Genomic DNA, 57,671 nt, shown 5'->3' with positions numbered 1-57,671 from the left:
CGGCGATTGGGAGATCAAGGGGCGGACAATCGACTTCTAAGCTTCAGATATTTCCGCTCCTGCGGCCTGCGCGCGCCCCTCATCCTGAGCCGGTGCGTAGCACCGTGTCGAAGGACGAGACTGTGCTTCCCTCCTGATCCTTCGAGACAGCGGCCTTCGACAAGCTCAGGACGCTTCCTCAGAATGAGGAGGGCGAGGGCGCATCCAAAAATGAAAAGGCCGGGAAAATCCCGGCCCTTCTGTTTTACTTCTTGTTTTGACGGTTTTCGATCAGGTCGTCCACCACGCCCGGATCGGCGAGGGTTGACGTGTCGCCCAGTGAACCGAAATCGTCTTCGGCGATCTTGCGCAGGATACGGCGCATGATCTTGCCCGAACGGGTCTTCGGCAGGCCGGGCGCGAACTGGATCTTGTCCGGCGTTGCGATGGGGCCAATTTCCTTGCGCACGTGCTGGGTCAGCTCCTTGCGCAATTCGTCGGCGTCCTGTGTTTCCGCGCCGGTCATCAAGGTGACGTAGCAATAAATGCCCTGTCCCTTGATCCCGTGCGGATAACCAACAACGGCAGCTTCGGAAACCGAATGATGTGAGACAAGCGCCGATTCGATTTCCGCCGTGCCGAGGCGATGGCCGGAAATATTCAGCACGTCATCGACGCGACCGGTGATCCAGTAATAACCGTCTTCATCGCGGCGGCAGCCGTCACCGGTGAAATACTTGCCCTTGTAGGTGGAGAAGTACGCCTCGATGAAGCGCTTGTGATCGCCGTAAAGCGTGCGCATCTGGCCTGGCCAGCTGTCGGTGATGCAGAGATTGCCATCGGTCGCACCATCGACCACATTGCCTTCATTATCCACGAGCTCCGGCTTGACGCCGAAGAACGGGCGCGTGGCGGAGCCGGGCTTGAGGTCGGTCGCGCCGGGCAGCGGCGTGATCAGAATGCCGCCGGTTTCCGTCTGCCACCAGGTATCGACGATGGGCGACTTTTCCTCGCCGACCACATGATAATACCATTCCCAGGCTTCCGGATTGATCGGCTCGCCGACCGAGCCGAGCAGGCGCAGCGAGGAGCGCGAGGAACGCGTCACGAATTCATCGCCAGCGCCCATCAGCGCGCGGATCGCCGTTGGCGCGGTATAGAAGATGTTGACATGGTGCTTGTCGATGACTTCCCAGAACCGGCCCTGATCGGGGAAATTCGGCACGCCTTCAAACATCAGCGTCGTGGCGCCATTGGCCAGCGGTCCATAGACGATATAGGAATGGCCCGTGACCCAACCCACATCCGCCGTGCACCAATAGGTGTCGCCGTCGTGATAGTCGAAGACATATTGATGGGTCATCGAGGCATAGACCAGATAGCCGCCGGTGGTGTGCAGCACACCCTTCGGCTTGCCGGTGGAGCCGGACGTGTAGAGGATGAAGAGCGGATCTTCCGCATTCATCGGCTCCGGTTCGCAATGCGGCTCGACGCTGGCGACTTCCTGATGATACCACAGATCGCGGCCACGGCCCCAGCTGACCTTGCCGCCGGTGCGGCGCACGACCAGCACCTTGTTGACCATGACATATTGCTTGGCGGCAATATCGATGGCGGTGTCGGTGTTTTCCTTCAGCGGAACCGGCTTGCCGCCACGCACGCCCTCATCGGCGGTGATGACGAAAGTGGATTCGCAATCGACGATACGACCGGCCAGCGCCTCCGGCGAGAAACCGGCAAAGACCACCGAATGCACCGCACCGATACGCGCGCAGGCCAGCATGGCATAGGCTGCTTCCGGGATCATCGGCAGATAGATCGTGACGCGGTCGCCCTTCTTGACGCCGTGCTTCTTGAGCACATTCGCCATGCGGCAGACGTTTTCGTAGAGCTCGCGATAGGTGATCTTCTTGTCGATATACGGATTGTCGCCTTCCCAGATGATGGCGACCTTGTCGCCACGGCTCTTCAGGTGGCGGTCGATACAGTTGTAGGAGACGTTGGTGACGCCGTCTTCATACCACTTGATGGAGACGTCGCCGTTGAAATCGGTGTTCTTGACCTTGGTGAAAGGCTTGAACCAGTCGATGCGGCGACCGTGCTTGGCCCAGAAGCCATCCGGATCACTCACGCTTTCCTTGTACCATTCGAGGTAGGTCTCATTGTCAATGAGCGTGTTCTTCTTTGCCTCCGGCAGCACGGGGTAAAGCTTTTCCGACATCATTTCCTCCAAGTTTCACCAACGTCCTCTCGTCGGTGCGTGGTTCGTAACCACTGTTGGGTCTTATCTAGCTTCGTAAGCGGTGAAGGTAAATTAGACGATAGGACCGTCTGCCGTCCACAATGACGCAGGCTAAATCTCCGCATTGGCAGCACTCATGCCTTCATGATGCTAACATATTGTTTTTACACTTTAAAAACCATTTTGAGCGATTATCTCAAATACAGGAGCCAAATATATGGCTCTTCACAAAAAGGGGAAATCGCCATGACGACGTCCGCTTTTCACGCGAAATCGGCCTTCGAACTGCAACTCGCCGGTTACGGTCTGACGACGGCAAAACTTTTCTATCACATGCCGGATCACCCGCATCTGCTGCAGCTGTTTGTCTGGCAGGAATATGATGTCGCGCCGGAATTTCCGGTGCTGCATCATTTCATCGAGTTCTGGAAACGGGAGATCGACGGGCCGCTGCATTCGGTGACATATACCCATTGCCGCTTGCTCGGCCCATCGGACTGGAAAAATGTGCAGGGGGAGATTGTCCTGCATTAAACGACAATGTGAGCTAACAGCGCGCCAAAGCCGAGCGGACCGTCGAGGGCTTATGGAATACCGTCGGCCAGATCGTCACGCTGTTCGAACCACAAGAATGCGCCAACTACTTCAAATCCTGCGGGTATGAACCCGAGTAAAGTGGACGCGCTCTAAGTTCTTCCACTATAGTTCCATCAACCAAATGCGCTGCCATGCTCGCGATTGGTTGTCCACATACAACTTTGCCAAACAACTCGGGGCTTTGAAGTCCCCAAGCCTTTCAGGAACGTTGGAAATCAGGGCCAGAAATTTTTGTCAATCCGAAACATCACATGCCGGAATCAAACAACTAGCGCCCGCCCGCAACTATGGCAATGGTCATGGTTGCGGGAGGTCATGCTCAAGGGCTACGAGGAATTTCTGCTTGCTTTTCCGCGGCATGTCGAGACAGCTACTCGGATGCACGGCGGGGATTGCGCTGGCGTGGGCGTATACGGTGATACGGCAATGTGTTGAACGCTATTTTATTGCCCGATAGAGTGCTGCCGGTTAACCAGGATAATCAGTGATTACAAAAAGGTCTTCTGCTGATGTAAATACTCCAGATCTTGATAATTCTTTAAAGTAGGTGAAGGGTTTTTCGTTTATAGGCCCGAAAAGACCATACGTTTTATCTGTTGTGGCTTGTATTGCGTATAGATCCATGAATGAAGATTCAAGTTTTATGAAATTAAATAGCTGTTTTTTTTGTAGCTTTCGCTGAAAGTCATGGTATCGTGAAGCTTATTTTCATCTATCGTGGATAGTTTTTTTTCGTCAAACCCCAAGTAAGTGTTCGAATTTGTAAGGGTAAATGTTCCAGATTGTATGTATGATGGTTCATTTCCTATATTACTATTTACAACCCATTGGGACCTGAAGCCTTTACATTCTCGAGTCAGGTACATAAGGTATGCGCCAGTTTCAACTTGAGTGTCATAGCTCAGGTAGTACCCTGTATGAAAGCTTCGTATCGTAACGCTTTTTAACATTTTTTTCTTCCTGTGGTTAATTAGCGTTTGCACGATAATTCTACTAGTTTCAAAAAAATACTGGCAGTTACTGCTGATTACCTGTGGCCGAAAATTGCTGAGCCGACCCGAACCGAAGTCGCGCCGAAGCCTATAGCGGTCTCATAATCGCCTGACATGCCCATGGAGAGCTTCCCGACGCCAGCTTCGCGGGCGAGCTTTTCCAGCAGGGCAAAATGCGGTCCCGGATTCTCATCTGCCGGTGGAATGCACATCAGCCCTTCAATGGCGAGGCCATGTTCATTACGACAGCGTGCGACAAAGGCGACGGCGTCCTTCGGTGCGATGCCGGCCTTTTGTTCTTCCAGACCCGTATTGACCTGCACATAGAGTTTCGGGCTCTTGCCCTGCTTGGCGATCTCGTCGGCAAGCGCGGCTGCGATCTTCTCGCGGTCCACCGTTTCGATGACGTCGAACAGGGCGACGGCATCGGCTGCCTTGTTGGATTGCAACGGGCCGATCAGATGCAGTTCGATGCCGAAATATTGGTCGCGCAGTTCAGGCCATTTGGCTTGGGCTTCCTGCACGCGGTTTTCGCCGAAGACGCGCTGTCCGGCATCGAGCGCCGGGCGGATCGCATCCGCATCGAAGGTTTTCGACACGGCGACGAGCGTGACCGAACCTTCGTTGCGATGCGCTTCCTTTTCGGCATTGGCGATTGCGGCCTTGACCGTGTTCAGGTTCGTGACGATATCTGACATGAAACTCTCGCTTTCAGGCTTTTCATCCGCAAAAGGTTGACGCTTTCGCCAATACGTGGTGAAGGTCGCCATTAAATATCGACTCTCCTTATTGCATCACCTTCGTACGAGTAAATACGGACATGGCAGCCGAACGTTATAATCCGCGCGTGGCGGAAGCTCACTGGCAGAAAGTCTGGGAAGAAAACCGGACTTTCGAAACGGACAACAGCGATCCGCGCGAGAAGTATTATGTGCTTGAGATGTTCCCCTATCCATCGGGGCGCATCCATATGGGCCATGTGCGCAACTATGCGATGGGCGATGTCGTTGCCCGCTACAAGCGCGCTAAGGGGTTTAATGTCCTCCACCCGATGGGCTGGGACGCGTTCGGCATGCCTGCGGAAAATGCCGCGATGCAGAACAAGGTGCATCCAAAGGAATGGACCTACCAGAACATCGACACGATGAAGCGCCAGCTCAAGTCCATGGGCCTGTCGCTTGATTGGTCGCGTGAATTCGCGACCTGCGATGTGGAATATTACCATCGTCAGCAGATGCTGTTCATCGACCTGTTCGAAAAAGGTCTGGTGACGCGCAAAACCTCCAAGGTCAACTGGGACCCGGTGGACAACACCGTGCTCGCCAATGAGCAGGTGGTGGACGGTCGCGGCTGGCGCTCTGGCGCGCTGGTCGAACAGCGCGAACTGACGCAGTGGTTCTTCAAGATCACTGATTTCAGCGAAGAATTGCTGGCCGGTCTCGACACGCTCGACCAGTGGCCGGAAAAAGTTCGCTTGATGCAGCGCAACTGGATCGGCAAGTCGGAAGGCTTGCAGGTTCGTTTCGCGCTCGACGGCAAGACGGCACCGGAAGGCTTCTCGGAGATCGAGGTTTACACGACGCGTCCCGACACACTGTTCGGCGCGGCTTTTGTCGCGATTTCCGCCGATCATCCGCTGGCCAAAAAGCTTGCCGAAGGTAATACTGCGCTGACCGGCTTCATCGAAGAATGCCACCAGCACGGCACCTCGCTTGCAGCGCTTGAAACCGCTGAGAAGAAGGGCTTCGATACTGGTGTCAAGGTCAAGCACCCGTTCGATGAGAACTGGGAGCTGCCGGTCTATGTCGCCAATTTCGTGCTGATGGAATATGGCACGGGCGCTGTGTTCGGCTGCCCGGCGCATGACCAGCGCGATCTGGATTTCGCCAATAAATATGCGCTGAAGGTAACACCGGTCGTGCTGCCGAAGGGCGAGGACGCTGCCACTTTTGCCATCACCGACACGGCCTATACCGATGACGGCGTGATGATCAATTCGCGTTTCCTCGATGGTCTGGCGCCGGAAGCAGCCTTCAACGAGGTTGCAAACCGTCTGGAACAGACCGCGCTTGGCAATCGTCCGCAAGCGGCCCGCAAGGTGCAGTTCCGTCTGCGCGACTGGGGCATTTCGCGCCAGCGCTATTGGGGCTGCCCGATCCCGATGATCCATTGCGAGAGCTGTGGCGTCAATCCGGTGCCGCGCGCCGACCTGCCGGTCAAGCTGCCGGACGATGTGGATTTCGACCGTCCGGGCAATCCGCTGGACCGTCATGCCACATGGCGTCATGTGAAGTGCCCGAAATGCGGCGGCGAAGCCCGGCGCGAGACGGACACGATGGATACGTTTGTCGATTCGTCCTGGTACTATGCGCGCTTCACGGCGCCGTGGGAAAACGAGCCGACCGATCGTGCGATTGCCGACCGCTGGCTGCCGGTCGATCAGTATATCGGTGGCGTCGAACACGCGATCCTGCATCTGCTCTATTCGCGCTTTTTCACCCGCGCCATGAAGGTTACGGGCCATGTCGGTCTGGATGAGCCCTTCAAGGGCCTGTTCACGCAGGGCATGGTTGTGCACGAAACCTACAAGGCCGATGGTCAGTGGGTTGCTCCTGCCGATATCCGCATCGAGGACATTGACGGCAAGCGCACCGCAACCATGCTGGATAGCGGTGCGCCGGTTGAAATCGGTTCCATCGAGAAGATGTCGAAGTCGAAGAAGAACGTCGTTGATCCCGACGATATCATCTCTTCTTATGGTGCAGATACTGCGCGCTGGTTCATGCTGTCCGATTCGCCGCCGGAACGTGACGTGATCTGGACGGAAGCAGGCGCCGAAGGCGCGCATCGTTTCGTGCAGCGCGTCTGGCGTCTGGTGTCGGAAGCAGCCGAACATCTGAAGGATGTCGCGCCGAAGACCGGTTCGCAGGGCGAAGCGCTTGCCGTTTCCAAGGCCGTGCATAAGACGGTCAACGCTGTTGGCGACGATATCGAAAAGCTCGCTTTCAATCGCGGCGTTGCGCGACTTTATGAGCTGGTGAATGCGCTTGCAGCACCGTTGCAGCTTGTCGCTTCGGACAAGGCCGATGATGAGCTGAAGGGCTCTGTTCGTGACGCCACGGAAAAGCTTATCCAGATGCTCGCACCGATGATGCCGCATCTGGCTGAACAGTGCCTGACGGAACTGGGCGGCAAGATCGCCGGACAGGAAACGTTGGTCGCCCGCGCGCCATGGCCGCTCTTCGACGCCGCATTGGTGGTGGAAAACGAGATCGTGATGCCGGTGCAGATCAACGGCAAGAAGCGTGGGGATTTGACAATCGCCCGCGACGCTGATCAAGCTAGCATCCAGCAGGCGGTGCTCGAACTTGACTTCGTCAAGGCTGCGCTCAACGGGGGCTCGCCGAAGAAGATTATCGTGGTGCCGCAAAGGATCGTCAATGTCGTTGCCTGATCGTTTCCTCTCCGCAATCAAGACTTTCCGCGTCGCTTTTGTGGCTGTGGGAGCTGCGGTTCTCCTTGCTGCCTGCACGGTGCAGCCGCTTTATTCGTCGGGCGGCAGCGCTGGTGGTTCGATCGGCGGCAGTGTGACGCCGGATATGCGCACCAAGCTTGCTTCCGTGTCCATCGATCCGGCTGGCGATGTCTATGGCCAGCAGGTGCGCAATCGCCTGATCTTCCTGCTCGGCGGTGGCGCTGGTGAACCAGCCAATCCGATGTATCGTCTGAGCCTCGGCCTCAGCACGAGCACGATTTCCGCCGTAAGCGTGGATATCGGCGATCAGACCGACCGCACGGGCCGTCCATCGGCTGGTATCGTCAAGGCGACTTCGAATTTCGTGCTGCGTGACAAGGACGGCAAGCCGCTTGCCACGGGCACACGAACGACGGGCGCTTCCTTTGATCGTCCGCGTCAGGAATTTGCAAACCTTCGTGCAGAACGCGACGCGCGCAAGCGCGCCGCGGAAGAACTGGCCGAACAGGTTTTCCTCGCATTGGCGCAGAAGCTGTCGAAGCTCTGATCGTTCCTCTGATCTGAAATCACAAAAGCGGCGCTTCCGGGCGCCGTTTTTTTGTTTCGCTAACCACAAAAAGGCTCAAGGAATTCAGCGAGGTAACATTGCTGTTCCCTGCAAACATTTTTATAACTCCTTGTTTCAAATGAACTAATTTACAATTTGCATATTGCCCGAGGCGTGACGTGAAAAATGGGAAGCGACTTCCCCATGCGTCATGCGTGAAAGCCGCGCGGTGTGTCCGTCGGTTCAATCATTATTTCAGGAGTATTCAGATGATGCGATTTTCAGACCTCATGAAAGGCATGGCCTTTGCGGCACTAGGCGTGGCGGGACTGGCCGTTGCGGGTCCGGCAGCGGCACAGGAAAAGGCAGCGCCGTTGCAGTGGCAGTTTTTCCAGGCCGATGAGAATGGCTTCAACCGGACGCCGGTTCTGTTGACGGGGGAAAAGGAAGCCATTCTGCTCGATGGCGGTTTTACCTTCTCCGATGGCAAGGCCGTTGCCGAAAAGATCAAGGAAACCGGCAAGAAGCTCACCACGGTCTATGTCAGCCAGAGCGACCCCGACTATTATTTCAACCTGCGCGAGATCAAGTCGGCTTTCCCGGATGTCAAAATCATCGCTGCTCCTGAAACCGTTGCCGCCATCAATGGCAATGTCGAGACGAAGCTTAACGTCTGGGGACCGCAGCTGAAGGATAATGGCCCGCAGAACCTGTCCGATCTGGTTCTGCCGCAGGCCTCGGACGTGAAGACGCTCACGCTGGAAGGCAACGAGATTGAGATCGTCCCGGCTGAAGGCATGAAGAACCGCCGCTATCTATGGGTGCCATCGCTGAAGGCGGTGTTCGGCGGCGTGTTGATTGGCGCAGGCGAGCATATCTGGCTGGCCGATACGGCTGACAAGGCGCAGCGCGAGGCATGGATCAAGAACCTCGATGCGATTGCGGCGCGCAATCCTGAAGTGGTTGTCCCGGCCCATATGAAGGCCGGTTCTGCGACGGATGTTTCGGCGGTCAAATTCACCCGCGATTATCTCGCTGCATTCGATGAGGAGGCCGACAAGGCCAAGGATGGTGCCACGCTTATCGCTGCGATGAAGAAGCGCTACCCGGATCTGGGCGGCGAAAGCAGCCTGGAACTGGGCGCCAAGGTCATCAAGGGCGAGATGAAATGGGAATAATGCGCGGCCAAGGGACTATCGCCGGTTCGCGCCTGTGACGGCCTTGGCCGGTTGATTGGAATTTGTGGTTCGCATTGAGACGGATATAAAGGGCGGTGCGGCATGTGCCGCCCTTGTTGTGTCAGCCTGTTGTGGAGATCATGCGCCTCGCTTCCTTTTCGGCCAAAGGCTATCGTTCGCTGCGTTCTGTCCGGTTCAATCTTGGACAGGTGACGGTGTTCGTCGGTGAAAACGGTGCGGGCAAGTCCAATCTCTATCGAGCTTTGCAACTGATCAAGGCGGCTGCGGAAGGCAATTTCTCCACGGAGATCGTGCGGGAAGGCGGTATGCAATCGGCCATGTGGAGCGGCGGTCGTCGCAAGCACGAATCGGCGCGGATCATTCTGGAAGCGGAATTCGAGGACGAAAGGCTGGCGTCGCGCCTTTCCTATCGGGTGGAGGCGGGTTTGCCGCCACCTGTTTCCGGGGCATTTCCTTTCGAGCCGCAGATCAAGGAAGAACAGCTCAATCTCGATACGGGTCGTCGCCCGGTCGATCTCATGGACCGGCGCGGTCCGGCGGTCTTTGCCCGCGATGGGGAAGGGCGGCGCATGGAGCATCCGACGCGGCTTCTGACATCGGAAAGCGGGTTGGCCGTGCTTGGTCAGTCGGGCCATTATCCCGAGATCGGCGACCTCGCGGCGCAACTGCGTGGCTGGCGGTTTTATCACGGCTTCCGAAGCGACCGCGACGCTCCTGCACGCCAGCCTTCCATTGCGGCCACCGCAGCCATGCTGGACGAGGATGGCGGCAATCTTGCCTCAGTCTTTGCCACGCTTGCGCATATCCGTCAGGATACGGTCGATCTGGATCGCTTTATAGAAGAGGCGCTGGATGGTGCGAAACTGGTCGTTCCTTATCCGGAAGAAACCGCCAGTTTCGGCCTGAATTTTCCAGCTTTCCCGCCCCGCATCTTTCGACCCGGCGAATTGTCCGACGGGCAGATTCGCCTATTGGCGCTGGCGGGCGCGCTTTTAGCCTACCGCCTGCCGACATTGATCGCGCTGAACGAACCGGAAGCAAGCCTGCACCCGGACATGATCCCGTCACTTGCGAGAATGATCGCGCAGGCATCCGAGCGCAGCCAGATCTGGGTTGTAACCCATTCCAGCGCTCTTGCCAGCGCTATAGCCGAGCATTGCGGCAGCAGGCCGATTCGGGTCAGCAAGCAGGATGGTGAAACGGTTCTGGAATAAAAAAGCGGGCCGAAGCCCGCCTTTCATTTGTTTCGCAAAAATCGCTGATTAAGCGATCTTCTGACCGGTCTTCGCCCAATCGGCGAGGAAGGTTTCGAGGCCCTTGTCGGTCAGCGGATGCTTGACGAGCGCCTTGAGCGTTGCCGCAGGCGCGGTCACGACATCGGCACCGATCAGCGCTGCTTCCTTGACGTGATTGACGGTACGAACCGAAGCGGCAAGAATTTCGGTGCGGAAATCGTAATTGTCATAGATCGTGCGGATTTCAGCAATCAGTTCCATGCCGTTGATAGCCATATCGTCGAGACGACCAATGAATGGCGAAATGAAGGTCGCGCCAGCCTTGGCTGCAAGAAGCGCCTGATTGGCCGAGAAGCAGAGCGTCATATTGACCTTGTGGCCATCGGAAGACAGAGCCTTACAGGCCTTCAGTCCGTCGAAGGTCACGGGCAGCTTGATGCAGATATTATCTGCATATTTGGCGATGTGGGCAGCTTCCTTCATCATCTGCTCATATTCGGTCGCGGCAACTTCGGCAGAAACCGGACCCTTGACGAAGGAGCAGATTTCCTTGGTAACTTCCTCGATATTGCGACCCGACTTCAGGATGAGGGATGGGTTGGTGGTCACGCCATCGACCAGTCCAAGGTCGTTCAGTTCGCGGATTTCCTTGACGTCCGCAGTGTCCACGAAAAACTTCATAACAGCGTTCCTCCATAGTGAGCGCGGGTGGTTTTGGGAGCTAAATCCGTTTAAGTCCCGGAAGGTGGCTTTTCTTTAGCGCAAAGCCGCGCCAAGGTCACGCGATCATGTCGAAAGATTCGCACGATATTGCTAACCCTGTTCTGGGCCTGTTTTCGGACGCGCTGCCGGGCTTCACGCCGCGCGTGGTTCCCGTGCTGGTGCCTATGCCAGCAGAACGGCCTTATTCTTATATGGTCCCGGAGGGCATGAACGTCCAGCCCGGGTCGATCGTGCGCGTCCCGCTCGGACCGCGTGAAGTCGCGGGCATCGTCTGTGAGGGCGAAACCGATGCGGTCGACGCCAAAAAGCTCAGAGCGATTTCCGAAGTGTTCGATTGTCCACCGGTGGATGGCGAGATGCTCCGCTTCATGCGCTGGGCTGCGGATTACACGCTTTCGCCGCCCGGCATGGTGGCGCGTATGGTTTTGCGCGTGCCTGCCGCCTTCGACCCCGAGCCGTCTGTGCCGGGCCTGCGTTATTCCGGCGGTGAACCGGAACGCATGACCGACGCGCGCTCCCGCGTGATGGAGCTTGCCCGCGACGGGCTTGCCTGGACCCGGTCGGGTCTCGCCCATGCGGCGGGCGTTTCGGCAACGGTCGTAGAGGGATTGAAGGCGCAGGGCGTCTTTGATGAAGTGATGCTGCCACCGCCCGCCGTAGTGGCGAAGCCCGACACGGATTATGCCCGCGCCACGCTCTCGGAAGACCAGCAGGCAGCTGCCGAAATGCTTTCTGATTCCGTCGCGGCGGATTGTTTTTCCGTTTCCCTCCTCGATGGCGTGACGGGATCAGGCAAGACCGAAGTTTATTTCGAAGCTGTCGCCAAGGCGCTCGATCAGGGCAAGCAGGTGCTGATTCTCCTGCCCGAAATCGCGCTGACACAGCAATTTCTCGACCGCTTTCATGATCGTTTCGGTGCCAAGCCCGCCGAATGGCATTCAGACCTCGCACCGCGCACGCGTGAGCGCGTCTGGCGACAGGTCACGGAAGGCACGGTGCGGGTGGTTGCGGGCGCCCGTTCTGCGCTGTTTCTGCCCTTCAAGGAACTGGGGCTGATCGTGGTCGATGAGGAACATGATCCGGCTTACAAACAGGAAGACCGGGTTTTCTACAATGCCCGCGATATGGCCGTCGTGCGCGGCCATATTGGCGGTTTCCCGGTGGTGCTGGCCTCGGCCACGCCGTCCATCGAAAGTCAGGTCAATGCGGATCAGGGCCGCTACAAGCGAATCAAGCTTTACGGGCGCTATGCGGAAGCCGCACTCCCCGATCTTAAAACCATCGACATGCGGCGGTCACCGCCGCCGCCGGGACGCTTTCTGTCGCCCGCACTCAACGAAGCGGTCGGCAAGACCGTCGCGCGCGGCGAACAGGCCCTGCTGTTCCTCAACCGTCGCGGCTATGCGCCGCTGACATTGTGCCGGGTGTGCGGTCACCGCTTTCAGTGCCCGCAATGTTCAAGCTGGCTGGTCGAGCATCGCTTTCGCGGCCAGCTGATGTGCCATCAGTGCGGTTATCATGAGCCGACGCCGGAAGCCTGTCCCGAATGCGGCACGCTCGATCATCTGGTCGCCTGTGGCCCCGGCGTGGAACGGATCGCGGAGGAAGTTGCCGCGACGTTCAACGAAGCGCGAATCATAGTGCTTTCGTCTGATATGGCGGGCGGCGTGAAGCGGCTGCGTCTGGAACTCGACGCCATTGCGAAGGGCGAGGCGGATATCGTCATCGGCACGCAGCTCGTCGCGAAGGGGCACAATTTTCCCAATATGACGCTGGTAGGTGTGGTGGATGGCGATCTGGGGCTGGCCAATGGCGACCCGCGCGCCGCCGAACGCACGTTCCAGCTTCTCAATCAGGTGACGGGCCGTGCGGGACGTACGGGGCGTAAGAGCCTCGGTCTGATCCAGACCTATCAGCCGGATCATCCGGTGATGCGCGCCATTGTCAGCGGCGACGCGGAAGCGTTCTACGCTCGCGAAATCGAGGAGCGGGAGCGCAGCGCTCTGCCGCCATTCGGACGGCTTGCTGCGTTGATCATCTCGGCCGATAACCGCCCGGATGCGGAAAACCATGCGCGTGCGCTTCGCCGCGCCGCACCGTCCTCTTCGGAGATTTCCGTGCTCGGTCCCGCCGAAGCGCCGCTGGCGCTGGTGCGCGGCAGGCATCGTTTCCGAATCTTGATCCACGGGACAAAACGCGCGGATATTCAATCCTTTATCCGTGCTTTGCTGGCTGCATCACCCAAGGAGCGAGGCTCCATCCGGGTGCAGGTTGACATCGATCCGCAAAGCTTTTTGTAAGGTTGGGCAACTATCGACGTGCATGCAAGAAATAGGGGCTTGCTTCTCTAGTCGCTAGAGGATGCAGACTGGTTTTCAAGGTTCCAATGAGGCTTGAGACCAATGAAATATACCCCTTCCCAACCCGCGCAATCATCAGCGAAGAATGGTCCCGGATTCTGGCTGGTCGCCCTTTTCGGGCTGGTGGTCTGGACATTGTTAATGTGGTTTGCCTATTCCATCTCGGATGCTGTGATCGTCTGGATCAGCGGCAACGGAGCGGTTCTGGCCGAGACCGGAAAAAGCCTGATCGGTTCGGAAGTAACAGCGCTGCTGGATACGACCAAACTGGACCAGATAGCCGGTTCAGGTATTGGATTGCTGCAGAGTTTGCTTGCGCCCGCCCTTGCGATCATCTGGGTGATCGGTGCCGTGGCCATCCTCTTCATCCGGTCGATTCTGGCGCGCATCATCGGGATGCGCGGTTCGCTATCGCGCTGAGGACTGGCTCCATTGATGTGCGTTCATGCCGTGCGATCGGTTTTCGTTTGGGCAAAACTGGTTTATAGCCGTGCTGTTCAAATTGAGGGGTGATCGCGATGGAATTCTATCTTCCCACCACGACCGGCGAATGGCTCGCCTGGAGCTCGGCAGCCGTGACGGCCTTTGCGGGCATCGTCATGCTGTTTGCGCCCGGCATCACCATGAAGCTGTTGCGGTTGCAGCCGGTCAATGCGCGACCGGAAGCGTTCAGTTCCATCCGCGCCGTGCTGGCCGGTCCCTATCTCGGTCTGGGTCTTGGCTGCCTCATTTTTGCACAACCCTTCTTGTGGGTTGTTCTGGGGGCTGCGTGGGGCTTTGCCCTGTTCGGGCGCTTCATCTCGATGATGTCCGATAATGTCGGACGCGGCGGCGGCACGATCTATAACTGGTTGGCAGGAATTGTAGAATTCCTTCTGGCCGCCGGGCCATTGCTCTACGCTTTTGGCTTCATCGGTTAACCCTGCGACTTTTTTGATCGGAAAACGCGACAAAACTTACACAAAAGTGCGGGATTCGCGTGTTGCGAGTCCGGTTCGTCTATGCTAGACGGCAATCACATTTCGGTGTTGACGTGCTCGCGCGTCAGTGGTTTTCCGGAAACATTCAATAAAATCATCAGCTTGGCGTCCTGAGCAACATTGGGCCCCAAAAGGATGGTTTCAACGTAGAGAGCAGGTTGTTCGTGGCTGAAACGTCTTCGCTCATTTCAGGTGTGGCACAGCGTTACGCCGGATCGCTTTTCGAGCTGGCGCTCGAAGCCAAGTCCGTTGCTGCTGTGGAGAAAGATCTTGTTCGTTTCGAGGCGCTTCTGAGCGGAAGCGAGGACCTCAAGCGTCTGATCTCCAGTCCGGTATTTTCTTCGGAAGACCAGCTCCATGCGATCGGCGCCATTGCCGACAAGGCGGGCATCAAGGGTCTGGTAGGAAATCTCCTGCGCGTCGTCGCAGCGAACCGCCGCCTTTTCGCCCTGCCGGGCATCATCGCCGCATTCCACAAGATTGCTGCTGAACATCGCGGAGAAGTTTCCGCCGATGTCACTTCCGCGCATGCGCTGACCGCTGCGCAGGAAAACGAATTGAAGGCAACGCTGAAGAGCGTGGCCGGCAAGGACGTGACGATCAACGTCACCGTCGATCCGTCGATCCTCGGCGGTCTTATCGTCAAGATGGGTTCGCGTCAGATCGACACGTCCCTTCGCACCAAACTATCTTCTCTCAAGCTTGCACTGAAAGAGGTCGGCTGATGGACATCCGCGCTGCGGAAATTTCCGCTATCCTGAAAGAGCAAATCAAGAACTTCGGCAAGGAGGCTGAGGTCTCCGAAGTCGGTCAGGTTCTGTCCGTCGGCGACGGTATTGCTCGCGTCTATGGTCTGGACAATGTTCAGGCTGGTGAAATGGTCGAATTCCCCGGCGGCATTCGCGGCATGGCGCTCAACCTTGAAAACGACAATGTTGGTGTCGTTATCTTCGGTGCCGACCGTGACATCAAGGAAGGCGACGTCGTCAAGCGTACCGGCGCCATCGTTGACGTGCCTGTTGGTCCGGGTCTGCTCGGCCGCGTTGTCGACGCTCTCGGCAATCCGATCGACGGCAAGGGCCCAATCGTTGCTACCGAGCGTCGCCGCGTCGACGTCAAGGCACCGGGCATTATCCCGCGCAAGTCGGTTCATGAGCCAATGTCGACCGGCCTCAAGGCTGTTGACGCTCTGATCCCGGTTGGTCGTGGTCAGCGCGAGCTGGTCATCGGTGACCGTCAGACCGGCAAGACCGCCATCATTCTCGACACCTTCCTGAACCAGAAGCCGATCCACGACAACGGCCCGGACAGCGAAAAGCTTTATTGCGTTTACGTTGCTATCGGCCAGAAGCGTTCGACTGTTGCTCAGTTCGTCAAGGTTCTCGAAGAGCGCGGCGCACTCGAATATTCGATCGTTATCGCTGCTACCGCTTCCGATCCGGCTCCGATGCAGTACCTCGCTCCGTTCGCAGGTTGCGCAATGGGCGAATACTTCCGTGACAACGGTAAGCACGCTCTCATCGGTTACGACGATCTGTCCAAGCAGGCCGTTGCTTACCGTCAGATGTCTCTTCTGCTTCGTCGTCCTCCGGGCCGTGAAGCTTATCCGGGCGACGTTTTCTATCTGCACTCCCGTCTTCTCGAACGCGCTGCAAAGCTCAACGACGAAAACGGCGCTGGCTCGCTGACGGCTCTGCCGGTCATCGAAACGCAGGGCAACGACGTTTCGGCCTTCATTCCGACCAACGTGATCTCGATCACCGACGGCCAGATCTTCCTCGAAACCAACCTGTTCTATCAGGGTATCCGTCCGGCTGTTAACGTCGGTCTGTCGGTTTCGCGCGTTGGTTCTTCGGCTCAGGTCAAGGCCATGAAGCAGGTCGCCGGTTCGATCAAGGGCGAGCTCGCCCAGTATCGTGAAATGGCCGCCTTCGCACAGTTCGGTTCGGATCTCGATGCCTCGACCCAGCGTTTGCTGAACCGTGGTGCACGTCTGACCGAGCTTCTCAAGCAGCCGCAGTTCTCGCCGCTCAAGACGGAAGAACAGGTTGCCGTGATTTATGCCGGTGTGAATGGCTATCTCGACAAGATCGCCGTCAACCAGGTTGGCAAGTTCGAAGCAGGTCTTCTTTCTTCGTTGCGCACCGAGCACAAGGATGTGCTGGATGCTATCCGCGATCAGAAGGCACTCACCGACGACATCAAAGCAAAGCTCAAGGCAGCGGTCGACGCGTTCGCCAAGTCTTTCGCTTGAATTTTGTGACGGGATGAACGGATGCCTTCACTAAAGGATCTGAGAAACCGTATCGCCTCGGTCAAGGCGACGCAGAAAATCACCAAGGCGATGCAGATGGTCGCCGCGGCGAAGCTGCGCCGTGCCCAGGAAGCTGCGGAGGCCGCGCGGCCTTACTCGCAGCGCATGGGCGCCGTTCTCGCTAATATCGCGCAGAATGTCAGCGGCGAAGATGCACCGGCATTGATGGCCGGTACAGGTAAGGACGACGTGCATCTGCTCGTCGTCTGCACTGCAGAACGTGGCCTTTGCGGCGGTTTCAACAGCCAAATCGCACGCCTGGCGCGCGATCATACCCGCAAGCTCCTCGCTGAAGGCAAGACGGTCAAGATCATCACGGTCGGCAAGAAGGGCGCAGATATTCTGCGTCGTGAATTTGCCTCTCTGATCATCGACCACGTCAATTTGCGCGAAGTCAAGCAGCTCGCTTTTGTGCATGCCGACCAGATCGGCCACAAGGTGATCGAGCTGTTTGAACAAGGCGCATTTGATGTCTGCACCCTGTTCTATTCCGAATTCAAGTCGGTGATTGCACAGATCCCGACCGCGCAGCAGATCATTCCGGCTTCGGCTGGCGATGTTGCGCAGGCGGACGCTGCAGGCGATGCGATTTATGAGTACGAACCTGATCCTGCGGCGATCCTGAGCACGCTGATCCCACGCAACATTTCGGTCCAGATTTTCCGCGCACTGTTGGAAAATGTGGCGGGCGAAATGGGCGCGAAGATGAGCGCCATGGACAATGCGACGCGTAATGCCGGTGACATGATCAACAAATTGTCGATCACGTATAACCGTCAGCGTCAGGCTCAGATCACCAAGGAACTGATCGAAATCATTTCGGGCGCGGAAGCGCTCTAGGGTTTACCGCATGGTCTATCCGGGAAGTCTGCAACTTTTCGGGACCATGCTAACGGAAGGTAAGGATCGATGGCAAAAGCAGCGACCCCGAAAACTACCGCCGCGGCCGAAGCAAAGCCGGCAGCGGCGAAGAAGGCTCCAGCCAAGGCTACACCAGCTAAGGCGGCTGCCGCCAAGACGCCAGCAGCTCCCAAGGCTGCAGCGACCGGTGCAGTTGGCAAGATCACTCAGGTCATCGGCGCTGTTGTCGACGTACAGTTCGAAGACGGTCAGCTGCCGCTGATCCTCAACGCTCTGGAAACCGACAATCTGGGCAACCGCCTGGTTCTCGAAGTTGCGCAGCATCTGGGCGAAAACACCGTTCGCACCATCGCCATGGACTCGACCGAAGGTCTGGTTCGCGGTCACGAAGTGCGCGACACCGGCAACCCGATCATGGTTCCGGTTGGTGAAGAAACGCTTGGCCGCATCATGAACGTCATCGGCGAGCCGGTTGACGAAGCTGGTCCGATCAAGACCACGGCGCGCCGCGCGATCCACCAGGAAGCGCCTGAATATATCGAACAGTCGACCGAAGCTGAAATCCTGGTAACGGGCATCAAGGTCGTCGACCTTCTCGCTCCTTACGCCAAGGGTGGTAAGATTGGTCTGTTCGGCGGCGCTGGCGTCGGCAAGACCGTTCTCATTATGGAATTGATCAACAACGTCGCCAAGGCGCACGGTGGTTACTCGGTATTCGCGGGCGTTGGTGAACGTACCCGTGAAGGTAACGATCTTTACCACGAAATGATCGAATCGGGCGTCAACAAGCTCGGTGGCGGTGAAGGCTCCAAGGCCGCACTCGTTTACGGTCAGATGAACGAGCCTCCGGGTGCGCGCGCTCGCGTTGCTCTGTCGGGTCTGACGGTTGCTGAAAACTTCCGTGACAAGGGCCAGGACGTTCTGTTCTTCGTGGACAACATCTTCCGCTTCACGCAGGCTGGTTCGGAACTTTCGGCTCTTCTCGGTCGTATTCCTTCCGCTGTGGGTTATCAGCCGACGCTGGCAACCGACATGGGCGCGATGCAGGAACGCATCACCACGACGACCAAGGGTTCGATTACCTCGGTTCAGGCAATTTACGTTCCTGCCGACGATTTGACCGATCCTGCACCGGCTACGTCGTTCGCTCACTTGGACGCGACCACCACGCTGAACCGTTCGATCGCTGAAAAGGGTATTTACCCGGCTGTGGATCCGCTGGAATCCACGTCGCGTATGCTCGATCCGATGATCGTTGGTGAAGAACACTACGCCGTTGCCCGTCAGGTGCAGGCGATCCTGCAGCGCTACAAGGCTCTTCAGGACATCATCGCCATCCTCGGCATGGACGAACTGTCGGAAGACGACAAGCTGACCGTTGCGCGCGCTCGTAAGATCGAACGCTTCCTGTCGCAGCCGTTCTTCGTTGCTGAAGTCTTCACCGGTTCGCCAGGCAAGCTTGTCGCGCTCGAAGACACCATCAAGGGCTTCAAGGGCCTTTGCGCAGGTGAATACGATCATCTTCCTGAACCGGCCTTCTACATGGTGGGCTCGATTGAAGAAGCGATCGAAAAGGCGAAGAAGCTGGCTGCTGAAGCCGCTTGATGAATTGAGTTTCCCGGTGGGCTGAAAGGCCCACCGAGACGACCTGTTCATTTGTTTGAGCACGATCTTTCCGCAAACCGGTTTCCAGTTTCGAGATCACGCTCAGGAAATTTAAGTGAGAACCATGGCTCAAGCTTTCCAATTCGAACTCGTGTCGCCTGAACGCCTCCTGCTTTCCGCGCAGGTGACGGAAGTCGTCATTCCGGGTAGCGAAGGCTATCTGACGGCTCTCGCCGGTCATTCGCCGCTGATGTCGACGATCATGCCGGGAGTCGTTTCGGTGAAGCTTGCCGACGGCAAGTCTGACTCTTATGTGGTTTTCGGCGGTTTTGCCGATATTACCCCGCAGAGCTGCACCGTACTGGCCGAATCCGCAACGCATGTCGACGCCATTGAGCCGTCGGACATTACGCGCCGCATCGATGAAGCCCGTAAGGCGCTCGATGATGCGACTTCGCCGGAGCATCGCACCAAGGCCGAAATCTTCCTGCACCAGCTGATGACGCTGCAGGGCGCGGTTATACCGGGCTGATACGGTAGAAAATTCACATATATTTGGGAAAGCGGACTCTGGTCCGCTTTTCTTTTTGTTTTTATTGTTCGTGTATATTTTTCTTATTTAAAATTTATTCATACTACCCGTTACTTCGGTTCTTTAATTCAGTCGTTCGCGAAGATCTTATTCTCGCACAACCTACCTTCAGAAGGTTTAAACTTCACGCTTGCGTGAGTTTTGCGTGCGGCCATTGAAAATGAACCGTGGGCCATTTATCCAGAAACACAATCGTTAGTTTACTAATATATAAGGCATCGGATATGAGCACCGCAGATCTCAGAGCAGAAATGATTGATGCCATGGCGAAGGTCAACCGCAGGCTTCGCACCGTTTTTGACGCCAGGGTAAAAGAGCGGGGCCTGACACTGGCGCGCGCGCGCACGCTACTGGCATTGATCGAGCAGGAAGGTCTTTATCAAAAGGAGCTGGCCGAAACGCTGGAGATCGAGAATGCGACCATGGTTCGTCTTCTCGATGGCCTGGAACGCCAGTCATTCATCGAGCGCCAGACGGTAGAGGGTGATCGCCGCGCCAAGCGGGTGGTGATGACCGAAGAGGGCAAGATTCTGGCCGAGCAGGTCGAAAAGCTTGCCGGTGATGTGCGTGAAGACCTGCTTGAAGGCGTGACCGACGAGGAATTGAGCGTGGCGCTGAATGTGTTGCGCAAAATGTCGGAATCAATGAACAAGACACATTGAGCGTCGCTCTCTTCGCACGACAACCAGCCGGGGCTAGCGTTCCGGCTTTTTCGTTTGCTCACGGTTTTGTGTAAATCTGCCCTTAAGCTGGTCTACTTGTGCCATTTTTCGGTCGCCAGTGCAGCGTTCACTGCACCCACAATTTTCAGGTTGGCTGCCGAGAGCGCCGGAAATGCGTTATTCGACTCAGACCCTTGTGGGCCTCATGGCTATTCTTTCCATCGTTTCGGTGCAGGCCAAAGATATGCGCCACGGCACCCGCCATTCCTATGCGCTGGCGCTCAACGATGTGAATACGGATGACGGCATGGTTTTCGACACCAATGCATCGACTTCGTTCGACGTGGCGACCGAGCGGACGCGAAGAAATGTTGTTTTGCGTTGAGCCGCCAGAGCATTTCCAGCAAAAGTGCGCAGCGCCTACGCGGGGAAATCAGTCCACTGGACTGATTTCTGATCCCGCTTCGATACGTAGGATAATGCTTAAAAACAAATAAATAGAGCGGTTCCACGATTCCTTCTTAACCGGAACCGCTCTAGTGGATTGAATTTGACGTTTGAATCCCGGCTGACATAGATGCTGTTTCAAACGTCAAATTCGAAAAATCCACTAGATACATATACTTGCTAGTGGTCTTTTTGATTCCAACATTTGCTCAGCGCGTGAACCGAGGGATGCAAATGTTGGAATCAGACCACTAGGTCAGGGGGCAAGCGTGCGCAGATATTCCATCAGTTCACTTGCCGTATTGCTGGCGCGTTCCGGTTCGCGTGACACGATGGCCTCAATGAGCGCCGCATGGGCATTCGCTGAACCGGTGATGCTGGCCGAGGGCCGCAAACGGAACCAGAACCGGCGACTATGCGTCTGAAGCGGGGCCGCGAGACGGGTCGCATAAGGATTATTGGCCGCCGAGCCAAGCACGATGTCGAAAGCCTTGTCGGCATCAAGAAATGATTGCACATCTTCATTGGGAATTGCCTGCCGCATGGCGGCCGCTGCCGCTTCCAGCCGCTGATAGTCACGCGGGCTGCCGAAACGGGCGGCATCGCGCGCCAGCACACGCTCGACGCCTTCGCGGGCATCGAGAACCTTGGCGAAATCCTTGGGGTCGATGGGCGTGATCGCAATGCCGGAACGGGGGCGAACCTCCATCAGCCCTTCCCAGGCAAGCCGCTGAATGGCTTCACGCAGCGGCGTGCGGCCCATGCCCGTCAGCTCAATGAGCGTGCGTTCATTGACCACAGCTCCCGGCTCCAGCTCAAGCGTGACGACCATGCGTTCCAGCGTCTGATAGGCTTGCTCGGCAAGGCTTTCGCCGCCCAGGCTATCAATGGCGGGGATCGATTTGCCGGTGGCGCTCTTGATCGACCGTTCGCGGAGGCTCGTCTGTGTCATGTGGTCCAGTGTCTTCTATGATGGCAATTGACAGGAAACGATCCTACAAATATATCTCTGATATATCAATATCGACCAAGGTAATAGCCTTGCTGCACCCGTCCTCGCACTACCGGGTTTGAGCATAGTGTTATTCCGAAAATTTGTTGGACGGGGGATTTCCCCAATTTCAAAGTTGGCCTGATTTCGAACCAGTGTCGTACCGGGCAGGGATCGATAGCGAATACGAAATCAGTTACCGGGAACCCGGTATTGACAAAGGCAGGGGCTCCATTCGTGATGACGCCTCGATCTGCATCGGTGGGGAGCCGCAAAAAGAATGAAATCTGATCCCAAAAATCAACAGAAAATGGGTCAGCAGGATATTGTTATCATCGGTGGCGGCATTGTCGGTTCTGCGACGGCAGCCTTGCTTGCCGAGGCCGGACGAAATGTCCTCGTCATTGATCGCACTGGAATCTGCGAGGAAACGAGTTCGGGCAACGCGGCGGCGCTTGCTTTTTCGGATATTCTGCCGATGGCGTCCAAGGGCGTCATGCGCAAGGTGCCAGGCTGGCTGATGGACCCGCTGGGGCCGTTTTCGATCCGCCCGTCCTATTTCCCGAAAATGGTGCCGTGGCTTTATCGTTTCTGGCGTGCCAGCAGCGCCGGGGCGCTGGAAAAGACCGCGGTGACGCAGGCGAATATCATGCGGCTTGCGGAAAGCGAGATGCTGGCCCTGATCGACCGGGCCGGTCTGCGCGACCGCTTGCGGGAAGACGGCAATCTGGAGCTTTATGAATCCGAAGCGGAACTGACTGCCGCGTTGCCAAGCTGGGAAATTCGCGAGAAGGCTGGCATTGCGCACGATCATGTCCATGGCGCGCGACTGGCCGAATTGCAGCCGGGCCTGAGCCCGCGCATTGTGGCGGGAACTTTCGTGCCCGGCTGGAAGAATGTCAGCGATCCGAAACTGTTCGGACAGGCCATCTGGGCCCATGCGGAGCGCCTCGGTGCGCGCTTCCTGAAAGCGAAGGTGACGAGCGCGCAACCGGCTGATGGCGGCGCGCGCGTGCATCTTGAAGACGGCACGGAAATCAGCGCGAAGAACCTCATCGTGATGACGGGTGCCTTTTCGCGGGAATTCGCCAAGGGCTTCGGCGATGTCGTGCCGCTTGATACCGAGCGCGGTTACAACACCACGCTGCCGGTCGGTGCTTTCGATGTGAAGCGGCAGCTCACCTTCCCAAGCCATGGTTTTGTCATCACGCCGATGGCGACAGGCTTGCGCGTCGGCGGCGCGGTTGAATTCGGCGGGCTTGATCTGCCGCCAAATTATGCGCGCTCCAAAGCCATGCTGACCAAGGCCTCCCGCTTCCTGCCGGGTCTCAAGACCGAAGGCGGACGCGAGTGGATGGGCTATCGTCCGTCCATTCCGGACTCTCTGCCAGTCATCGGACGGGCATCATCTGGCGGCAATGTTTTCTACGGCTTCGGCCACGGCCATCTGGGCCTCACGCAATCGGCAGCGACGGCACGTCTCATCCGCGATCTGATCACCGGCGCGAAGCCTGCAATCGATATCGAACCATTCAAGCCTCAACGTTTTCGGAACTGACCATCATGGCAAGACATTCTTTTTTCTGCGTCGACGGACATACCTGCGGCAACCCGGTGCGCCTGGTGGCTGGCGGCGGCCCGAACCTCGAAGGTTCGACCATGATGGAGAAACGCGCGCATTTTCTGCGCGAGTTTGACTGGATCCGTACCGGACTGATGTTCGAACCGCGCGGCCACGACATGATGTCTGGCTCCATCCTCTATCCGCCGACGCGTCCGGACTGCGATGTGGCGGTGCTGTTTATCGAGACCTCGGGTTGCCTGCCCATGTGCGGTCACGGCACCATCGGTACGGTGACCATGGCGATCGAGCAGGGCCTCGTGACACCGAAGACGCCGGGCAAGCTCAATCTCGACACGCCAGCGGGTCTCGTTGCCATCGAATATGAGCAGAACGGCCAATATGTGGAGCGCGTGCGCCTCACCAATGTTCCGGCTTTCCTTTATGCGGAAGGCTTGGAAGTGGAATGCCCCGATCTTGGCACGCTCAAGGTCGATGTGGCCTATGGCGGCAATTTCTACGCTATCGTTGAGCCGCAGGACAATTACACCGACATGGCCGATTACAGCGCCTTGCAGCTGATCGCGTGGAGCCCGGTTCTGCGTCAGCGCCTGAATGAGAAATACAAGTTCCAGCACCCGCTGCTCGCCGATATCAATCGCCTGACGCATATTCTGTGGACCGGCAAGCCGACCAAGCCGGAAGCCCATGCGCGCAATGCTGTCTTCTACGGCGACAAGGCCATCGACCGTTCGCCTTGCGGCACCGGCACATCGGCTCGCATGGCGCAGCTGGCCGCCAAGGGCAAGCTGAAGCCGGGCGATGAATTCGTGCATGAATCCATCATCGGTTCTCTGTTCCACGGACGTGTGGAGCGGGCGGTGGAAGTAACCGGACCAGCAACGGGCCAGGAAACCGTGGTGCCGGGCATTATTCCGTCAATTGCGGGCTGGGCACGCATGACCGGTTATAATACGATCTTCATCGATGACCGGGACCCTTTTGCTCACGGTTTCACAGTTGCATAAAAACGGGTACGGTTGGTCAAAAATGACCAGCCACCCTATTTCTTGCCTTTTGAGGCTTCGGGGAAAATATGGAATAACGCGCCCGTTTCGGTAGAAAAGGACGCATAAAGGGGCTTTTCATAGGGGACATAACCGGTTTGCGGAGGGATGAAGCAATTAGTCTTTTGTTTTAGACGAAAGGGCTTGCATTCCGTGATGCAGCCGTTAGGTGTAATCGACCGGGAAAAAAATGAGGGTGCACGAAATAATAATGCGCCAATAAGATTCCGGCTTGTAAAATGGGTGGCTTTTCGATGGAATATTTCCTCCAGCAGGTGATCAACGGGCTCGCGCTCGGTTCGATCTATGGCCTGATCGCCATCGGCTACACGATGGTCTATGGTATCATCGGCATGATCAACTTTGCTCATGGCGATGTCTTCATGCTCGGCGCCTTTATGGCGCTGATTGTTTTTCTCATCATCACAACTTTCATCGGGGCGCTGCCGATTGCGTTGCTGCTGCTTCTGATGATGGTGGTCGCTATGCTCATGACCGGCTTGTGGAGCTGGACGATTGAGCGCGTGGCTTACCGGCCGCTGCGCGGTTCGTTCCGCCTTGCGCCGCTGATCACGGCAATCGGCATGTCGATCGCATTGTCCAATTTCGTCCAGGTAACGCAGGGCCCGCGCAACAAGCCGGTTCCACAGCTTCTGAACGGCTCCTACAGCCTGTTCGGCACCGACGTCACGATTTCGCTGAAGCAGATCGTCGTGATCGTGGTCACCGCCGTGCTGCTGACGATCTTCTGGTACATCGTCAATCGCACGTCGCTTGGCCGCGCCCAGCGCGCCTGTGAGCAGGACCGCAAGATGGCCGCACTTCTCGGCATCAATGTCGACCGTGTGATTTCGCTGACCTTCGTGATGGGCGCCATGCTCGCAGCCGTCGCCGGTACGCTTTATCTGTCCTTCTACGGTGTGATTTCCTTCGCCGACGGGTTCATCCCCGGCGTTAAGGCGTTCACGGCTGCGGTTCTGGGCGGTATCGGTTCGCTTCCGGGCGCTGTTGTCGGCGGCCTGCTGATCGGTCTGATCGAAGCGCTCTGGTCGGCTTATTTCTCGATCGACTACAAGGATGTCGCGGCGTTTTCGATCCTGGCCATCGTGCTGATCTTCATGCCGTCGGGTATTCTTGGCCGTCCTGAAGTCGAAAAGGTGTAATCATGGCTGTACAGTCGAGTTCACGCCCGGATTCCCTTTTTGGCCGGGCCATTCGCGAGGGTATCGTCGCCGGTCTTCTGGCGCTGGGCCTCTTTATCCTGATCATCGGTTTCAAGACCGAGCAGAACATCAACAATGAACTGGTGCTGGTGCAGCGCTGGGGTGCACTGGCCGTCATGGTTGCGCTGGCGGCGGTGGGACGCTTCCTGTTCGTCGCCTTCCTGCAGCCGCAGCTGGAGGCGCGCAAGCTCGCCAAGAGCAGCCGGACGGTTGCCGCCACCGATGGCCAGTCATTCTTCCGCACCCATTTCTCCAAGCTCGGCGTTGCCTTCCTCTTTGCCTATCCGATCCTGATCGTTCTGGCGTTGGGCTGGCAGGGCTCGCTCAAATGGGTCGATAATTTCGGCGTCCAGATCCTCATCTATGTGATGCTGGCCTGGGGGCTCAACATCGTCGTCGGTCTCGCCGGTCTTCTTGATCTCGGCTATGTGGCTTTCTACGCGGTCGGCGCCTATTCCTATGCGATCCTGTCCAGCTATTTTGGCCTGTCCTTCTGGATGCTGCTGCCCATGGCAGGCATTCTGGCCGCAACCTGGGGCATCATTCTGGGCTTCCCGGTCCTGCGATTGCGCGGTGATTATCTGGCCATCGTGACGCTCGCTTTCGGTGAAATCATCCGTCTGGTGCTGATCAACTGGACCGATCTCACCAAGGGCACCTTCGGTATTTCGGGTATCGCCAAGGCCACCTTCTTCGGTTTGCCGTTCAAGGCCGGCCCGGATGGTTTTGCCGCCCATATGGGAATTGCCTTCTCACCGGCGCATTACAAGTTCTTCCTCTATTACGTCATTCTGCTGCTGGCACTTCTGACCGCCTGGGTCACGATCCGTCTGCGCCGCATGCCAGTTGGCCGGGCGTGGGAAGCGCTGCGTGAAGACGAAATCGCCTGTCGTTCGCTCGGCATCAACACCACGACCACCAAGCTCACGGCTTTTGCCACGGGCGCCATGTTCGGCGGTTTTGCAGGCTCGTTCTTCGCGGCGCGTCAGGGCTTCGTGAGCCCGGAATCCTTCGTGTTTCTCGAATCGGCGGTTATTCTCGCCATCGTGGTTCTTGGCGGCATGGGATCGCTCGTCGGTATCGCCATTGCTGCAATCGTCATGATCGGCGGCACAGAAATCCTGCGTGAAATGGGCTTCCTGAAGGCGATCTTCGGTCCCGATTTCACGCCGGAACTCTATCGTATGCTCATCTTCGGGCTCGCCATGGTGGTTGTCATGGTCTGGAAGCCGCGCGGTTTTGTCGGAAGCCGAGAACCAAGTGCGTTCCTGCATGAGAAGAAGATGGTGTCGGGTGCCTTTACCAAGGAAGGGCACGGCTGATGGCGGAGACAGCGAGAATGCCTGACAATGTTCAGAAAGACACTGTTCTTCAGGTTGAGCATCTGTCGATGCGCTTCGGTGGCCTCGTCGCCATCAACGATCTGAGCTTCGACGTGAAGCGTGGTGATATTACCGCGCTGATCGGCCCGAATGGTGCCGGTAAAACCACGGTCTTCAACTGCATCACCGGCTTCTACAAGCCGACTGGTGGCATGTTGACCATGCATCGCAATACGGGCGAGACTTTCCTTCTGGAGCGTCTTCCTGATTTCCAGATCACCAAGCAGGCCAAGGTCGCGCGTACCTTCCAGAATATTCGCCTGTTTTCGGGCCTGACCGTTCTGGAAAATCTACTGGTCGCGCAGCACAACACGCTCATGCGCTCGTCGGGTTACACGGTCCTTGGGCTTCTCGGCCTGCCGGGTTACAAGAAGGCCGCCAAGGAGGCTATCGAAAAGGCCCGTTACTGGCTGGAAAAGATCAACCTCACCGCACGTGCGGATGATCCGGCTGGCGATCTGCCCTATGGCGATCAGCGCCGTCTGGAAATCGCCCGTGCCATGTGCACCGAGCCGGAAATCCTCTGCCTCGACGAACCGGCGGCAGGTCTCAATCCGCGCGAGTCGGCGGAACTGAACAAGCTTTTGCTCGATATCCGCAAGGAAACGGGGACCTCGCTCCTGCTGATCGAGCACGATATGTCGGTGGTGATGGAAATTTCCGACCACGTGATCGTGCTGGAATATGGCACCAAGATTTCCGATGGATCGCCGGAAGAAGTCCGCAACGATCCGCGCGTCATCGCCGCTTATCTCGGCGTGGATGACGAGGAAATCGCCGAGCTGATCGATGAGGCCGACAAGCCCGGTACGGGCGATCCGGCGGATTTCATCGCGACCCAGCTTGCCGAAGAAGCGATCGAGCAGGAAAAATCGGCGGAAGTCGTGCAGTTCGCCGGTGGACTGGGCGCGCCACGCGATGGCAAGGCCGACAACCTGACGCTCGTCAAGGGCATCGGTGCGGTCAACGAGAAGAAGCTGAACGAGCACGGCATCTATCATTTCGATCAGATCGCCGCGTGGTCCGAGGCCGACATCAAGCAGGCCGAAACCTATCTGGAATTCGATGGCCGCATCGCCCGGGAAGACTGGGTGGGGCAGGCGGCGCAATTGGCCGCCGGTCAGGCGACCGAATTCTCGAGCCGCGTCGAAGCCGGTGATGTTCCGACGAGCCACAAGACCACTCCCGCAAAGGCGCCGCGCAGCCGCAAAGATCCGGCCAAGCCGAAGAAGGGAGGCGAATGATGCAGGCTGAAACCATGCAGAAAAAGCAACCGCTTCTGGCCGTTGAAAAAGTCGAGACCTATTACGGTAACATCTGTGCGCTGAAGGGCATCGACCTGACGGTGGACGAAGGTGAAATCGTCGCCCTGATCGGCGCCAACGGTGCTGGCAAGTCCACGCTGATGATGACGATTTTCGGTTCGCCGAAAGCCCGCACCGGTCGCATTCTCTTCAACGGCAAGGACATTACGTCCATGCCGCCGCATGAGATTGCGAAGCTGCGTATCGCGCAGTCGCCGGAAGGGCGTCGCATCTTCCCGCGCATGACGGTTCTGGAAAATCTCCAGATGGGCGCGAGCCTCGACAATCAGCAATACTTCGAAGAAGACGTGAAGCTGATGTTTGACCTGTTCCCGCGGCTCAAGGAGCGTATCAGCCAGCGCGGCGGTACGCTGTCGGGTGGTGAGCAGCAGATGCTGGCTATTGCCCGTGCGTTGATGGCGCGTCCGAAGCTTCTGCTTCTCGACGAGCCGTCGCTTGGTCTCGCACCGCTGATCGTCAAGCAGATCTTCGAGGCAATCAAGGAACTGAACCGAACACAGGGCCTGACGGTGTTTCTTGTCGAGCAGAACGCATTCGGCGCGCTCAAGCTTGCTGACCGCGGTTATGTGATGGTCAACGGGTCGATCACGATGAGCGGTTCGGGCCGCGATCTTCTGGCTGATCCGGAAGTGCGCGCCGCCTATCTCGAAGGCGGAAGGCATTAAGGAGGAAATCATGCAGGGTATTCTCTACGAAGAACCGTCTTTCTGGCTGTTTTTCCTCATTACGTGTCTTCTCGGCGGCTGGGCTGCCTGGATGACAGGCCGCGCCTGCGCGCAGACCTGGCGCAGCCTGCCGCAGCTTCTGATCTATCTGATCCCGCTGGGCGCTGCGGTGCGTTTCATCCACTTCGCGCTGTTTGAAGGCACGCTGCTCTCGCTGCACTATTATCTGGTGGACACGATCGTGCTGATGATCATCGGTGCGATCGGGTTCCAATATACGCGCACCAAACAAATGGTGCGGCAGTATGGCTGGCTTTATGAAAAAGCTTCTCCGCTGAGCTGGAAAGCAAAATAATTCGAAGCTTCGCCGTTCGCGGCGGAGCTTTTTTTACAAGATCACGTTGACAGTATCATGATTCAGCGTAGATATTGCTGAGTATTCAGCAAGATAATAATGCGATGCTAAGACATCGTATCGGGGTAAATACAAGGATGGGAGTTCCAAAAATGAAGAAGTATCTTTTTTCGGGCGTGGCTCTTGCTGCTGTGATGGCTTTTGGTGGCTCTGCATGGGCTGATGTACTTCTGGGCATCGGTGCGCCGCTGACTGGCCCGAATGCCGTTTACGGTGCGCAGATCCAGAAAGGCGCCGAAGCTGCTATCAAGGAAATCAACGATGCCGGCGGCATCAACGGCGAGAAGATCGCAATCACGCTCGGCGACGACGTTTCGGATCCGAAGCAGGGCATTTCGGTGGCTAACAAATTCGCTGCCGATGGCGTGAAATATGTTGTCGGTCACTTCAACTCGGGCGTTTCGATTCCGGCTTCGGAAGTTTATGCCGAAAACGGCATTCTCGAAATTTCGCCTGCTGCAACCAACCCGGTCTATACCGAGCGCCAACTGTGGAACACGTTCCGTACCTGCGGCCGTGACGACCAGCAGGGTATCGTTGCCGGCCAGTACATTTTCGACAACTTCAAGGACGGAAAGATCGCCGTCATTCACGACAAGACCCCTTATGGTCAGGGTCTTGCCGATGAAACCAAGAAGAAGCTCAATGAACTCGGCACCAAGGAAGCCCTTTATGAAGGCGTGAACGTCGGCGAAAAGGACTTCTCGGCGCTGATCGCCAAGCTCAAGCAGGCTGGCGTGACGGTCGTCTATTGGGGTGGCCTGCATCCGGAAGCTGGTCTGATCATCCGTCAGATGGCTGACCAGGGCCTCAAGGCCCAGTTCATCTCGGGCGACGGTATCGTGTCGAACGAACTGGCTTCGATTGCTGGCGACGCTGTTGCCGGTACGTTGAACACCTTCGGCCCGGATCCGCGCAACAACCCGGACAACGCCGACCTCGTCAAGAAGTTCCGCGACGCTGGTTTCGAGCCGGAAGCCTACACGCTTTATTCCTATGCGGCTGTTCAGTCGCTCGCTCAGGCCGCCAAGGCCGCGGGCAGCAACGACCCGCAGGAAGTTGCCAAGGCGCTGAAGGAAAAGGGCCCGTTCAAGACCGTGCTCGGCGATATTTCCTATGACGAAAAGGGCGATCCGAAGCTCCCGGGCTACGTCATGTACAAGTGGGAAAAGGGCGCTGACGGGAAATACACCTACATTCAGCAGAAGTAAAAACGCATTATTATTGCGTTAATGGAGAATGCCCGGTCATCGTGCCGGGCATTTTTCTTTTGTTTGCTAATATAAAATCTTAAAAAACAGAATGTTCTGATTGAGCGCGTTGATCTTGAGGGGGGCAATGCGCGCGCAATTTTCTGTAAAAAATGTATTTAAAAACAGTGTATTATAACATTTCCGATACTCGACCTATTGTTGAATGACCTCCGTCGCATGACCTCATGCGAAAAACGCCGAAAGTTGAGGATTTCTACGCTTTACTTTTACGTCTCTGCGATTTTACCTAGCAAGGTGATTTTGCGTAGTGTGATTCTCTACGTTTAATCTCGCCTTCTGGGGAGGAGGCCGGTCATGCGGGCGGAGGTGCTTCATTTTCCCCCAAACTGCACCCGAAACGGGAATGCGGAATAGCCGGTTTCTTTCGACATAAAGAGACAGGGCAGTGCCGGTTCAGTTGGCAACGCTCGAAGTGGGAGTAATCGAAATGAAGAAGTCTTTGTTCTGCGGCGTTTGCCTTTCGGCTCTGGTCGCTTTTGGCGGCGCAGCCTTTGCCGATGTGATGGTCGGTGTTGGCGCGCCTTTGACCGGCAGTCAGGCCGCATTCGGCGAGCAGATCAAGCGTGGTGTTGAAGCTGCTGTCGCGGAAGCCAATGCCAAGGGCGGCATGAATGGCGAAAAGATCAGCATCGTTTATGGTGATGATGCCGCCGATCCGAAGCAGGGCATTTCGGTTGCAAACAAGTTCGTTGGCGATGGCGTTCAGTTTGTCATCGGCCACTTCAATTCCGGCGTCAGCATTCCGACCTCGGATATCTATGCCGAAAACGGCGTGCTGATGATCGCACCGGGCACCACCAACCCGACCTTTACCGAGCGTGAACTGTGGAACACCTTCCGCACCTGCCGTCGTGATGACCAGCAAGGCATCGTCGCCGGAAAATACATGGCCGACCATTACAAGGATGGCAAGGTTGCGATCCTGCACGACAAGACGCCTTACGGTCAGGGCCTTGCCGACGAGACCAAGAAGTCGCTCAACGAGAACGGCATGAAGGAAGCGCTTTATGAAGGCGTGAATCAGGGCGACAAGGATTTCTCAGCGCTGATTTCCAAGATGAAGGCCGCAGGCATTACCGCTGTCTATTGGGGCGGTATGCATCCGGAAGCCGGTCTTCTGATCCGCCAGATGGCCGATCAGGGCCTCAAGGCGCAGTTCATTTCGGGTGACGGTATCGTTTCCAACGAACTGGCTTCGATTGCGGGCGATGCGGTGGCTGGCGTCATGAACACTTTTGGCCCGGACCCGCGCGACGACAAGGCGAATGCAGACCTGATCAAGGCTTTCCGCGACAAGGGTTTTGAGCCGGAAGCTTATACTTTCTATGCCTATGCCGGTGTGCAGTCGCTGGTCAGCGCTGCCAATGCAGCAGGCAGCAACGATCCGCAGGAAGTTGCGACGGCGATGAAGGACAAGGGGCCGTTCAAGACCGTGCTGGGTGAAATTTCCTTCGACAAGAAGGGTGATCCGAGCCTGTCGCCTTACGTCATGTTTGAATGGCGGAAGGGTGAAGACGGCAAGTATAATTACTTCCAGAAGTAATTCTGCCTGATATATTGGCATAAATTGCTATAAAATTAATCAGAATGCCCGGCTTTTAGCCGGGCATTTTGTTTTTAATTGGTGTTTGCACAGTTTGTTTGCGCTTGATCATATTGCAAGGTAAGCAATGGCGCCTTCGTCTTTGCAGTTAGGGAGATCTGCCTTGCCTATCAGGAAAATTCTGGTCGCCAATCGATCTGAAATCGCAATTCGCGTATTCCGCGCCGCCAATGAGCTGGGGCTCAAAACGGTGGCCATATGGGCCGAGGAGGACAAACTTTCCCTGCATCGCTTTAAAGCGGACGAGAGCTATCAGGTCGGTCGTGGACCGCATCTGGCGCGCGATCTGGGGCCGATCGAAAGCTACCTGTCGATCGACGAGATCATCCGCGTCGCCAAGCTTTCCGGCGCCGACGCCATTCATCCGGGCTACGGCCTGTTGTCGGAAAGCCCGGAATTCGCCGAGGCCTGTGCCGAAAACGGCATTATCTTCATCGGTCCGAAGCCGGAAACCATGCGCCGTCTCGGCAACAAGGTTGCAGCACGCAATCTGGCCATCGAAATCGGCGTGCCGGTGGTGCCAGCCACCGATCCGCTGCCGGACGATATGGAAGAGGTGAAGAAGCTTGCGGCACAGGTCGGCTATCCCGTCATGCTGAAAGCCAGCTGGGGTGGCGGCGGTCGCGGCATGCGCGCCATTCGTTCCGAAGCCGATATCGCCCGCGAGGTCACGGAAGCCAAGCGTGAAGCCAAGGCAGCCTTCGGCAAGGACGAGGTCTATCTTGAAAAGCTCATCGAGCGCGCGCGCCATGTTGAAGTGCAGATTCTGGGCGATACCCATGGCAACGCGGTGCATCTTTTCGAGCGCGACTGCTCGATCCAGCGCCGCAACCAGAAGGTCGTGGAACGGGCGCCTGCGCCTTATCTCAACGACGCGCAGCGTCAGGAACTTGCCAATTACGGTCTGAAGATCGCCCATGCCACCGATTATATCGGCGCGGGCACGGTCGAATTCCTGATGGATGCCGATAGCGGCAAGTTCTATTTCATCGAGGTCAATCCGCGCATTCAGGTTGAGCATACGGTCACCGAGCAGGTGACGGGCATCGATATCGTCAAGGCGCAGATCCATATTCTGGAAGGTGCTGCCATTGGTACGCCGGAATCGGGCGTGCCGCGTCAGGAAGATATCCGGCTCAACGGTCATGCGCTGCAGTGCCGTATCACGACGGAAGACCCGGAACAGAACTTCATTCCCGATTACGGGCGCATTCAGGCTTACCGTTCGGCTTCGGGCTTCGGCATTCGCCTTGATGGCGGCACGGCCTATTCGGGAGCGTTCATCACGCGCTATTACGATCCGCTGCTGGTGAAGGTCACGGCTTCGGGCGCGACGCCGCTGGAAGCCATCCGCCGTATGGACCGCGCGCTGCGTGAATTCCGCATTCGCGGCGTGGCGACGAACCTCACCTTCCTCGAAGCGATCATCAACCATCCGAAATTCCAGTCGAACGACTATACGACGCGGTTTATCGACACCACGCCGGAACTGTTCGAGCAGGTGAAGCGGCAGGACCGTGCCACCAAGCTTCTGACCTATATTGCCGATGTGACGGTCAACGGCCATCCTGAAACCAAAGGTCGCGCTAAGCCGGCTAAGGATGCTGCAAAACCACGCGTGCCATGGTTCGGCGATACGCCGGTTGCGGACGGCACCAAGCAACTTCTGGACAGTCTCGGACCGAAGAAGTTTGCCGAATGGGTACGCAATGAAAAGCGCGTTCTCGTCACCGATACGACCATGCGCGACGGTCACCAGTCGCTGCTGGCCACCCGCGTGCGCACCTATGACATTGCGCGCATCGCCAATACCTATGCGCAGGCGCTGCCGAACCTGTTCTCGCTGGAGTGCTGGGGTGGAGCGACCTTCGACGTTTCGATGCGCTTCCTGACGGAAGATCCGTGGGAGCGTCTGGCGCAGGTGCGCGAGGGCGCGCCAAACTTGCTGCTGCAAATGCTGCTGCGCGGCGCCAATGGCGTTGGCTACAAGTCCTATCCGGACAATGTGGTGAAGTATTTCGTGCGCGAAGCCGCGCGCGGCGGCATCGACCTGTTCCGCGTGTTCGACAGCCTCAACTGGGTTGAGAACATGCGCGTGTCGATGGATGCGGTGCTGGAGGAAAACAAGCTCTGCGAAGCCGCCATCTGCTATACGGGCGATATTCTGAACCCGGACCGGGCCAAATATGATCTCAAATATTACGTCAATCTGGCGAAAGAGGTCGAAAAGGCAGGCGCGCATATCATCGCCGTCAAGGATATGGCGGGCCTTTTGAAGCCTGCTGCTGCACGGGTGCTGTTCAAGGCGCTGCGGGAGGAAACCGATCTGCCGATCCATTTCCACACCCATGACACGTCCGGCATTTCTGCCGCGACAGTGCTGGCTGCGGTGGATGCGGGTGTGGATGTGGTCGATGCGGCGATGGATGCCTTGTCGGGCAACACTTCGCAGCCTTGCCTCGGTTCCATCGTGGAAGCGCTGCACGGCGCCGAGCGTGATCCGGGTCTCGACCCGGAATCGATCCGCCGCATTTCCTTCTATTGGGAAGCGGTACGCAATCAATATGCGGGCTTTGAAAGCGACCTCAAGGGACCGGCTTCGGAAGTCTATCTGCACGAAATGCCGGGCGGCCAGTTCACCAATCTGAAAGAACAGGCGCGTTCGCTGGGCCTCGAAACCCGCTGGCATGAAGTGGCGCAGGCCTATGCCGATGTGAACCGGATGTTCGGTGATATCGTCAAGGTCACGCCGTCCTCCAAAGTGGTGGGCGACATGGCGCTGATGATGGTGAGCCAGGATCTGGACGTCAGCGATGTCGAGAACCCGGACAAGGATATCGCCTTCCCGGATTCGGTGGTTTCGATGATGCGCGGCGATCTTGGACAGCCGCCTTCGGGCTGGCCGGCAGCGCTGCAGAAAAAAGTGCTGAAGGGCGAAAAGCCGTTCACCGTGCGCCCGGGTTCGCTGCTGCCTGCCGCCGATCTTGATGCGGAGCGCAGCGGTTTCGAAGAAACCGTAGGCCGCAAGATCACTGATCAGGAGTTCGCTTCGGCACTGATGTATCCGAAAGTGTTCACGGATTTCGCAGCCGCGCAGGAAACCTACGGCCCGACAAGTGTTCTGCCTACGCCGGTTTATTTCTACGGCCTCAAGCCGGAAGAAGAAGTTTTCGTCGATCTGGAGCGTGGCAAGACGCTGGTGATCGTCAATCAGGCGATGAGCGAAACCGACGAGAAGGGCATGGTGACCGTGTTCTTCGAACTGAACGGCCAGCCACGCCGCATCAAGGTGCCGAACCGCGCCAAGGGCGCCTCCGGCGGTGTGCGCCGCAAGGTGGACGCCGGCAATGACAAACAGGTCGGCGCGCCAATGCCGGGTGTCATCTCGACGGTCGCCGTTACCAACGGTCAGAAGGTTTCGCAGGGCGATGTGCTGCTTTCCATCGAAGCGATGAAGATGGAAACGGCAATTCATGCCGAGCGCGATGGCGTCATTGCCGAAGTGCTGGTGCGCCCCGGCGAGCAGATCGACGCGAAGGATCTCCTGGTCGTCTATTCGGAGTAACTCTTGGTTCAATGGAAGCGGGGGATTTGGGGGCGCAGTACCCGACGCCTCCTTTTCCCTCATCCTGAGGAGCCGTTGAAAACGGCGTCTCGAAGGGCGAGGGAAATGCACGGCGCCTGCCCTCGTCCTTCGACAGGCTCAGGATGAGGGGGAGGCGTAGCGCCCGTCAGACCGAACGGTCGCCTTCGCAGCAGTGAAACCATCGGAAATCCCATGCCGCGCCTGTCAAAAGGCGCGGCATTTGTTTGCGCTTGCAGTATGTGCAAATTCTGATATGCATGTTTGTGCCGGTTTATGCATGTTTATGCTTGTTGGGAGAATTAAGTGGCGACGGAGCTTTTGCTTCACGAAAGACAGGCGCGTATTCAGGACCTGTTGCAGCAGTCGGGTCGCGTGCTGGCGACGGAGTTGGCTGAGAGTTTTGGCGTGTCGGAAGACACGATACGCCGCGATCTGCGTGATATGGCGGCTGCCGGTCTCTGCAAGCGTGTTTACGGCGGCGCTCTGAAAGCTGCACCGTCATCGCTGTCGCTGGCCGAGCGCGACGGGGAACGCACGGCGGCCAAGGCGGCGCTGGCGGGTGTGCTGCTTGGTCTGATTGAGCCGGGCATGACGGTGTTTCTGGACGCGTCCTCGGTCAACACGGCATTGTCGCGGCTTCTGGTGGAACGCGGCGAGGCGCTCACAGTTGTTACCAATACGCCGTCGATTGCCGCTATTTTGCTTCAGTCGTCGAAAATAGAGGTGATCACGATCGGCGGGCCGATTGATCGCCGTGTCAGTGCGGCGGTGGGCGCGCGGGCCTTGCGCGATGCGGAAACAGTGCGTCCTGATCTGTGCGTGCTGGGTGCCTGCGGCGTTGCGGCGGAAATCGGCGTTACGGCTCTTTTTCTGGACGATGCCGAGTTCAAGCGCACCATTGCCAGCCGCAGCCGGTCTGTCGTACTGGCAATCACCAATGACAAGCTTGGCACTGTTGCAGCGCATGATGTCGTCTCGCTGGATGATATTGGTGTCATGGCTGTTGAACAGGATGCCGATGAGAAATTGCTCGCGCCTTTTGTGGCGGCGGGCGTGAATATATTACGCGCGGCAACAGGCCGTGGCTGAGGGACATATGGAACAGGTTTCCGGACGGGAAGATACCGCGCCATCACGCGCGCCGATGATCACCAAAGAGCGTGTCGCTGTCGCGCTGCTCTTTCTGGCTAACGGCTATATTTTCGGCGGCTGGGCTCCGAAAATTCCAGAATTCGCCGCACGCCTCGGGCTGGATAGCGCAGGCATGGGGCTGATGATCCTCGTCTTCGGCGTCGGTTCGCTGGCCATGATGCCGGTGGCAGGCGCTTTGTCGGCGCAGCGCGGTTCCGGCGCGGTGGTGCGTATTTTCGCGCTGGCCTTTATTCCGGCGTTACTGATCATCGCTCTGGTGCCCAATGTGGTCACAGCGGTCATCGTGATGTTCTATTTCGGTGGCACCATGGCTGCGATGGATGTGGCGATGAATGCCAATGCGGTCGCCGTGGAAAAATCCATGCGCCGCGCCATCATGTCGTCCTGTCATGCATTCTGGAGCCTCGGCGGGCTTATCGGCGCAGCGACAGGCGGCTTTCTCATCACGCAGTTCGGCTCGACTGTTCATGCGCTGGTCGCGACCATCGCTGCGGCGATAATGATTGCTGTCGCGTGGCCATCGATCATTGCCGACAAGTTCCACCATCCAAGCGGCGAAAAGCAGAAGCTCACCCTGCCGCGCAATCCGCTGCCCTGGCTGGTGGGTGTGATGGCCCTGTTCTCGATGGTGCCGGAAGGCGCGATCATCGACTGGAGCGCTTATCACATGCGCCAGGATCTGGGCGCGTCGGTCACGCTCGCGGGTTTCGGCTTTGCGGCCTTCTCCTTTTCCATGGCGGTGATGCGCTTTGCGGGCGATCTGGTGCGCGACCGTTTCGGCGCGGTGCGCACGCTGCGCGCCTGCACGACGATTGCCATTATCGGCATGTTGATCGTCGGCTTTTCCACCGATCCCTATGTGTCGCTGGTCGGTTTCGCCATCTGCGGCATCGGCATTTCCAACATGGTGCCGATTGCCTTTTCGATGGCCGGCAACATGCCGGGCGTGAATCCGAGCGTCGGCCTGTCGATTGCCACCACGCTTGGCTATTCCGGCATGCTGGTGGCCCCGTCGCTGATCGGCTTTGTTGCCAAACATAGCGGTTTCGGCGTGGTGTTTATCGCGCTGCCAGTTTTGCTTCTTGTTGTGCTGGCCTTTTCCAGCCTCGCCCGCTACGCCGACCAGAAGCATTAGTCTCTATTTTTACGCATTATCCAGCGCACCGAAGCGGGATCAGAAATCAGTCCAGTGGACTGATTTCCCCGCGTAGGCGCTTCGCACTTTTGCTGGAAATGCTTTTTATTCCGCGGTCCAGCCGCCTTCGACCGGCAAGGCCGCGCCATTGATCTGCGCGGCGGCATCGGTGGCGAGAAAGGCGGCAAGCGCGCCGATCTGCGCGGTGGTGACGAATTCCTTCGTCGGCTGTTTATCGAGCATCACTTCGCGGATCACCGTTTCACGATCCATGTTGTGCGCTTTCATCTGATCGGGAATCTGTGCCTCCACAAGCGGCGTCAGCACATAGCCGGGACAGATGGAATTGGCGGTGATCTTCGCGGTCGCCAGTTCCAGCGCCAGTGTCTTGGTAAAGCCGACAATGCCATGCTTGGCCGCAACATAGGCCGACTTAAACGGCGAGGCGACCAGTCCGTGGGCGGATGCAATATTGATGATGCGTCCCCAGCCGCTCGCGCGCATATGCGGAATGGCGGCGGCGGATGTATGGAAGGCGGAGGTCAGGTTGATCGCGATGATGCGGTCCCACTGCTCGGTCGGGAATTCTTCCACCGGGGCGACATGCTGGATGCCCGCATTGTTGACCAGAATATCGGCGCTGCCGAAAGCCTTGACGCTATCGGCGATCAGCTTGCGGCAGTCGTCGCCCTTCGACATATCGGCTGCGATATAGACCACGCTTGCGCCATGTTCCTCGCCCAGCATGCGGGCCAGCGCATGATCTTCGTCGCGGTCGGTGAAGGAATTGATCACAACGTTGTGTCCCGCAGCCGCCAAGGCGTGGGCGATGCCAAGGCCGATCCCTGAATTGGAGCCGGTGACAATAGCGGTTTTGCGGGCAGTTGCGTCGGTCATGGTCTGGCATCCTCGTTTATGATGGCGCGCATAATGAGAGGGCGACAATGCGTCGGCAAGTGATTATATAGATCGAAATCCTCATAAGTGCAGACCCAGTTAAGAACAGAGCAAAATGTCTTCCGAGACCGTCAGCTATTTCTCGCATCCTTTCCCTCGTCGCCAATCGGTGGGCGTCAGTGTCGGCGGCGTTGTCGTCGGCGGCAGCGCGCCGGTTGTCGTGCAGTCGATGACCAATACGGATACGGCGGATGTGGACGCCACCGTCGCGCAGGTCGCAGCCTTGCATCGCGCGGGTTCCGAGATTGTGCGTATCACGGTGGACCGCGACGAATCCGCTGCCGCCGTGCCAAAAATCCGCGAAAGGCTGGAGCGTCTGGGACATGAAGTACCGCTGGTCGGCGATTTCCATTATATCGGCCACAAACTGCTTGCCGATCATCCGGCCTGTGCGGAAGCGCTGGCGAAATATCGCATCAATCCGGGCAATGTCGGTTTCAAGGACAAGAAGGACAAGCAGTTCGCCGATATCGTCGAAATGGCGATCCGCTACGACAAGCCGGTGCGTATCGGCGTCAACTGGGGTTCGCTTGATCAGGAATTGCTGACCACACTGATGGATCGCAATCAGGATGCGGGCGCGCCGTTGAGCGCGCAGGAAGTCATGCGCGAGGCCATCGTGCAGTCGGCGCTGATTTCCGCCAATCTGGCCGAAGAGATCGGGCTTGGCCGCGACAAGATCATTCTGTCGGCCAAGGTCAGTCAGGTGCAGGATCTGATCGCCGTCTATACGATGCTGGCGCAGCGTTCCGATCATGCGCTGCATCTGGGTCTCACCGAGGCTGGCATGGGCACCAAGGGCATTGTCGCCTCGTCGGCGGCCATGGGCATTTTGCTGCAGCAGGGCATTGGCGATACGATCCGCATTTCGCTGACCCCCGAACCTGGCGGCGACCGCACCCGCGAAGTGCAGGTGTCGCAGGAGCTTCTGCAGACGATGGGCTTCCGCCAGTTCATCCCGATTGTCGCAGCCTGTCCCGGTTGCGGACGCACGACATCGACGGTGTTTCAGGAACTGGCGCAGACCATTCAGGACGATATCCGCCGCAACATGCCGGTCTGGCGCGAAAAATATCCGGGCGTGGAAGCGCTTTCGGTCGCGGTGATGGGCTGCATCGTCAACGGTCCGGGCGAATCGAAACATGCCGATATTGGCATTTCGTTGCCCGGCACGGGCGAAACGCCGTCCGCGCCGGTCTTTGTCGATGGCAAGAAGGTCACCACTTTGCGCGGCCCTGCCATTGCCGAAGAGTTCCAGAAGATGGTTGCCGATTATATCGAGAACCGTTTCGGCCTTGGGCAGAAGATCGCTTCTGGGCAGAACTAAGCCGAGCAGGTCACTGCGCGCGTCGCAGCTTCTGGTGTTGTTTTTAGTGTTGCCGCCCAGAAGACGAGCGTGGCAAGGCTGATGCCTGCGCCAAGCAGGCACACGCCATTCCAGCCCGCATGGGCATAGACCCAGGTTGAAACCGCCGAGCCAGTCGCGCTGCCGATGGAATAAAACACCATATAGGCAGCGGTCAGCCGGTTCTGTGCGTCCGGGCGCACACGATAGATCATCGCCTGATTGGTCACATGGACTGCCTGTAGGCCGAAATCGATGATCAGAACACCCGCGACCAGCCACAGCAAAGACTGTCCGAGCAGGGCGATAGGCACCCACGCCACCAGCATCAATGTGAGTGCTACGCCGGTCATGCGCTGTGCATGGCCGCGATCCGCAGCACTCCCGGCCCGTGAGGCGGCCAGCGCTCCGGCGGCGCCCGCAAGGCCAAAGAGGCCGATCTCCGCATGGCTCAATTCAAAGGGCGGTGCACTCAGCGGCATTACCAGCGGTGCGAGCAGGGTGGTGATATCGGCAAAGATCAGCATGGCGATGATAGCGCGGATGCGCAGCACGGGCTCCTCTTTGAAAAGGGTTGCGAGCGAGAGGATCAGCGCCGGATAGGAAACGCTTGCGGCTTGTCGGATCTGGCGCGGCAGGCTGCACCAGAGCATGAGGCCGATCAGAAAGGTAATCACCGCTGAACTGAGATAGACGCTGCGCCAGCCGCCAAGGTCGGTTAGCGCGCCTGCAACCGCGCGGGCGAGCAAGATGCCAAGCACGATACCGCTGGTCACAATCCCCACGACATGGCCGCGCCGCGCCGGTTCGGCAAGGCTTGCGGCATAGGCGACGAGGGCCTGTGTCACCACGGCAAGAAGGCCGGTCGCTGCCATCGCGAGAAAGAGCAAGGATGGTTGTCCGGCAATGCCTACGGCGGCAAGTGTCAGCGAGGACAGGAGAAAATGCGCGACGATCAGTTTGCGCCGGTCGAAGAGATCGCCGAGCGGCACCAGAAAGATCAGGCCCAGCCCGTAGCCGATCTGGCTGGCACCGACGATCAGTCCTGCCGTGGAGCGGTCTAGCCCTATATCGTCCGCCATCACATCCAGAAGCGGATGCGCAAAATAGACATTGGCAACGGCAAGACCGCTCGCAATGGCAAACAGAAGAAGCGTTGGGGTGGATAGTGATGGGCGCGCGTCACTGTTCGCGGCAGTTTGCGCTGCCGCGTCGGGAGAGATCTGCATGATGAACTCCAGCAATTTTGGTTTTACTATGAAACCATTTTGTTTTTAGCCAAATAGGTTTTATATTGCAACCAAATTGAATGGATGGAGTGAGATGGTTCGCAAGAAGAGCCTGAAAGGCGACTATTGCCCCAGTGCGCGGGCGCTGGACGTGATTGGTGACTGGTGGTCGCTGCTGATCGTGCGGGAGGCCTTTGACGATGTGACGCGCTTCAGTGCCTTTCAGAAGAATCTGGGCATTGCGCGCAATATTCTGGCCGAGCGTCTGCGCAAGCTGACGGGCGAGGGCATTCTGGAAAGCGTGCCTGATCCCAATGGCGGCGCACATCAGGAATATCGGTTGACTGCGAAAGGGCGCGATCTTCTGCCAGTGGTCGTCGCGTTACGGCAATGGGGCGAGAAGCATCTGTTTACGCCGGAGGAGCCGCATTCACGGCTGGTGGACAGCGTGTCCGGTCACGACATCGCAAAGCTCGACGTGCGCGCACAGGATGGACGCGTACTTTCCGTCGATGATGTCGTTCTGATCAAGGTTCGAGAGGACGATCTCTGAGTATCAGCTCTGGCGTTCGGCGATGAAGCGCGCGGCCTGCTTGAGAATGTCGGCATCCTTGCCGAACGGCGCGAGCAGGCTTTCCGCCTGGGCGACGAGGCCGGACAATTGCTTGCGCGTCCAGTCGATGCCATGCAACGCCACAAGCGTGGCCTTGCCAGCAGCCGCATCCTTGCCCGTTGCCTTGCCCATTGCAGCGGCGTCTGCCGTCACGTCCAGAAGGTCGTCGGCAAGCTGGAAGGCGAGACCAATGGCCGAACCGAATTCCGCCATGCGTTCGCGATCTTCGCAGAAGGCGTCGGCGATGATGGCTCCTGCTTCGCAGGCAAAGCGGATCAGCGCGCCGGTCTTCATCGCCTGAAGCGTGATGATACCGGCTTCGTCTGGCTTTTTTGTCTCGGCCATCAGATCGAGGGCCTGCCCGCCCGCCATTCCGCCAAGGCCGGAAGCGCGGGCAAGGGCGGAAACCAGTTTTACGCGCACGGAGGAATCGAGATCGGTCTCGTCAGCGGCAATAATGTCGAAGGCGTAGGTGAGGAGGCTGTCGCCCGCGAGAATCGCAGCCGCTTCATCAAACGCCTTATGCACTGTCGGCTGGCCGCGGCGCAAATCATCGTCGTCCATGGCCGGAAGATCATCGTGGACAAGCGAATAGCAGTGGATGCATTCCAGTGCAGCCGCGACCCGCAAGACGGCATCGCCGCTCTTGCCGAACAAGGCCGCACTTTCCACAACGAGGAACGGACGCAGTCTTTTGCCGCCATTCAGCACACCGTGACGCATGGCCGCGATCAGCCGTTCCGGTCGGGCGATCTCGCCGGTGCGCAGGCGCTCGTCAAGAAGCCCGATCAGCGTCGTCTCTACTTCGTGGGCGCGACGGTTGAGGGCATCGGTGAATTCGACAGTCACATTTTCCATGAAGATCGGCATGGACGAAAGCGCTAATTTGGTCAACTGGGCATATCGATCAGCACAGGCTTTTTCATCAGACGGTCATCAAACGTTGTGTTTCCAGCTTGTTTCCAACGCAGGATTATGGAATCGGGTTCTATATTATTAAAGAATGGTTTATGTCGCTGGGGGAGTACATCAGGCGGTGGACGTGGCCAAAATCATCATCAAGAGCAAAAACGGGCGCAATTACCTGGCTGATCCCGTGTGGGGGCGCCGCATTGTTCTCGCCTTCCGCTTTCTTGTGGTGCTGGCGGTGTTGCCCCTGTTTCTCCTGCTTGTCTATTCGGTTCCCTTTGTGCGCCCGGTCTCGATGCTGATGGTGAAGGACTATGTTCTGTTGCAGGATGTGGACCGGCGCTGGGTGAGCATCGATGATATTTCCCCGCATTTGATCAATTCGGTCATGATGGCGGAAGACGGTCAGTTTTGCAGCCATGGCGGCGTGGACTGGCATCAACTGAGCATCGTGCTGGATGATGAGGGCGGCCCAAGCCGGGGTGCTTCCACCATCACCATGCAGACGGTGAAAAATCTCTTCCTGTGGAATGGACGCTCTTTCATTCGCAAGGGGCTGGAATTTCCGCTGGCGCTGGCCGCCGATGCAATTCTGTCGAAGCGGCGCATCATGGAGATTTACCTGAATATCGCCGAATGGGGACCGGGCATTTATGGCATCGAAGCCGCCGCGCAGCATTATTTCAAGCGACCGGCGGCAAAGCTCAATGCGCAGCAGGCAGCCCTTCTCGCCGTGACGCTGCCCAATCCGGCGCTGCGCAATCCGGCCAAGCCGACCCGCAACATGCAGCGCCTCGCACGGGTCGTTGCCGGTCGCGCGGTGCGCTCCGGCCCCTATGTGACCTGCGTACAATAAATGCGGGTCATGAAAAAAAGATCAGACTCCGGCTGGTCAAAGCCCGCAAGAGCGTGTATAGGCACCTGACTTTCCGGAATTTTGTCCGCTGTGACAGGCTCCACCGGGGCCGTGCCGGACGTTTATTGACCGATCAGTGGAGCTGGATCCATGGCAGTACCTAAAAGAAAAACGTCTCCGTCGAAGCGCGGCATGCGCCGTTCGGCTGACGCTCTGAAGGCCCCGACCTATGTCGAGGACAAGAACTCGGGCGAACTTCGTCGTCCGCATCATATCGATCTGAAGAGCGGTATGTATCGCGGCCGTCAGGTCCTCGAAGCTAAGGAATAGGTCTGACGCTGCGGTTACCGCGGCTAGCAGACAGGTTTCAAAAACGCCGTTTCCGGGAAGCCGGAAGCGGCGTTTTATTTTATTATCTTTTGGAATTTTAGAGAAACAAAGAATAAATCACCTGAAACAGCCACCCTAAACTGACCGGACATTTTTCCGCCTCAATTTATTTCTTGATTAATAAAGTATATTTATTTTATTGGGTGGATACAAAATGGATAATTTTGTTAGAGCAATTATATTGAACTCTGGAATTTCATTTAATTCCGTGTCCTCGTTTTTCTACATACTAGATAATACTCGCTATAACGAGGATGCAACTATGGATATGTCTGACACGCCACAGCGAGTAGGCAACGTCGAGCAAGCACAGCCCGGCGCTGTGGTTCATTTTGCGAGCAAGAACTTGCGATGACAGATCAAAAATAAAGGCCGCGAGTATTTCGCGGCCTTTCTCATTTTGTGCTCAGCCTGCATCCGCAGCAAAGCCTGCCTTTTCTATACCGGCGATCGCGACAGCTTCGTCATTGTCGGACGTATCTCCTGAAACACCGACAGCGCCGATAATTTCTCCATCGCTATTCTTGATGATGACACCGCCCGGCACAGGAACGATTCTGCCGCCGGAGACGCCCGAAAGACCTTCCAGAAAATGCGGGCGGTCCTTGGCCTGATTGTGCAGCCAGCGCGAACCGCTTCCGACCGCCAGAGCGCCGAAAGCCTTACCGGATGCGATTTCGAAGCGCAGGATCGACGTGCCGTCCTGACGCTGAAACGCCTTGAGATTGCCGCCAGCATCGAAAACCGAGACCGCCAGCGGCTTGAGCTTCAGTTCGGCGGCCTTGGCAAAGGCCGTCGCGATGATGGAATTGGCCTGATCGAGCGTGAGTTGGACCATGGGGAACCCTCCTGTTTCAATGCGGCCAGTGTAGCGCCTGTCGGATGATCCGCATCCGCTAAAGTACTTCGTTTTCGGAGAAACAGCTTTTCGCTTTGCTGAAGGTTTGATGTAATCCTTGCCAAGGCGCGCTTTTTGGTTTTTCTCTGTCGCAACAGTTTGTCACGGAGGAATAGCATGACTGCCGCAACCGATCCGAAAGCTATCGTTATCGCCAGCGCCGCGCGTACGGCGGTGGGCTCCTTCAACGGTGCTTTCGCCACTGTTCCCGCCCATGAACTGGGCGCGACGGTCATCAAGGCGGCTCTGGAACGGGCGGGTGTTGCTGCTGATGACGTCGATGAGGTTATTCTCGGACAGGTGTTGACGGCAGGCGAGGGGCAGAACCCGGCGCGTCAGGCTGCTATGGCGGCTGGCTGCCCGAAAGAAGCAACGGGCTTTGCGATCAACCAGCTTTGCGGCTCGGGCTTGCGCGCCGTTGCGCTCGGCATGCAGCAGATTCAGTCGGGCGATGCGAAAGTTATCGTCGCTGGCGGTCAGGAATCGATGTCCATGGCGCCGCATTGCGCGCATCTGCGCGGCGGCGTGAAGATGGGCGATTTCAAAATGATCGACACCATGATCAAGGACGGACTGACCGATGCGTTTCATGGCTATCACATGGGGATCACCGCAGAAAACATTGCGCGCCAGTGGCAACTGACCCGCGCCGATCAGGATGAATTCGCGCTCGCGTCCCAACAGAAGGCAGAAGCGGCGCAGAAGGCCGGAAAGTTCGAGGATGAAATCGTCCCGTTCACCGTCAAGACGCGCAAGGGCGATGTTGTCGTTTCATCCGACGAATATATTCGTCCGGGCGCGACCCTCGAAGCGCTGACCAAGCTGAAGCCAGCTTTCGACAAGGAAGGCACGGTGACGGCGGGCAATGCATCCGGCCTCAATGACGGCGCTGCGGCAGTCGTGCTGATGGAAGCCGAGGAGGCAAGCAAGCGTGGCGTCAAGCCGCTGGCGCGCATCGTTTCCTGGGCAACGGCTGGCGTCGATCCCTCGATCATGGGGACGGGTCCGATCCCAGCCACGCGCAAGGCGCTGGAAAAGGCTGGCTGGACGGTGGCCGATCTGGAACTGGTGGAAGCTAATGAAGCTTTCGCCGCGCAATCCTGCGCCGTGGTTCGTGATCTGGGTCTCAACCCGGAAATCGTCAACGTCAATGGTGGCGCAATTGCTATCGGTCATCCGATTGGCGCTTCCGGCGCGCGGGTACTGACCACGCTGCTCTATGAAATGAAGCGCCGCGATGCCAAGCGCGGGTTGGCGACGCTCTGCATTGGCGGCGGCATGGGTGTTGCCATGTGTGTCGAGCGCGACTGATCAACTTACCGATCAGGCTTTATCTTTTGGGCAGGCTGTGGGTTTCTGCAGCCTGCCTTTTTATGTCCGCAATGGCAGGTTTGATGGCGAATGAGGGATAGGGCTGTTTTGGATCACCCGCTCAAAGGTTAACGCCAAACGCCTTCTCTGTTCGTTTTAGGGTGTATCGTTGCGTCAGCTGATGTTTCAATATGGTGCGGTTTGGCAAAAGCCTACCAGATGTGGTGAGAACAAAGAGGGAAAATTGATCGATCACCGATTCGTCGCCGATTCGTTCCGGCTTTGGCCTGAAGGTTAATGAAAATGGCTTTGGCGGCTTGATGTTCGATAACCAACTATTAGGAATTGTTAAGTTTTCTTTAAGCTGCTCAAACTGTCATCGCTCACTCTTGACGCGCTTTGGTCAAAAGTTAACGGCGATGGTGTTTTGTTCTGTTTATGTCAGGACGTTGCGCATGGGAGACTCAGCATATGGTGCCTATCGAAAATCCGGTTACCATATGTTGCCGTGAACAAAAGGCGAAGGAATCAGAGTCAGCGATTCGTAGCCGATTCGTTCCAGAGTCGTTCTATTCGTTAAATTGGACCCTTTGTTAAAATCGGGCGTTTGGTAAAACTGTCAGGCTGCCTATGTAAAAACTCGGGCGGCTTAAACTTAACAGGAGCGCTTTCGGCCAAGGTCGTATAGTGCTATCGCAACACACGACAATCGGCACCCCAGTTGCATGTTGGGGTGCTTGTACCGGGAATCAATTATTGGCATGAACCAACGCCCTGCCCATGATTTGCCGCTGAGCTTGAGCGGTCGCGACGTGACTGCGGTGCTGGGGCCGACCAATACAGGCAAAACCCATCTCGCCATCGAGCGCATGCTGTCGCACGGCAGCGGCATGATTGGCCTGCCGCTGCGCCTTCTGGCGCGTGAGGTCTATAATCGTGTCGTGGAGCGGGTGGGCGTCGCCAATGTCGCGCTGGTCACGGGCGAGGAAAAGATCGTCCCGCCCACTGCGCGTTATTCCGTCTGCACCGTCGAAGCCATGCCGCGCCGCACCGATGTGGCATTCGTCGCCATCGACGAGGTGCAACTCGCGGGCGATCTGGAACGCGGGCATATTTTCACAGATCGCATTTTGCATCTGCGCGGACGGCAGGAAACACTCCTGCTCGGTGCCGCCACCATGCGCGCCATTCTGGAAAAGCTCCTGCGCGGCATCAATGTGGTGACGCGTCCGCGCCTGTCGCATCTGGCCTATGCCGGTTCCAAAAAGATCACGCGCTTGCCGAACCGTTCGGCCATCGTCGCTTTTTCCGCCGACGAGGTTTACGCCATTGCCGAGCTGATCCGTCGCCAGCGCGGCGGGGCTGCGGTGGTTATGGGGGCTTTGTCGCCGCGCACACGCAATGCGCAGGTCGAGCTTTATCAGTCCGGCGATGTGGACTTTCTGGTCGCGACCGATGCCATCGGCATGGGGCTCAATCTCGATGTCGATCATGTGGCCTTCGCGCAGAACCGCAAATTCGACGGATATCAGTTCCGTGATCTGACGCCAGCCGAAGTGGGGCAGATTGCCGGTCGTGCCGGTCGTCATCTTCGCGATGGCACATTTGGCGTGACGGGGCAGGTGCAGCCCTTCGACGACGAGATGGTCGAACGGGTGGAAGCGCATAATTTCGATCCGGTGAAAGTGCTGCAATGGCGCACGGAGCGTTTCGACTTTTCGTCGATTGAAGCCTTGCGCCGATCACTGGAAACACCGGCACCAGTCGAGGGGCTGGCCAAGGCTTTGCCGGCTGTCGACCAGCAGGCGCTTGAAAATCTGTCGAAAGACGGAGAGATTGTGCGCCTCGCGACAACACCGGCGCGGATTGAACTTTTGTGGGATGCCTGTGCACTCCCGGATTATCGTAAGATCGCACCGGCACAACATGCCGATATCATTGCGTCTATCTATCAGGATCTAGTGCGCCGAGGGAGCGTCGATGAAGATTATATGAGCGAACAGGTGCGCCGCGCCGACAGTACAGAGGGGGAAATCGACACTCTGTCGCACCGCGTGGCGCAAATTCGAACCTGGACTTTTGTGTCGCACAGGCCCGGATGGCTTGCCGATCCGACACACTGGCAGGAAAAGACGCGCGAAATAGAGGACAGATTGTCCGACGCGCTTCATGAAAGGTTGACGAAACGCTTTGTAGACCGCAGGACAAGCGTGCTTATGAGGCGCCTGAGAGAGAATGCCATGCTTGAAGCAGAAATCAGCCCGGCCGGAGACGTGAGTGTCGAAGGCCACAATGTTGGGCAACTGGAAGGATTCCGTTTCACCGCCGACGTCCAGGCCGAAGGGCCAGACGCGAAGGCGGTGAAGACGGCTGCGCAAAAGGCGCTGGCCGCCGAGTTCGATCGCCGTGCGGAGCGCTTTGCGGCTGCTCCCAACGGAGACTTCGCACTTGGTTCGGACGGTGTGTTGCGCTGGGTCGGTGCAACCGTTGCAACTTTGGTCGCCGGTGACGACATTATGAAGCCGCGCACGGTGATCCTTGCCGACGAACAGCTCACCGGTCCTGCACGGGACAAGGTTGCTGCGCGCATCGATCGTTTCGTGGCTCACCACATCGAAACCGTTCTGAAGCCTCTGACCGATCTGGCCGGCGCCGACGCGCTGACCGGCATGACGCGCGGTCTCGCTTTCCAGATCGTTGAGAATCTCGGCATTCTCCAGCGTCGCGAGGTGGTGGAGGAAGTGCGCGGTCTCGATCAGGATTCGCGTGCGGCACTGCGTCGCCTCGGCGTGCGCTTCGGCGCCTATCACGTGTTCATGCCCATGCTGCTGAAGCCGGCTCCCGCCGGTCTCATCACGCTGCTCTGGGCCTTGAAGAACGATGGCCGCGAGCGTGCCGGTTACGGCGATGTGGTCAATGTTCTGGCCGCTGGTCGTACCTCGGTTGTGGTCGATCCGGCTTTCGATCCGATGTTCTATCGTCTGGCAGGCTATCGTGTGCTGGGCCGTCGTGCGGTTCGCATCGATATTCTGGAGCGTCTTGCCGATCTCATCCGTCCGGCTCTGGCCTGGCGTCCGGGTTCGGGTACGCGTCCGGATGGCGCTTATGACGGCGGACGTTTCATCGTCACGCCTGCCATGATGTCGATCCTCGGTGCGACCACTGAAGACATGGAAGAAATCCTGAAAAGCCTGGGCTATCGCCATGAGGCGATGGAAGCTGGCGATGTTGCCGCCAAGCTTGCGGAACTGGATGCCTTTGCTGCCGAAGCTGCCGCCAAGGATGCAGGCGCTGCCGTTTCTGCTGTTGCAGCGGAAGCGGAAAAGCCTGCCGTGCCTGCGGCGGAACCGGTGCCTGCGCCGGTTGTCGCTGTTGAAGTGAAGACCGAAGAGACCGCACCTGTGGCTGACGCGCCTGCTGCAGAAGCCGCTGCACCTGCCGGTGACGCGGTTGCGGAAGAGCCGAAGCCGGTTCTCCTGTGGCGTCAGGGCCGTTTCGAAGGTCGTAGCCGCAATCAGGACCAGAACAACCGTCAGCGTCATGGTGGCCAGCACAATCGCGGCCAGCAAAACGAGGCGCGCAAGTCCGAAGGCGGCGACGAGCAAAATGCGCGTGGCGGCAAGCGTTTCGACAAGAACAAGCGCCACAACCATGACGGCGAAGGTCAGGGCAAGCGCGAAGGCTTCAAGGGCAAGCCGCGTGACGGTGGCGGTCGTGATCGCCAGCCGAAGCGCGATCACGCTGCCCCCCATGGCGCGTCTAATGGCAACAAGCGTTTCGAACAGGAACGTCCGGCACGGATCGATCCCGACTCGCCGTTTGCCAAGCTGCTGGCTCTCAAGGAGCAGATGAAGAAGTAAGATGACCGGCGAACACAGCGGAAGACAGCGTATCGACAAGTGGCTGTTTTTCGCGCGCGTGGTCAAATCAAGATCGCTGGCGGCGAAACTCGCCGTCGGCGGCAAGGTCCGGGTCAACCGGGATAAGATCGAGCAGGCCGCTCATCAGGTGAAAATCGGCGATGTGCTGACCATCACGCTTGATCGCCGCATCCTCGTTTACAAAGTGCTTCTGCCCGGCGAACGGCGGGGTCCTGCTCCGGAAGCCCAGCTTCTCTATGAAGATTTGTCGCCAGCGCCAGCCTCTTCGTCCGAGACGACGGCGGCTGCCCTGCCGAAGCGCGAAAGCGGCGCGGGACGCCCCACCAAGAAAGAACGCCGCGATACGGACCGTCTGCGCGGGATTTGATCTGGACGCGTTGCCGCAGCGTTGAAGACAGCTGCGATGGAAATTGCGCCGTAAAGTGTTTTGACGAAAGTGTTTTCTACGCTTAGGGGTTGAGACGAAAAGCCGTTTCTGCTGTCTGGCCTATGCTTACAATGCGGCGATTGCACCCTTGTCAGAGAGAGATAAAATCGCTACCTCACGCTGTGTCACGAAGAACATGGCGATGAAAAGGGTCGGATGATCCGGGATTGCTCCATGGATCGTGATGTCGTGGCGAGATATTCCGTGACGCAGCCATTCCCATGGACCTGTCGAAATATCGGCGCAAATAAACAGGATAGACAAGCCTCCACTCGGGAAGAGGGGCGGTAACAGGAGTTCGACGATGACTTATGTCGTGACCGATAATTGCATTCGCTGCAAATATACGGACTGCGTCGAGGTCTGTCCGGTCGATTGCTTCTATGAAGGCGAGAACATGCTCGTCATCAATCCTGATGAATGCATCGACTGCGGTGTGTGCGAGCCTGAATGCCCTGCCGAAGCGATCAGCCCGGATACTGAGCCTGGCCTCGACAAGTGGCTGGAGCTGAATACGGAATATGCGGCGAAGTGGCCCAATATCACCGTCAAGAAAGATGCCATGCCGGAAGCCAAGGAAATGGACGGCGTCACGGGCAAGCTCGAAAACCATTTCTCCCCGGAGCCCGGCAGCGGCGACTAGGCCCAAAGGCCCGTCTATCGTCTTGTCATCGCATGTAGATTAGCTTTGCCTTTCACTTGCTTTTTCTACACGAAGGCGGCAAAAGACGAATAAAATCACGGGAAAGCACCGGCAAAACAGGTGTATTGAGTTGCCAGACGGGACATATCTGGCAATTTGTTGATTCTTTCGCGAAATTGTGTTAGTCTGCACCAATAATTTCGGTGACTGGACGTCAATTCGTGGCGCAAAAGCGTTTTTCTCAGAAAGGCTGATGTTTTTTACCGGGCTAAAATTGGCACCGGGGTGGATGATTGCGATCAAACGCAAGGTCCTGAAAAGTTGTTGGCTTCTCAGGGCGGTTTTATGCGCCGCAACACCATTCCGTTCCTGCTCCTTTTCTTGCCCGTTAGAGAAAATCTGCCGTTAGAGGCGTTTCCGGTTCATCGCATGTTGCAGTCAGATGAAAAGCATCTGACGCCGCATAAATGCGCCTAACAGCGGCTCAGAGTGCCGATCTGCTTATGAGATCGACTTGCTCTGGTGCCGACAACAGCTTCCGCGCTTCTCAGAAGTGCGGTCGGGTATCATGTGTCAACCGGCGGGTCGCGCCGGGCACAACAGGGAGTATTGAAGCGTATGTCATCCCAGCAGAAAAAATCCGCAATCCGTGGTGGTTTCAAGACCGGTGAGTCGATTGTGTATCCGGCTCATGGCGTTGGTCAGATCGTAGCGATCGAAGAGCAGGAAGTGGCTGGTCACAAGCTTGAACTTTTCGTGATCGATTTCGAAAAAGACAAGATGCGTCTGAAGGTTCCGGTCGCCAAGGCTGCAACCATCGGTATGCGCAAGCTGTCGGAAACGGATTATGTGGAGCGTGCTCTGAAGGTGGTGCAAGGTCGTGCTCGTGTGAAGCGTACCATGTGGTCGCGCCGCGCGCAGGAATATGATGCGAAGATCAATTCCGGCGATCTGATCTCGATTTCGGAAGTCGTGCGCGATCTTTTCCGTGCCGAAAACCAGCCGGAGCAGTCCTATTCGGAACGCCAGCTTTATGAAGCTGCGCTCGACCGCATGGCTCGCGAAATCGCAGCCGTCAACAAGCTGTCGGATACCGAAGCTGTCCGTCTGATCGAAGCCAATCTGGCCAAGGGGCCGAAGCGCGGCAAGGCCGATGCTGAAGCCGACCTTGAAGACGATGAAGTCGAAGCTGCATAAGTTTTGCTTTTCTTGATGTTTAAAAAGCCCGGCGAAAGCCGGGTTTTTTATTTGTGCTGTTCAAAGCGCCTCGTTTCACGCTGGTCTGTTTATGTTGGGCGGTGACGGATATTTGCTTCAAAGTGGAATTGTTTTCTCAAGCGATTGTTTACCCCAGCCGGCTTTTGTCAGCGTTGTCAGATATTTATACTTTTCGAAGGGAACCAGATCGCTTTTCGCGCGTTGTGAAAAGATACCAGTTCGTAATGGGTCTGTTTTGCGGCGTTTGAACGTGTGCCTCAAGACTGTTCCGAGAGGGCGTTCTGAACGACTTATGTAAGTGTTCAATTGTTCTTCGTGTAACTGGCATATCCTTCAGCCTGGCGTCCAGAAGGGTGCCAGTTCAGAACAGGAGAACCAGATGAAGCCGTCATCAATAAGCAGTTCTTCCGCAGTTCCCGCACCTCGCATGCTTCCGGCTGCGCGTAATCTCCCAACGCCAGCCTCATCCTCCCAATCCATGATCCGCAGCGCAATGTCGGCTCCTTATCTGGAGCGCGAAGAGGAGCGGGCTCTCGCCATTCGCTGGAAAGAATTGAAAGACCAGGATGCCCTGCATCGCATCACATCCGCGCATATGCGCCTTGTGATTTCCATGGCCGGGCGTTTTCGCAAGTTCAAGCTGCCGATGAATGATCTCATTCAGGAAGGCTATGTCGGTCTTCTGGAGGCCGCTGCCCGTTTCGACCCGGACCGGGAGGTGCGTTTCTCAACTTATGCTTCCTGGTGGATACGCGCATCCATGCAGGACTATATTCTGCGCAACTGGTCCATCGTTCGCGGGGGCACGAGCTCGGCCCAGAAAGCCTTGTTCTTCAACCTTCGCCGTCTGCGCTCGAAACTTGCCCAGGCTGACGACAGCATGACCAAGGCCGAAATCTATCGCGAGATTTCGGATCAGCTTGGCGTTTCGGCCACCGATGTGGAGTTCATGGACAGTCGCCTGTCCGGGCCTGACAGCTCACTGTCCGCTCCGGTCAACAATGATGAGTCCGGGGCTTCGCGGCGCATGGACTTTCTGGTCGACGATCATCCGCTTCAGGATGAAGTTGCCGAAAGCTCCATCGATATGGAACGCCGGAACCAGTGGCTGCATGTGGCGCTGCACTCGCTCAATGAGCGCGAGCTGCACATCATCCGCGAGCGGCGTCTGGACGATGATGGCGTGACACTGGAGGCGCTGGGCGAAAAGCTCGGTATTTCAAAGGAACGTGTGCGCCAGATCGAAAGCCGCGCGCTGGAAAAGCTCAAGATTGCTCTGCTCAGCCAGCATGAACTGGCAGCCTATCAGGCTTGAGAAGCGGATAAATCAGGCAACGCAAGAAAAGGGGCGGTTCGACCGCCCTTTCTTTTGGGGTCAGGACTTGTCGCCTTCGAGGCGGTTTGTCCAATCTTCGACCTTGCGGTTTTCCAGACGGCGCACCGCATAGCGCTTCCAGCTATCAGCCAGATGCGGGATATTGGCCATGAGCGCCAGCTCGTCGTAATTCAGCATATCGACATAAAGCAGATGCCAGACGCGGTGCAGCGACCATTCCGGTGAAAGACGGTCGACCAGCACTATGCTGTCGCCAGTCTCCGCTTCCCCTTCTTCCAGCACGCGATAATACCAGCCGGTACGTCCGGTCTTCTGGACGCGGATTGCCATGTCCGGCGTTTCGAAACGCGCATTAAGCTTCCAGCAGGGCTGACGTCCTTGCGACACTTCGACCAGCGCGGTTCCGAAACGGAAACGGTCGCCGACAGCGACGTTGTGTTCGTCGAGGCCGGTGGTGGAAATATTCTCGCCAAAAGCGCCAGCTGCGCCGAGGCGGTGATTGTCGCCGATATCCTTGCGCCACAGGGCGTAATGATCGCGTGGATAATGATGCAGCGCCTTTTCCGGCCCGCCATGCACCTTGCGATCGCCTTGCTCATCGCAATCCAGCCCGACTGATGTGACGCGGACCTTGCCGGTGACGGGGCGCTTGTCGATGGCGCTTGGCGCGTTGCGCGGACCGAGCGGAGCGATCTGGCCTGCAAGCAAGGCGTCGATGCGGGTTTCCATGTTACTCACTGATGATTTTCACACGGTCGCCGACCGAGACGGTGGCGCCGGCTGGCATAGCGTTGAGCAGGCGGAACAGTTCCAGCTTGCGTGTGGTGCCCTGAACCCGTGACGAAAGGCTCGCCATGGTGTCACCCGGCTTCACCGTCACAACGCGGATGCGCAGCGGCTTGATGGCGTTCTGCTCGGCAGGTGTCAGAAGACGGAAGGACTGCGTCACCGTCTGCGAGGCCGGAAGCAGCGCGGTGCTGCCCTTTGGCGCGGCGGTGAGGAAACGATAGACCTTATCATTTGCGCCAATCACCACGATGTCGAACTGCCAGCGGTCGGCAGCGGCACGTGCAGTTGCGGCTGGCAATCCATTGACGGTGGTTGACTGAATGGAGCTTTCATCCAGCCCCGTGACCCAGCCCGATTTGATATAATCGGTGAGGCTGGAACCGGATGGCAGGGATGCGCCGTCAAACCGGATCGCCACTTCGCCCGGACCGCTCGCCATGACGGCGGTGGCGGAATTGTCGATGGTGAAGCCGTCGGGCGCGCGGAACGTTACGCCGAGCTTCGGATGGATGAAGGTCTGTTCGCGAATATAGCCCTCATTGGGCGAGTCGCCGTAAAGCAGCCCGTCAATGCCATTGAGGAACGAATCACGGTCGGTTGTACCGACGCCCGGCGCGCCGATACGGCGGGCATGGCCGAGCGCCAGTTCGATGCGTTGCGGCGTTGCGGGATGGCTCGCGAGGAAGTCGAGGCTGGCATCGGTCGCGCCGGATACGGAACGGAAACCGGTATAGGCTTCCATCGATTGCAGGAAACGTGCCGAGGCGAATGGATCATACCCCGCTTCGCCGATCATCTTGATGCCGATGGCATCGGCTTGCAGTTCCTGATTGCGCGAGAACTGGGCAAGCCGCAGCTTGCCGCGAATGAGCGCTTCGCGGCTGGCCGATTCATTATGCAGCACTTCGCTGGCCACGCGACCGGCGATCTCTGTCTCCGCTTCCTTCTCCTGCCGCAAAATGCCGTGATTGGCGACGACGTGGCCCATTTCATGGGCGATCACGGCTGCGACTTCCGAGGAATCATTGGCGAGCGCCAGCAGGCCGCGCGTCACATAGAGATAGCCGCCGGGCAGGGCAAAGGCGTTGATGTTGGGCGAATCGAGAATGGTGATGCGATAGGTCTGCTCTGGCTTGTCGGAAACGGTGGTAAGCTTGCCCACGATCTTCGCAACCATGCGCTCCAGCCGCTGGTCCTTATATTCGCCGCCATAGGTGGCGAGGATGCGCGGATGCTGTTGCGCGCCGATCTGCGCCAGCTTGTCGTTGCGCGTCACATTATCGACCGTCACCGGATTGTCCGATGGCTGCAAGCCGAGATCCTTGCTGGAATTGATCGACTGGCAGCCGGAAATCAAGGCGACAGCAAACAAGCCAAAGCCAATGGCTGCTTTCCGCCAATTGCGCTGCGCCCGTTCTGGCAGGGAGACTGGAAGACACAGGGAGGCCCGGATACGGGTCTTGTGACGGAACAGTATTTTATCCTCGCGATTCATAGATCATCAGGTCGTCCGCAAATCTAGTCACAGACCAGCAGACGTACAAGCGGCCCAATAGAGTTGAATACGGTTCTTCCGGGCGGATTGCGAACAAAATATGTCCGCACCCGTAACTCTATTTGAGATTTACCCGCGCTTGTCACCGATATAGCGCCGCAGCGCTTCAGGTCCAGTCTCCGACAGGAGGTCGCGAGCGTGGCCTTGCGCCGCAACCGCACCATTTTCGATGAACAGCAATTGCGCATCGAGATAGAGCGCATCTTCCGGCGTGTGCGTAACCATCAACACAGTCATGCCGGTTTCGCGGCGCAATTCATTGACGAGATCGAGCATCTGATGGCGCAATGCTGGCCCAAGCGATGCAAAGGCTTCGTCCAGCAGCAGCACCGGGCGTTCGCGAACAAGTGCGCGGGCAATCGCCACACGCTGGCGTTCGCCACCGGACAGGGCTTCGGGCTTGCGCTGCTCCTTGTCCTTGAGGCCGACGCGGGTCAGCGCTTCGGCGATGGCTGCGCGGTCGCTATCCGTCAGTTTCAGGTTTGGTGCGCGACCAAGGCCGATATTTTGCGCGACGGTGAGATGGGCAAACAGGTTGTTTTCCTGAAACACCATCGAAACTGGCCGCTCCGGTGGCGGCAGTCGGGTCACATCGACACCGCCGATGGCAATGGTGCCGGATGAGGGCGTCTCAAAACCGGCAATGAGGTTCAGAAGCGTGGATTTGCCGGAGCCGCTTGGGCCCACAATGGCCGCAATGGCGCCGCCCGCGATCGTCAGGTCGAAGCGCATTGCGGTTTCGCCATAGCTGAAGCGCACGTCGGTAAGGCGGATGTCGGCGGATGCAGTCATGCGTTGAAATTCACTTTCCGGGATATGGCAGCACGGTCGGCAAGCATCATCAGACCAAGGCAGAGAAGCCCCAGAATGAGCGCCAGACCGGCGGCATCGAATGTGCGGTAACTACCCATGCGCTGCAAGAGAAGATAGGGCAGGGTCATCAGCGCATCGCTGCCGAACAGTGCGATTGTGCCAAGATCGCCGATGGAAAGCGCCATGGCGAAAGCGAAGGCCATGCCGAAAGGCTTGCGGATCGACGGCCAGTCGATGAGCCGCAGCCGGTTGAAGCCCTGAATACCAAGCTGGGCGCAAAGCCGGTTGTGGCGCGCTGCTGCCGTATCCCAG

51 protein-coding genes and 1 pseudogene (2 of these 52 cut by a window edge) are annotated in these 57,671 nt (G+C 57.7%); 39 read left to right on the top strand and 13 right to left on the bottom strand.

Annotated elements, in window-relative coordinates; translation table 11 throughout:
• Positions 1-40, top strand: partial view of a DUF1674 domain-containing protein gene (locus tag D8666_RS15455; protein ID WP_121538643.1) — the end only. Its footprint begins 179 nt before the window's first position; 40 of the gene's 219 nt are visible here — the last part of the coding sequence; its start codon lies beyond the left edge, outside the window; its stop codon occupies positions 38-40.
• Between the two features lie 204 nt (positions 41-244).
• Here the strand turns inward: D8666_RS15455 and acs are convergent, their stop codons facing one another.
• Positions 245-2,200 (bottom strand): acetate--CoA ligase, encoded by a 1,956-nt coding sequence (gene acs, locus D8666_RS15450; protein ID WP_109369826.1) that lies wholly within the window; start codon positions 2,198-2,200, stop codon positions 245-247.
• 267 nt (positions 2,201-2,467) lie between these two features.
• On the opposite strand from acs, the gene D8666_RS15445 reads away from it, so the two are divergent.
• Positions 2,468-2,755 carry an usg protein gene (locus D8666_RS15445; protein ID WP_121538641.1) on the top strand — a complete coding sequence of 96 codons (288 nt, stop codon included), beginning with the start codon at positions 2,468-2,470 and terminating at the stop codon, positions 2,753-2,755.
• Between the two features lie 20 nt (positions 2,756-2,775).
• A pseudogene (locus tag D8666_RS24365) lies at positions 2,776-2,895 on the top strand (IS630 family transposase); the annotation flags it as partial.
• 950 nt (positions 2,896-3,845) lie between these two features.
• On the opposite strand, the gene D8666_RS15440 reads toward D8666_RS24365, so the two are convergent.
• Positions 3,846-4,508 (bottom strand): YggS family pyridoxal phosphate-dependent enzyme, encoded by a 663-nt coding sequence (locus D8666_RS15440; RefSeq protein ID WP_121538723.1) that lies wholly within the window; start codon positions 4,506-4,508, stop codon positions 3,846-3,848.
• Positions 4,509-4,630: 122 nt separating this feature from the next.
• Between D8666_RS15440 and leuS the strand changes: the two genes are divergently transcribed.
• From leuS to D8666_RS15420, 4 genes are all read left to right on the top strand, one after another.
• Positions 4,631-7,264 (top strand): leucine--tRNA ligase, encoded by a 2,634-nt coding sequence (gene leuS / locus D8666_RS15435; protein ID WP_121538639.1) that lies wholly within the window; start codon positions 4,631-4,633, stop codon positions 7,262-7,264.
• Positions 7,251-7,832 (top strand): LPS assembly lipoprotein LptE, encoded by a 582-nt coding sequence (lptE, locus tag D8666_RS15430; RefSeq protein ID WP_121538637.1) that lies wholly within the window; start codon positions 7,251-7,253, stop codon positions 7,830-7,832. Before leuS ends, lptE begins: the two co-directional genes overlap by 14 nt.
• Before the next feature lie 269 nt (positions 7,833-8,101).
• Complete coding sequence (locus D8666_RS15425) at positions 8,102-9,010, top strand: MBL fold metallo-hydrolase (RefSeq protein ID WP_235858976.1); 909 nt, start codon at positions 8,102-8,104, stop codon at positions 9,008-9,010.
• Positions 9,011-9,150: 140 nt separating this feature from the next.
• The gene (locus D8666_RS15420) at positions 9,151-10,245 is read left to right on the top strand and encodes an AAA family ATPase (RefSeq protein ID WP_121538635.1); all 1,095 of its coding nucleotides are present in this window, start codon (positions 9,151-9,153) and stop codon (positions 10,243-10,245) included.
• Between the two features lie 48 nt (positions 10,246-10,293).
• Here D8666_RS15420 and fsa read toward each other — a convergent pair whose 3' ends face one another.
• Positions 10,294-10,947: a fructose-6-phosphate aldolase gene (fsa, locus tag D8666_RS15415; RefSeq protein WP_109369821.1), complete on the bottom strand. Its 654-nt coding sequence runs from the start codon at positions 10,945-10,947 to the stop codon at positions 10,294-10,296.
• Positions 10,948-11,054: 107 nt separating this feature from the next.
• Here fsa and D8666_RS15410 point away from each other — a divergent pair, with 107 nt between their 5' ends.
• From D8666_RS15410 to D8666_RS15365, 10 genes are all read left to right on the top strand, one after another.
• Positions 11,055-13,289 carry a primosomal protein N' gene (locus tag D8666_RS15410; RefSeq protein WP_121538633.1) on the top strand — a complete coding sequence of 745 codons (2,235 nt, stop codon included), beginning with the start codon at positions 11,055-11,057 and terminating at the stop codon, positions 13,287-13,289.
• Between the two features lie 102 nt (positions 13,290-13,391).
• On the top strand, positions 13,392-13,769 hold the full coding sequence (locus D8666_RS15405) for a hypothetical protein (protein ID WP_147438008.1): 378 nt from the start codon (positions 13,392-13,394) through the stop codon (positions 13,767-13,769).
• Positions 13,770-13,867: 98 nt separating this feature from the next.
• Positions 13,868-14,269, top strand: a complete 402-nt coding sequence (locus tag D8666_RS15400; protein ID WP_109369818.1) for an AGROH133_08824 family phage infection protein — start codon at positions 13,868-13,870, stop codon at positions 14,267-14,269.
• A gap of 224 nt (positions 14,270-14,493) precedes the next feature.
• The gene (locus tag D8666_RS15395) at positions 14,494-15,054 is read left to right on the top strand and encodes a F0F1 ATP synthase subunit delta (RefSeq protein ID WP_109370319.1); all 561 of its coding nucleotides are present in this window, start codon (positions 14,494-14,496) and stop codon (positions 15,052-15,054) included.
• The gene (gene atpA, locus D8666_RS15390; protein ID WP_121538629.1) at positions 15,054-16,583 is read left to right on the top strand and encodes a F0F1 ATP synthase subunit alpha; all 1,530 of its coding nucleotides are present in this window, start codon (positions 15,054-15,056) and stop codon (positions 16,581-16,583) included. Before D8666_RS15395 ends, atpA begins: the two co-directional genes overlap by 1 nt.
• 21 nt (positions 16,584-16,604) lie before the next feature.
• The gene (locus D8666_RS15385; protein ID WP_109369817.1) at positions 16,605-17,483 is read left to right on the top strand and encodes a F0F1 ATP synthase subunit gamma; all 879 of its coding nucleotides are present in this window, start codon (positions 16,605-16,607) and stop codon (positions 17,481-17,483) included.
• A 69-nt stretch (positions 17,484-17,552) separates the two neighbouring features.
• Positions 17,553-19,109, top strand: a complete 1,557-nt coding sequence (gene atpD, locus D8666_RS15380) for a F0F1 ATP synthase subunit beta (protein WP_109369816.1) — start codon at positions 17,553-17,555, stop codon at positions 19,107-19,109.
• A 124-nt stretch (positions 19,110-19,233) separates the two neighbouring features.
• Positions 19,234-19,641: a F0F1 ATP synthase subunit epsilon gene (locus tag D8666_RS15375; protein ID WP_078339547.1), complete on the top strand. Its 408-nt coding sequence runs from the start codon at positions 19,234-19,236 to the stop codon at positions 19,639-19,641.
• Positions 19,642-19,925: 284 nt separating this feature from the next.
• A complete protein-coding gene (locus D8666_RS15370) occupies positions 19,926-20,363 on the top strand; it encodes a MarR family winged helix-turn-helix transcriptional regulator (protein WP_109369815.1) in 438 nt (145 codons plus the stop codon).
• Positions 20,364-20,535: 172 nt separating this feature from the next.
• Positions 20,536-20,748, top strand: coding sequence for a hypothetical protein (locus D8666_RS15365; protein WP_109369814.1), 213 nt, complete (start codon positions 20,536-20,538; stop codon positions 20,746-20,748).
• 318 nt (positions 20,749-21,066) lie between these two features.
• On the opposite strand, the gene D8666_RS15355 is transcribed toward D8666_RS15365, so the two are convergent.
• On the bottom strand, positions 21,067-21,762 hold the full coding sequence (locus D8666_RS15355) for a GntR family transcriptional regulator (RefSeq protein ID WP_109369812.1): 696 nt from the start codon (positions 21,760-21,762) through the stop codon (positions 21,067-21,069).
• A gap of 319 nt (positions 21,763-22,081) precedes the next feature.
• Here D8666_RS15355 and D8666_RS15350 point away from each other — a divergent pair, with 319 nt between their 5' ends.
• From D8666_RS15350 to D8666_RS15295, 12 genes are all read left to right on the top strand, one after another.
• Entirely contained in the window at positions 22,082-23,359 is a 1,278-nt protein-coding gene (locus tag D8666_RS15350) for an NAD(P)/FAD-dependent oxidoreductase (RefSeq protein ID WP_121538627.1), read from the top strand.
• 5 nt (positions 23,360-23,364) lie between these two features.
• Positions 23,365-24,390 (top strand): 4-hydroxyproline epimerase, encoded by a 1,026-nt coding sequence (locus D8666_RS15345; protein WP_121538625.1) that lies wholly within the window; start codon positions 23,365-23,367, stop codon positions 24,388-24,390.
• 293 nt (positions 24,391-24,683) lie between these two features.
• Positions 24,684-25,592, top strand: coding sequence for a branched-chain amino acid ABC transporter permease (locus D8666_RS15340; RefSeq protein WP_109370318.1), 909 nt, complete (start codon positions 24,684-24,686; stop codon positions 25,590-25,592).
• Positions 25,593-25,594: 2 nt separating this feature from the next.
• Positions 25,595-26,974 carry a high-affinity branched-chain amino acid ABC transporter permease LivM gene (gene livM / locus D8666_RS15335; protein WP_109369809.1) on the top strand — a complete coding sequence of 460 codons (1,380 nt, stop codon included), beginning with the start codon at positions 25,595-25,597 and terminating at the stop codon, positions 26,972-26,974.
• Positions 26,975-26,991: 17 nt separating this feature from the next.
• On the top strand, positions 26,992-28,278 hold the full coding sequence (locus tag D8666_RS15330; RefSeq protein ID WP_371830828.1) for an ATP-binding cassette domain-containing protein: 1,287 nt from the start codon (positions 26,992-26,994) through the stop codon (positions 28,276-28,278).
• Complete coding sequence (locus D8666_RS15325) at positions 28,278-29,024, top strand: ABC transporter ATP-binding protein (RefSeq protein ID WP_109369807.1); 747 nt, start codon at positions 28,278-28,280, stop codon at positions 29,022-29,024. The genes D8666_RS15330 and D8666_RS15325 overlap by 1 nt, the downstream gene beginning before the upstream one ends.
• 10 nt (positions 29,025-29,034) lie before the next feature.
• Positions 29,035-29,379 (top strand): DUF6867 family protein, encoded by a 345-nt coding sequence (locus D8666_RS15320; protein WP_121538621.1) that lies wholly within the window; start codon positions 29,035-29,037, stop codon positions 29,377-29,379.
• A 152-nt stretch (positions 29,380-29,531) separates the two neighbouring features.
• Complete coding sequence (locus D8666_RS15315; protein WP_121538619.1) at positions 29,532-30,650, top strand: branched-chain amino acid ABC transporter substrate-binding protein; 1,119 nt, start codon at positions 29,532-29,534, stop codon at positions 30,648-30,650.
• Positions 30,651-31,140: 490 nt separating this feature from the next.
• The gene (locus D8666_RS15310) at positions 31,141-32,256 is read left to right on the top strand and encodes a branched-chain amino acid ABC transporter substrate-binding protein (RefSeq protein ID WP_121538617.1); all 1,116 of its coding nucleotides are present in this window, start codon (positions 31,141-31,143) and stop codon (positions 32,254-32,256) included.
• A 127-nt stretch (positions 32,257-32,383) separates the two neighbouring features.
• A complete protein-coding gene (gene pyc / locus D8666_RS15305; RefSeq protein ID WP_121538615.1) occupies positions 32,384-35,881 on the top strand; it encodes a pyruvate carboxylase in 3,498 nt (1,165 codons plus the stop codon).
• 324 nt (positions 35,882-36,205) lie between these two features.
• Positions 36,206-36,991, top strand: coding sequence for a DeoR/GlpR family DNA-binding transcription regulator (locus D8666_RS15300; protein WP_109369802.1), 786 nt, complete (start codon positions 36,206-36,208; stop codon positions 36,989-36,991).
• 7 nt (positions 36,992-36,998) lie between these two features.
• Complete coding sequence (locus D8666_RS15295) at positions 36,999-38,189, top strand: MFS transporter (RefSeq protein ID WP_109369801.1); 1,191 nt, start codon at positions 36,999-37,001, stop codon at positions 38,187-38,189.
• A 105-nt stretch (positions 38,190-38,294) separates the two neighbouring features.
• Here D8666_RS15295 and D8666_RS15290 read toward each other — a convergent pair whose 3' ends face one another.
• The gene (locus D8666_RS15290; RefSeq protein WP_109369800.1) at positions 38,295-39,086 is read right to left on the bottom strand and encodes a 3-hydroxybutyrate dehydrogenase; all 792 of its coding nucleotides are present in this window, start codon (positions 39,084-39,086) and stop codon (positions 38,295-38,297) included.
• A gap of 115 nt (positions 39,087-39,201) precedes the next feature.
• Here D8666_RS15290 and ispG point away from each other — a divergent pair, with 115 nt between their 5' ends.
• Entirely contained in the window at positions 39,202-40,473 is a 1,272-nt protein-coding gene (ispG, locus tag D8666_RS15285) for a flavodoxin-dependent (E)-4-hydroxy-3-methylbut-2-enyl-diphosphate synthase (RefSeq protein WP_121538613.1), read from the top strand.
• Here ispG and D8666_RS15280 read toward each other — a convergent pair.
• On the bottom strand, positions 40,470-41,720 hold the full coding sequence (locus D8666_RS15280; RefSeq protein ID WP_121538611.1) for an MFS transporter: 1,251 nt from the start codon (positions 41,718-41,720) through the stop codon (positions 40,470-40,472). The two genes, ispG and D8666_RS15280, sit on opposite strands and share 4 nt — an antisense overlap.
• Positions 41,721-41,814: 94 nt before the next feature.
• Between D8666_RS15280 and D8666_RS15275 the strand changes: the two genes are divergently transcribed.
• Positions 41,815-42,273, top strand: coding sequence for a winged helix-turn-helix transcriptional regulator (locus D8666_RS15275; RefSeq protein ID WP_121538609.1), 459 nt, complete (start codon positions 41,815-41,817; stop codon positions 42,271-42,273).
• Between the two features lie 3 nt (positions 42,274-42,276).
• Here the strand turns inward: D8666_RS15275 and D8666_RS15270 are convergent, their stop codons facing one another.
• Positions 42,277-43,191, bottom strand: a complete 915-nt coding sequence (locus D8666_RS15270) for a polyprenyl synthetase family protein (RefSeq protein ID WP_121538719.1) — start codon at positions 43,189-43,191, stop codon at positions 42,277-42,279.
• A 184-nt stretch (positions 43,192-43,375) separates the two neighbouring features.
• Here D8666_RS15270 and mtgA point away from each other — a divergent pair, with 184 nt between their 5' ends.
• A complete protein-coding gene (gene mtgA, locus D8666_RS15265) occupies positions 43,376-44,098 on the top strand; it encodes a monofunctional biosynthetic peptidoglycan transglycosylase (RefSeq protein ID WP_171318714.1) in 723 nt (240 codons plus the stop codon).
• Positions 44,099-44,248: 150 nt separating this feature from the next.
• Positions 44,249-44,428: a 50S ribosomal protein L32 gene (gene rpmF / locus D8666_RS15260; RefSeq protein ID WP_006467787.1), complete on the top strand. Its 180-nt coding sequence runs from the start codon at positions 44,249-44,251 to the stop codon at positions 44,426-44,428.
• Between the two features lie 466 nt (positions 44,429-44,894).
• Here rpmF and D8666_RS15255 read toward each other — a convergent pair whose 3' ends face one another.
• The gene (locus D8666_RS15255; protein ID WP_109369795.1) at positions 44,895-45,326 is read right to left on the bottom strand and encodes a GlcG/HbpS family heme-binding protein; all 432 of its coding nucleotides are present in this window, start codon (positions 45,324-45,326) and stop codon (positions 44,895-44,897) included.
• 177 nt (positions 45,327-45,503) lie between these two features.
• On the opposite strand from D8666_RS15255, the gene D8666_RS15250 reads away from it, so the two are divergent.
• From D8666_RS15250 to D8666_RS15240, 3 genes are all read left to right on the top strand, one after another.
• The gene (locus D8666_RS15250) at positions 45,504-46,697 is read left to right on the top strand and encodes an acetyl-CoA C-acetyltransferase (RefSeq protein WP_109369794.1); all 1,194 of its coding nucleotides are present in this window, start codon (positions 45,504-45,506) and stop codon (positions 46,695-46,697) included.
• Between the two features lie 761 nt (positions 46,698-47,458).
• Entirely contained in the window at positions 47,459-50,557 is a 3,099-nt protein-coding gene (locus tag D8666_RS15245) for a helicase-related protein (protein ID WP_121538607.1), read from the top strand.
• Position 50,558: 1 nt separating this feature from the next.
• Positions 50,559-50,945, top strand: a complete 387-nt coding sequence (locus D8666_RS15240; protein WP_121538605.1) for an RNA-binding S4 domain-containing protein — start codon at positions 50,559-50,561, stop codon at positions 50,943-50,945.
• A 126-nt stretch (positions 50,946-51,071) separates the two neighbouring features.
• Here the strand turns inward: D8666_RS15240 and D8666_RS24015 are convergent, their stop codons facing one another.
• Positions 51,072-51,269, bottom strand: a complete 198-nt coding sequence (locus D8666_RS24015) for a hypothetical protein (protein ID WP_147438007.1) — start codon at positions 51,267-51,269, stop codon at positions 51,072-51,074.
• A 40-nt stretch (positions 51,270-51,309) separates the two neighbouring features.
• On the opposite strand from D8666_RS24015, the gene fdxA reads away from it, so the two are divergent.
• The 3 genes from fdxA to D8666_RS15225 all read left to right on the top strand — a co-directional run bounded on the left by fdxA (position 51,310) and on the right by D8666_RS15225 (position 54,181).
• On the top strand, positions 51,310-51,648 hold the full coding sequence (fdxA, locus tag D8666_RS15235; RefSeq protein WP_109369791.1) for a ferredoxin FdxA: 339 nt from the start codon (positions 51,310-51,312) through the stop codon (positions 51,646-51,648).
• A 618-nt stretch (positions 51,649-52,266) separates the two neighbouring features.
• The gene (locus D8666_RS15230) at positions 52,267-52,845 is read left to right on the top strand and encodes a CarD family transcriptional regulator (RefSeq protein WP_109369790.1); all 579 of its coding nucleotides are present in this window, start codon (positions 52,267-52,269) and stop codon (positions 52,843-52,845) included.
• Between the two features lie 400 nt (positions 52,846-53,245).
• The gene (locus tag D8666_RS15225) at positions 53,246-54,181 is read left to right on the top strand and encodes an RNA polymerase factor sigma-32 (protein WP_121538603.1); all 936 of its coding nucleotides are present in this window, start codon (positions 53,246-53,248) and stop codon (positions 54,179-54,181) included.
• A 60-nt stretch (positions 54,182-54,241) separates the two neighbouring features.
• On the opposite strand, the gene D8666_RS15220 is transcribed toward D8666_RS15225, so the two are convergent.
• The 4 genes from D8666_RS15220 to thiP form a co-directional block, all read right to left on the bottom strand.
• Positions 54,242-54,931: an MOSC domain-containing protein gene (locus D8666_RS15220; RefSeq protein ID WP_121538601.1), complete on the bottom strand. Its 690-nt coding sequence runs from the start codon at positions 54,929-54,931 to the stop codon at positions 54,242-54,244.
• 1 nt (position 54,932) lies between these two features.
• Positions 54,933-56,363: a cell division protease CdlP gene (gene cdlP / locus D8666_RS15215; RefSeq protein ID WP_109370315.1), complete on the bottom strand. Its 1,431-nt coding sequence runs from the start codon at positions 56,361-56,363 to the stop codon at positions 54,933-54,935.
• A 252-nt stretch (positions 56,364-56,615) separates the two neighbouring features.
• Positions 56,616-57,338 (bottom strand): thiamine ABC transporter ATP-binding protein, encoded by a 723-nt coding sequence (thiQ, locus tag D8666_RS15210; protein ID WP_109369787.1) that lies wholly within the window; start codon positions 57,336-57,338, stop codon positions 56,616-56,618.
• Positions 57,335-57,671, bottom strand: the end of a protein-coding gene (thiP, locus tag D8666_RS15205) for a thiamine/thiamine pyrophosphate ABC transporter permease ThiP (protein WP_371830827.1). It continues 1,313 nt past the right edge of the window; 337 of the gene's 1,650 nt are visible here — the last part of the coding sequence; the start codon falls outside the window, past its right edge; it ends in the stop codon at positions 57,335-57,337. The genes thiQ and thiP overlap by 4 nt, the downstream gene beginning before the upstream one ends.

The sequence above is a fragment of the Ochrobactrum soli genome, assembly GCF_003664555.1.
In the GTDB taxonomy this organism is placed as follows: domain Bacteria; phylum Pseudomonadota; class Alphaproteobacteria; order Rhizobiales; family Rhizobiaceae; genus Brucella; species Brucella teleogrylli.
This window is presented reverse-complemented; position numbering and strand designations above follow the sequence as displayed.

Excerpts from the sequence above, each read along its gene's own strand:
- acs (WP_109369826.1), bottom strand. The coding sequence starts at position 2,200 with ATGTCGGAAAAGCTTTACCCCGTGCTGCCGGAGGCAAAGAAGAACACG.
- D8666_RS15445 (WP_121538641.1), top strand. The coding sequence starts at position 2,468 with ATGACGACGTCCGCTTTTCACGCGAAATCGGCCTTCGAACTGCAACTC.
- D8666_RS15440 (WP_121538723.1), bottom strand. The coding sequence starts at position 4,508 with ATGTCAGATATCGTCACGAACCTGAACACGGTCAAGGCCGCAATCGCC.
- leuS (WP_121538639.1), top strand. The coding sequence starts at position 4,631 with ATGGCAGCCGAACGTTATAATCCGCGCGTGGCGGAAGCTCACTGGCAG.
- lptE (WP_121538637.1), top strand. The coding sequence starts at position 7,251 with ATGTCGTTGCCTGATCGTTTCCTCTCCGCAATCAAGACTTTCCGCGTC.
- D8666_RS15425 (WP_235858976.1), top strand. The coding sequence starts at position 8,102 with ATGATGCGATTTTCAGACCTCATGAAAGGCATGGCCTTTGCGGCACTA.
- D8666_RS15420 (WP_121538635.1), top strand. The coding sequence starts at position 9,151 with ATGCGCCTCGCTTCCTTTTCGGCCAAAGGCTATCGTTCGCTGCGTTCT.
- fsa (WP_109369821.1), bottom strand. The coding sequence starts at position 10,947 with ATGAAGTTTTTCGTGGACACTGCGGACGTCAAGGAAATCCGCGAACTG.
- D8666_RS15410 (WP_121538633.1), top strand. The coding sequence starts at position 11,055 with ATGTCGAAAGATTCGCACGATATTGCTAACCCTGTTCTGGGCCTGTTT.
- D8666_RS15405 (WP_147438008.1), top strand. The coding sequence starts at position 13,392 with ATGAAATATACCCCTTCCCAACCCGCGCAATCATCAGCGAAGAATGGT.
- D8666_RS15400 (WP_109369818.1), top strand. The coding sequence starts at position 13,868 with ATGGAATTCTATCTTCCCACCACGACCGGCGAATGGCTCGCCTGGAGC.
- atpA (WP_121538629.1), top strand. The coding sequence starts at position 15,054 with ATGGACATCCGCGCTGCGGAAATTTCCGCTATCCTGAAAGAGCAAATC.
- D8666_RS15385 (WP_109369817.1), top strand. The coding sequence starts at position 16,605 with ATGCCTTCACTAAAGGATCTGAGAAACCGTATCGCCTCGGTCAAGGCG.
- atpD (WP_109369816.1), top strand. The coding sequence starts at position 17,553 with ATGGCAAAAGCAGCGACCCCGAAAACTACCGCCGCGGCCGAAGCAAAG.
- D8666_RS15375 (WP_078339547.1), top strand. The coding sequence starts at position 19,234 with ATGGCTCAAGCTTTCCAATTCGAACTCGTGTCGCCTGAACGCCTCCTG.
- D8666_RS15370 (WP_109369815.1), top strand. The coding sequence starts at position 19,926 with ATGAGCACCGCAGATCTCAGAGCAGAAATGATTGATGCCATGGCGAAG.
- D8666_RS15365 (WP_109369814.1), top strand. The coding sequence starts at position 20,536 with ATGCGTTATTCGACTCAGACCCTTGTGGGCCTCATGGCTATTCTTTCC.
- D8666_RS15355 (WP_109369812.1), bottom strand. The coding sequence starts at position 21,762 with ATGACACAGACGAGCCTCCGCGAACGGTCGATCAAGAGCGCCACCGGC.
- D8666_RS15350 (WP_121538627.1), top strand. The coding sequence starts at position 22,082 with ATGAAATCTGATCCCAAAAATCAACAGAAAATGGGTCAGCAGGATATT.
- D8666_RS15345 (WP_121538625.1), top strand. The coding sequence starts at position 23,365 with ATGGCAAGACATTCTTTTTTCTGCGTCGACGGACATACCTGCGGCAAC.
- D8666_RS15340 (WP_109370318.1), top strand. The coding sequence starts at position 24,684 with ATGGAATATTTCCTCCAGCAGGTGATCAACGGGCTCGCGCTCGGTTCG.
- livM (WP_109369809.1), top strand. The coding sequence starts at position 25,595 with ATGGCTGTACAGTCGAGTTCACGCCCGGATTCCCTTTTTGGCCGGGCC.
- D8666_RS15330 (WP_371830828.1), top strand. The coding sequence starts at position 26,992 with ATGCCTGACAATGTTCAGAAAGACACTGTTCTTCAGGTTGAGCATCTG.
- D8666_RS15325 (WP_109369807.1), top strand. The coding sequence starts at position 28,278 with ATGCAGGCTGAAACCATGCAGAAAAAGCAACCGCTTCTGGCCGTTGAA.
- D8666_RS15320 (WP_121538621.1), top strand. The coding sequence starts at position 29,035 with ATGCAGGGTATTCTCTACGAAGAACCGTCTTTCTGGCTGTTTTTCCTC.
- D8666_RS15315 (WP_121538619.1), top strand. The coding sequence starts at position 29,532 with ATGAAGAAGTATCTTTTTTCGGGCGTGGCTCTTGCTGCTGTGATGGCT.
- D8666_RS15310 (WP_121538617.1), top strand. The coding sequence starts at position 31,141 with ATGAAGAAGTCTTTGTTCTGCGGCGTTTGCCTTTCGGCTCTGGTCGCT.
- pyc (WP_121538615.1), top strand. The coding sequence starts at position 32,384 with ATGGCGCCTTCGTCTTTGCAGTTAGGGAGATCTGCCTTGCCTATCAGG.
- D8666_RS15295 (WP_109369801.1), top strand. The coding sequence starts at position 36,999 with ATGGAACAGGTTTCCGGACGGGAAGATACCGCGCCATCACGCGCGCCG.
- D8666_RS15290 (WP_109369800.1), bottom strand. The coding sequence starts at position 39,086 with ATGACCGACGCAACTGCCCGCAAAACCGCTATTGTCACCGGCTCCAAT.
- ispG (WP_121538613.1), top strand. The coding sequence starts at position 39,202 with ATGTCTTCCGAGACCGTCAGCTATTTCTCGCATCCTTTCCCTCGTCGC.
- D8666_RS15280 (WP_121538611.1), bottom strand. The coding sequence starts at position 41,720 with ATGCAGATCTCTCCCGACGCGGCAGCGCAAACTGCCGCGAACAGTGAC.
- D8666_RS15275 (WP_121538609.1), top strand. The coding sequence starts at position 41,815 with ATGGTTCGCAAGAAGAGCCTGAAAGGCGACTATTGCCCCAGTGCGCGG.
- D8666_RS15270 (WP_121538719.1), bottom strand. The coding sequence starts at position 43,191 with ATGGAAAATGTGACTGTCGAATTCACCGATGCCCTCAACCGTCGCGCC.
- rpmF (WP_006467787.1), top strand. The coding sequence starts at position 44,249 with ATGGCAGTACCTAAAAGAAAAACGTCTCCGTCGAAGCGCGGCATGCGC.
- D8666_RS15255 (WP_109369795.1), bottom strand. The coding sequence starts at position 45,326 with ATGGTCCAACTCACGCTCGATCAGGCCAATTCCATCATCGCGACGGCC.
- D8666_RS15250 (WP_109369794.1), top strand. The coding sequence starts at position 45,504 with ATGACTGCCGCAACCGATCCGAAAGCTATCGTTATCGCCAGCGCCGCG.
- D8666_RS15245 (WP_121538607.1), top strand. The coding sequence starts at position 47,459 with ATGAACCAACGCCCTGCCCATGATTTGCCGCTGAGCTTGAGCGGTCGC.
- D8666_RS15240 (WP_121538605.1), top strand. The coding sequence starts at position 50,559 with ATGACCGGCGAACACAGCGGAAGACAGCGTATCGACAAGTGGCTGTTT.
- fdxA (WP_109369791.1), top strand. The coding sequence starts at position 51,310 with ATGACTTATGTCGTGACCGATAATTGCATTCGCTGCAAATATACGGAC.
- D8666_RS15230 (WP_109369790.1), top strand. The coding sequence starts at position 52,267 with ATGTCATCCCAGCAGAAAAAATCCGCAATCCGTGGTGGTTTCAAGACC.
- D8666_RS15225 (WP_121538603.1), top strand. The coding sequence starts at position 53,246 with ATGAAGCCGTCATCAATAAGCAGTTCTTCCGCAGTTCCCGCACCTCGC.
- D8666_RS15220 (WP_121538601.1), bottom strand. The coding sequence starts at position 54,931 with ATGGAAACCCGCATCGACGCCTTGCTTGCAGGCCAGATCGCTCCGCTC.
- thiQ (WP_109369787.1), bottom strand. The coding sequence starts at position 57,338 with ATGACTGCATCCGCCGACATCCGCCTTACCGACGTGCGCTTCAGCTAT.